General features: G+C 65.8%; 55 protein-coding genes, 1 tRNA gene and 1 pseudogene (1 of these 57 only partly in view). 26 read left to right on the forward strand and 31 right to left on the reverse strand.

Features of this window, described 5'->3' with window-relative positions; genetic code table 11:
* Positions 1-256: 256 nt before the first annotated feature.
* Positions 257-640, reverse strand: a complete 384-nt coding sequence (locus OXC99_04730; GenBank protein MCY4624294.1) for a rhodanese-like domain-containing protein — start codon at positions 638-640, stop codon at positions 257-259.
* Positions 641-1,300: 660 nt separating this feature from the next.
* Between OXC99_04730 and OXC99_04735 the strand changes: the two genes are divergently transcribed.
* Both OXC99_04735 and OXC99_04740 read left to right on the forward strand, forming a co-directional pair.
* A complete protein-coding gene (locus OXC99_04735) occupies positions 1,301-2,596 on the forward strand; it encodes a Rieske 2Fe-2S domain-containing protein (protein ID MCY4624295.1) in 1,296 nt (431 codons plus the stop codon).
* A 289-nt stretch (positions 2,597-2,885) separates the two neighbouring features.
* On the forward strand, positions 2,886-3,329 hold the full coding sequence (locus OXC99_04740) for a hypothetical protein (protein MCY4624296.1): 444 nt from the start codon (positions 2,886-2,888) through the stop codon (positions 3,327-3,329).
* Between the two features lie 94 nt (positions 3,330-3,423).
* On the opposite strand, the gene OXC99_04745 is transcribed toward OXC99_04740, so the two are convergent.
* The gene (locus tag OXC99_04745) at positions 3,424-5,088 is read right to left on the reverse strand and encodes an ABC transporter substrate-binding protein (GenBank protein MCY4624297.1); all 1,665 of its coding nucleotides are present in this window, start codon (positions 5,086-5,088) and stop codon (positions 3,424-3,426) included.
* 226 nt (positions 5,089-5,314) lie between these two features.
* On the opposite strand from OXC99_04745, the gene OXC99_04750 reads away from it, so the two are divergent.
* Positions 5,315-6,061, forward strand: a complete 747-nt coding sequence (locus OXC99_04750; protein MCY4624298.1) for a metal-dependent transcriptional regulator — start codon at positions 5,315-5,317, stop codon at positions 6,059-6,061.
* 350 nt (positions 6,062-6,411) lie between these two features.
* Here OXC99_04750 and OXC99_04755 read toward each other — a convergent pair whose 3' ends face one another.
* Positions 6,412-6,804, reverse strand: coding sequence for a hypothetical protein (locus OXC99_04755; GenBank protein ID MCY4624299.1), 393 nt, complete (start codon positions 6,802-6,804; stop codon positions 6,412-6,414).
* A gap of 165 nt (positions 6,805-6,969) precedes the next feature.
* Here OXC99_04755 and OXC99_04760 point away from each other — a divergent pair, with 165 nt between their 5' ends.
* The 6 genes from OXC99_04760 (at position 6,970) to OXC99_04785 (ending at position 12,327) form a co-directional block, all read left to right on the forward strand.
* A complete protein-coding gene (locus OXC99_04760) occupies positions 6,970-8,493 on the forward strand; it encodes a YifB family Mg chelatase-like AAA ATPase (GenBank protein ID MCY4624300.1) in 1,524 nt (507 codons plus the stop codon).
* A 307-nt stretch (positions 8,494-8,800) separates the two neighbouring features.
* Complete coding sequence (locus OXC99_04765) at positions 8,801-9,169, forward strand: hypothetical protein (GenBank protein MCY4624301.1); 369 nt, start codon at positions 8,801-8,803, stop codon at positions 9,167-9,169.
* A gap of 81 nt (positions 9,170-9,250) precedes the next feature.
* Entirely contained in the window at positions 9,251-9,376 is a 126-nt protein-coding gene (locus tag OXC99_04770) for a hypothetical protein (GenBank protein ID MCY4624302.1), read from the forward strand.
* A 46-nt stretch (positions 9,377-9,422) separates the two neighbouring features.
* Positions 9,423-9,908, forward strand: a complete 486-nt coding sequence (locus OXC99_04775; protein MCY4624303.1) for a peptidylprolyl isomerase — start codon at positions 9,423-9,425, stop codon at positions 9,906-9,908.
* A 407-nt stretch (positions 9,909-10,315) separates the two neighbouring features.
* Positions 10,316-11,152 (forward strand): MBL fold metallo-hydrolase, encoded by an 837-nt coding sequence (locus OXC99_04780; protein ID MCY4624304.1) that lies wholly within the window; start codon positions 10,316-10,318, stop codon positions 11,150-11,152.
* Positions 11,153-11,313: 161 nt separating this feature from the next.
* Complete coding sequence (locus OXC99_04785) at positions 11,314-12,327, forward strand: aldo/keto reductase (protein ID MCY4624305.1); 1,014 nt, start codon at positions 11,314-11,316, stop codon at positions 12,325-12,327.
* A gap of 193 nt (positions 12,328-12,520) precedes the next feature.
* On the opposite strand, the gene OXC99_04790 is transcribed toward OXC99_04785, so the two are convergent.
* The 6 genes and pseudogenes from OXC99_04790 to dcd all read right to left on the reverse strand — a co-directional run bounded on the left by OXC99_04790 (position 12,521) and on the right by dcd (position 17,891).
* Complete coding sequence (locus tag OXC99_04790; protein MCY4624306.1) at positions 12,521-13,102, reverse strand: EVE domain-containing protein; 582 nt, start codon at positions 13,100-13,102, stop codon at positions 12,521-12,523.
* Between the two features lie 218 nt (positions 13,103-13,320).
* Positions 13,321-13,818 carry a 6,7-dimethyl-8-ribityllumazine synthase gene (ribH, locus tag OXC99_04795; GenBank protein MCY4624307.1) on the reverse strand — a complete coding sequence of 166 codons (498 nt, stop codon included), beginning with the start codon at positions 13,816-13,818 and terminating at the stop codon, positions 13,321-13,323.
* Between the two features lie 286 nt (positions 13,819-14,104).
* Positions 14,105-15,313: a bifunctional 3,4-dihydroxy-2-butanone-4-phosphate synthase/GTP cyclohydrolase II gene (locus OXC99_04800; protein MCY4624308.1), complete on the reverse strand. Its 1,209-nt coding sequence runs from the start codon at positions 15,311-15,313 to the stop codon at positions 14,105-14,107.
* Between the two features lie 36 nt (positions 15,314-15,349).
* Complete coding sequence (locus tag OXC99_04805; GenBank protein MCY4624309.1) at positions 15,350-15,964, reverse strand: riboflavin synthase; 615 nt, start codon at positions 15,962-15,964, stop codon at positions 15,350-15,352.
* A gap of 2 nt (positions 15,965-15,966) precedes the next feature.
* Entirely contained in the window at positions 15,967-17,076 is a 1,110-nt protein-coding gene (gene ribD, locus OXC99_04810; protein MCY4624310.1) for a bifunctional diaminohydroxyphosphoribosylaminopyrimidine deaminase/5-amino-6-(5-phosphoribosylamino)uracil reductase RibD, read from the reverse strand.
* Positions 17,077-17,333: 257 nt separating this feature from the next.
* Positions 17,334-17,891, reverse strand: a pseudogene (gene dcd / locus OXC99_04815) (dCTP deaminase).
* Between the two features lie 279 nt (positions 17,892-18,170).
* Between dcd and OXC99_04820 the strand changes: the two are divergent.
* Positions 18,171-18,599, forward strand: a complete 429-nt coding sequence (locus OXC99_04820; GenBank protein ID MCY4624311.1) for a hypothetical protein — start codon at positions 18,171-18,173, stop codon at positions 18,597-18,599.
* 268 nt (positions 18,600-18,867) lie between these two features.
* On the opposite strand, the gene OXC99_04825 is transcribed toward OXC99_04820, so the two are convergent.
* The 5 genes from OXC99_04825 to OXC99_04845 all read right to left on the reverse strand — a co-directional run bounded on the left by OXC99_04825 (position 18,868) and on the right by OXC99_04845 (position 24,792).
* Positions 18,868-19,839: an extradiol ring-cleavage dioxygenase gene (locus OXC99_04825; GenBank protein MCY4624312.1), complete on the reverse strand. Its 972-nt coding sequence runs from the start codon at positions 19,837-19,839 to the stop codon at positions 18,868-18,870.
* A gap of 205 nt (positions 19,840-20,044) precedes the next feature.
* On the reverse strand, positions 20,045-21,292 hold the full coding sequence (locus OXC99_04830; GenBank protein ID MCY4624313.1) for an ABC transporter permease: 1,248 nt from the start codon (positions 21,290-21,292) through the stop codon (positions 20,045-20,047).
* Complete coding sequence (locus OXC99_04835) at positions 21,289-22,008, reverse strand: ABC transporter ATP-binding protein (protein ID MCY4624314.1); 720 nt, start codon at positions 22,006-22,008, stop codon at positions 21,289-21,291. Before OXC99_04835 ends, OXC99_04830 begins: the two co-directional genes overlap by 4 nt.
* Positions 22,009-22,019: 11 nt before the next feature.
* Positions 22,020-24,089 carry an HlyD family efflux transporter periplasmic adaptor subunit gene (locus OXC99_04840; GenBank protein ID MCY4624315.1) on the reverse strand — a complete coding sequence of 690 codons (2,070 nt, stop codon included), beginning with the start codon at positions 24,087-24,089 and terminating at the stop codon, positions 22,020-22,022.
* Between the two features lie 139 nt (positions 24,090-24,228).
* Entirely contained in the window at positions 24,229-24,792 is a 564-nt protein-coding gene (locus tag OXC99_04845) for a DsbA family protein (protein MCY4624316.1), read from the reverse strand.
* Between the two features lie 200 nt (positions 24,793-24,992).
* Here OXC99_04845 and OXC99_04850 point away from each other — a divergent pair, with 200 nt between their 5' ends.
* Genes OXC99_04850 through OXC99_04865 form a run of 4 tightly spaced genes read left to right on the forward strand, consistent with a single transcriptional unit; the run spans position 24,993 to position 26,340 of the window.
* The gene (locus OXC99_04850; protein MCY4624317.1) at positions 24,993-25,349 is read left to right on the forward strand and encodes an FmdB family transcriptional regulator; all 357 of its coding nucleotides are present in this window, start codon (positions 24,993-24,995) and stop codon (positions 25,347-25,349) included.
* A gap of 9 nt (positions 25,350-25,358) precedes the next feature.
* Positions 25,359-25,826: a D-aminoacyl-tRNA deacylase gene (gene dtd / locus OXC99_04855; protein ID MCY4624318.1), complete on the forward strand. Its 468-nt coding sequence runs from the start codon at positions 25,359-25,361 to the stop codon at positions 25,824-25,826.
* A gap of 52 nt (positions 25,827-25,878) precedes the next feature.
* Positions 25,879-26,067 carry a type II toxin-antitoxin system HicA family toxin gene (locus OXC99_04860; protein MCY4624319.1) on the forward strand — a complete coding sequence of 63 codons (189 nt, stop codon included), beginning with the start codon at positions 25,879-25,881 and terminating at the stop codon, positions 26,065-26,067.
* Positions 26,068-26,079: 12 nt separating this feature from the next.
* Positions 26,080-26,340 carry a type II toxin-antitoxin system HicB family antitoxin gene (locus tag OXC99_04865; GenBank protein MCY4624320.1) on the forward strand — a complete coding sequence of 87 codons (261 nt, stop codon included), beginning with the start codon at positions 26,080-26,082 and terminating at the stop codon, positions 26,338-26,340.
* Between the two features lie 15 nt (positions 26,341-26,355).
* On the opposite strand, the gene nadC is transcribed toward OXC99_04865, so the two are convergent.
* The 8 genes from nadC to OXC99_04905 form a co-directional block, all read right to left on the reverse strand.
* Positions 26,356-27,210 (reverse strand): carboxylating nicotinate-nucleotide diphosphorylase, encoded by an 855-nt coding sequence (gene nadC / locus OXC99_04870; GenBank protein ID MCY4624321.1) that lies wholly within the window; start codon positions 27,208-27,210, stop codon positions 26,356-26,358.
* A 6-nt stretch (positions 27,211-27,216) separates the two neighbouring features.
* Positions 27,217-28,068 carry an MBL fold metallo-hydrolase gene (locus OXC99_04875; protein ID MCY4624322.1) on the reverse strand — a complete coding sequence of 284 codons (852 nt, stop codon included), beginning with the start codon at positions 28,066-28,068 and terminating at the stop codon, positions 27,217-27,219.
* A gap of 15 nt (positions 28,069-28,083) precedes the next feature.
* Positions 28,084-29,622: an L-aspartate oxidase gene (gene nadB / locus OXC99_04880; GenBank protein MCY4624323.1), complete on the reverse strand. Its 1,539-nt coding sequence runs from the start codon at positions 29,620-29,622 to the stop codon at positions 28,084-28,086.
* Between the two features lie 368 nt (positions 29,623-29,990).
* Complete coding sequence (locus OXC99_04885; protein MCY4624324.1) at positions 29,991-30,719, reverse strand: phospholipase D-like domain-containing protein; 729 nt, start codon at positions 30,717-30,719, stop codon at positions 29,991-29,993.
* 22 nt (positions 30,720-30,741) lie between these two features.
* A complete protein-coding gene (locus OXC99_04890) occupies positions 30,742-31,206 on the reverse strand; it encodes a VOC family protein (GenBank protein ID MCY4624325.1) in 465 nt (154 codons plus the stop codon).
* A gap of 106 nt (positions 31,207-31,312) precedes the next feature.
* Complete coding sequence (nadA, locus tag OXC99_04895; GenBank protein MCY4624326.1) at positions 31,313-32,536, reverse strand: quinolinate synthase NadA; 1,224 nt, start codon at positions 32,534-32,536, stop codon at positions 31,313-31,315.
* A gap of 14 nt (positions 32,537-32,550) precedes the next feature.
* The gene (gene miaB, locus OXC99_04900) at positions 32,551-33,927 is read right to left on the reverse strand and encodes a tRNA (N6-isopentenyl adenosine(37)-C2)-methylthiotransferase MiaB (protein ID MCY4624327.1); all 1,377 of its coding nucleotides are present in this window, start codon (positions 33,925-33,927) and stop codon (positions 32,551-32,553) included.
* 26 nt (positions 33,928-33,953) lie between these two features.
* A tRNA-Ser gene (locus tag OXC99_04905) sits at positions 33,954-34,045 on the reverse strand.
* A gap of 158 nt (positions 34,046-34,203) precedes the next feature.
* Between OXC99_04905 and OXC99_04910 the strand changes: the two genes are divergently transcribed.
* Entirely contained in the window at positions 34,204-35,523 is a 1,320-nt protein-coding gene (locus OXC99_04910; GenBank protein MCY4624328.1) for an MFS transporter, read from the forward strand.
* A gap of 18 nt (positions 35,524-35,541) precedes the next feature.
* Here OXC99_04910 and OXC99_04915 read toward each other — a convergent pair whose 3' ends face one another.
* Positions 35,542-36,282, reverse strand: a complete 741-nt coding sequence (locus OXC99_04915) for a MoaD family protein (GenBank protein MCY4624329.1) — start codon at positions 36,280-36,282, stop codon at positions 35,542-35,544.
* Positions 36,283-36,435: 153 nt separating this feature from the next.
* Positions 36,436-37,365 carry a carbohydrate kinase family protein gene (locus OXC99_04920; protein MCY4624330.1) on the reverse strand — a complete coding sequence of 310 codons (930 nt, stop codon included), beginning with the start codon at positions 37,363-37,365 and terminating at the stop codon, positions 36,436-36,438.
* Between the two features lie 156 nt (positions 37,366-37,521).
* Here OXC99_04920 and OXC99_04925 point away from each other — a divergent pair, with 156 nt between their 5' ends.
* Both OXC99_04925 and OXC99_04930 read left to right on the forward strand, forming a co-directional pair.
* A complete protein-coding gene (locus tag OXC99_04925) occupies positions 37,522-37,794 on the forward strand; it encodes a type II toxin-antitoxin system VapB family antitoxin (protein MCY4624331.1) in 273 nt (90 codons plus the stop codon).
* On the forward strand, positions 37,791-38,177 hold the full coding sequence (locus OXC99_04930) for a type II toxin-antitoxin system VapC family toxin (protein MCY4624332.1): 387 nt from the start codon (positions 37,791-37,793) through the stop codon (positions 38,175-38,177). Before OXC99_04925 ends, OXC99_04930 begins: the two co-directional genes overlap by 4 nt.
* Before the next feature lie 80 nt (positions 38,178-38,257).
* Here OXC99_04930 and OXC99_04935 read toward each other — a convergent pair whose 3' ends face one another.
* Together OXC99_04935 and OXC99_04940 are read right to left on the reverse strand one after the other, a co-directional pair.
* Positions 38,258-39,211, reverse strand: a complete 954-nt coding sequence (locus OXC99_04935; protein MCY4624333.1) for a fumarylacetoacetate hydrolase family protein — start codon at positions 39,209-39,211, stop codon at positions 38,258-38,260.
* A gap of 84 nt (positions 39,212-39,295) precedes the next feature.
* Positions 39,296-40,267: a fumarylacetoacetate hydrolase family protein gene (locus OXC99_04940; GenBank protein MCY4624334.1), complete on the reverse strand. Its 972-nt coding sequence runs from the start codon at positions 40,265-40,267 to the stop codon at positions 39,296-39,298.
* A gap of 183 nt (positions 40,268-40,450) precedes the next feature.
* On the opposite strand from OXC99_04940, the gene ruvB reads away from it, so the two are divergent.
* The 4 genes from ruvB to OXC99_04960 all read left to right on the forward strand — a co-directional run bounded on the left by ruvB (position 40,451) and on the right by OXC99_04960 (position 43,731).
* The gene (gene ruvB / locus OXC99_04945) at positions 40,451-41,503 is read left to right on the forward strand and encodes a Holliday junction branch migration DNA helicase RuvB (protein ID MCY4624335.1); all 1,053 of its coding nucleotides are present in this window, start codon (positions 40,451-40,453) and stop codon (positions 41,501-41,503) included.
* Entirely contained in the window at positions 41,500-42,009 is a 510-nt protein-coding gene (gene rnhA / locus OXC99_04950; GenBank protein MCY4624336.1) for a ribonuclease HI, read from the forward strand. The genes ruvB and rnhA overlap by 4 nt, the downstream gene beginning before the upstream one ends.
* Positions 42,009-43,166, forward strand: a complete 1,158-nt coding sequence (locus OXC99_04955; GenBank protein ID MCY4624337.1) for a PQQ-dependent sugar dehydrogenase — start codon at positions 42,009-42,011, stop codon at positions 43,164-43,166. The genes rnhA and OXC99_04955 overlap by 1 nt, the downstream gene beginning before the upstream one ends.
* 316 nt (positions 43,167-43,482) lie before the next feature.
* On the forward strand, positions 43,483-43,731 hold the full coding sequence (locus OXC99_04960; GenBank protein MCY4624338.1) for a hypothetical protein: 249 nt from the start codon (positions 43,483-43,485) through the stop codon (positions 43,729-43,731).
* A gap of 578 nt (positions 43,732-44,309) precedes the next feature.
* On the opposite strand, the gene OXC99_04965 is transcribed toward OXC99_04960, so the two are convergent.
* The 3 genes from OXC99_04965 to OXC99_04975 form a co-directional block, all read right to left on the reverse strand.
* The gene (locus OXC99_04965) at positions 44,310-46,115 is read right to left on the reverse strand and encodes an ABC transporter ATP-binding protein (protein ID MCY4624339.1); all 1,806 of its coding nucleotides are present in this window, start codon (positions 46,113-46,115) and stop codon (positions 44,310-44,312) included.
* Entirely contained in the window at positions 46,040-47,935 is a 1,896-nt protein-coding gene (locus OXC99_04970) for an ABC transporter ATP-binding protein (GenBank protein ID MCY4624340.1), read from the reverse strand. The genes OXC99_04965 and OXC99_04970 overlap by 76 nt, the downstream gene beginning before the upstream one ends.
* Positions 47,936-48,029: 94 nt before the next feature.
* The gene (locus tag OXC99_04975) at positions 48,030-48,398 is read right to left on the reverse strand and encodes a PaREP1 family protein (GenBank protein MCY4624341.1); all 369 of its coding nucleotides are present in this window, start codon (positions 48,396-48,398) and stop codon (positions 48,030-48,032) included.
* A gap of 172 nt (positions 48,399-48,570) precedes the next feature.
* Between OXC99_04975 and uvrB the strand changes: the two genes are divergently transcribed.
* The 5 genes from uvrB to OXC99_05000 all read left to right on the forward strand — a co-directional run bounded on the left by uvrB (position 48,571) and on the right by OXC99_05000 (position 54,682).
* A complete protein-coding gene (uvrB, locus tag OXC99_04980; protein ID MCY4624342.1) occupies positions 48,571-50,598 on the forward strand; it encodes an excinuclease ABC subunit UvrB in 2,028 nt (675 codons plus the stop codon).
* A gap of 212 nt (positions 50,599-50,810) precedes the next feature.
* The gene (locus OXC99_04985; protein ID MCY4624343.1) at positions 50,811-51,119 is read left to right on the forward strand and encodes an iron-sulfur cluster assembly protein; all 309 of its coding nucleotides are present in this window, start codon (positions 50,811-50,813) and stop codon (positions 51,117-51,119) included.
* A gap of 82 nt (positions 51,120-51,201) precedes the next feature.
* Entirely contained in the window at positions 51,202-52,020 is an 819-nt protein-coding gene (locus OXC99_04990; GenBank protein ID MCY4624344.1) for an Mrp/NBP35 family ATP-binding protein, read from the forward strand.
* A 221-nt stretch (positions 52,021-52,241) separates the two neighbouring features.
* Positions 52,242-53,531 (forward strand): glycosyltransferase, encoded by a 1,290-nt coding sequence (locus OXC99_04995; GenBank protein MCY4624345.1) that lies wholly within the window; start codon positions 52,242-52,244, stop codon positions 53,529-53,531.
* A gap of 149 nt (positions 53,532-53,680) precedes the next feature.
* Positions 53,681-54,682, forward strand: coding sequence for a hypothetical protein (locus OXC99_05000; protein MCY4624346.1), 1,002 nt, complete (start codon positions 53,681-53,683; stop codon positions 54,680-54,682).
* Between the two features lie 67 nt (positions 54,683-54,749).
* On the opposite strand, the gene OXC99_05005 is transcribed toward OXC99_05000, so the two are convergent.
* Positions 54,750-56,048, reverse strand: a complete 1,299-nt coding sequence (locus OXC99_05005; GenBank protein ID MCY4624347.1) for a cation:proton antiporter — start codon at positions 56,046-56,048, stop codon at positions 54,750-54,752.
* 127 nt (positions 56,049-56,175) lie between these two features.
* A protein-coding gene (locus OXC99_05010; protein ID MCY4624348.1) for an Ldh family oxidoreductase crosses the window boundary here: on the reverse strand, positions 56,176-57,162 show its 3' portion. 99 nt of this gene lie beyond the right edge of the window; the window shows 987 of its 1,086 coding nt (coding positions 100-1,086); its start codon lies beyond the right edge, outside the window; the stop codon is at positions 56,176-56,178.

Genomic DNA, 57,162 nt, shown 5'->3' on the forward strand with positions numbered 1-57,162 from the left:
AGAGGCGCGGCGCACGTGGGGCACCCCCACCACAACAACCTCAGCCCCAACCAACACCCACCGCCTCCATGCCGGCGGATGCCGGGATCCAGGGGCCGGGAGGGGAGCCCTCTCCACCAACGTTCTTCGCCGCATCCGCTCCAGCTCCGCGTCATTCCTGCGCAGGCAGGAATCCAATCCGTTCACCCTGAGGGAAATCGAAGGGCGAACGGGGGCTCTCGAAGGATATGAACGGACACGGGCGGGCAACACCCCCCTAACTGCACCCGCAACCGACTCCGTTCACCGCGACGCCCTCAGACCGGTGCGTCGCGTACCCGTCCCGCTTCCACCAGTCCATCCCGCCGATCATCTCCCGCACCTGAAACCCCAGCGTCAGCAGCTTCAGCGCCGTCTTCGTCGACGCGTTGCACCCGATGCCGTCGCAATAGCAAACGTACACCTTCGACTTGTCCAGCCCCTCGGTCGAGGTGTAGCTGATGTCTCGATGCGGAAGGCTGATCGCCCCGGGAATATGCTCGGCCGCATAAGCGCTAGCCGCCCGACCGTCCACCACCACGATCGGCTCTCCCTTCTCGACAGCCTCATACATGTCCGCCGAGTCCATTTCGTACGCCAGCTTGCTCTGATAAAACGCCATCTGCTCGATGCTCAAGGTGCCCTCCCTGGCAAAGTTGAAACCGCGAACCCTGGTCTATTCCTGCAATAGCAAGACACCCGTCGAAAGGGGGACACCAACACTTTAGCACGCCTCCCACCGAGCCTCCTAACCTGGCCCGCATACCAGAGAAAGCTTGCCCGTTCCCAGATGCGGGGAGGGCCCCACACCCTGACACAACCCCCTCGCGCGAAAGCCACTCCCCCCCCTACCCTCTCCTCATGCAAGCAATGACCACCACCGGCGCCCAGCCCATCAGCGTCGGCGCACGAGTCTCTACGCCGGTGAGCAGCTCGACCCGTGTCACCTCCGAGGTTCGGAGCAATGCTCCAGAGGGACTCCCGAAAAAAATTATTTGCTTTGTAGCTGAAATGCGACAAACTCCCTACAAAACAAAGGCGAAACAACCTCCGACGCAGCTACGGGGAATCCGCGCACCAATCCAAACGAAAGGCGGGCGCTCAAAGCCCAACGTATGATGAACGGTCGGATCAGACCTCTACCCCACCACGCTTGCGGCGGCGCAGCCATGCATTCTCAACCCGAGACGCGTCCCTCGCCGTTGACAACGCCCTCGCGCGGGCATACCGTGCGCGCAATGAGACCGGGCCGGGGGGCGCACGAGTCTACGAGGAGGACGCGATGCTGACGCATGAAGAGAACGAGATGCTCTGCAGGGTAGGCCCCGGCACCCCCATGGGCGAGGTCCTGCGACGCTACTGGCTCCCCGTGCTCACCACCGAGGAGCTCCCTGAACCCGACTGCCCGCCCGTCCGCGCCAAGCTCCTCGGCGAGGAGCTCGTCGCCTTCCGCGACTCCGACGGCAACGTCGGCCTCGTCGACAACTACTGCCCCCACCGCCGGGCATCCCTATTCTTTGGCCGCAATGAGGAGGCCGGCCTCCGCTGCGTCTACCACGGCTGGAAGTTCAACGTGGACGGCGACTGCGTGGACATGCCCTCCGAGCCCGCCGAGTCCAACTTCAAGGACAAGGTCAAGATCAAGTCCTACCCCTGCGTCGACAAGGGCGGCACCATCTGGACCTACATGGGCCCCGCGGACCTGCAGCCCCCATTCCTGAACTTCCCGGCCCTCCAGCTCCCCGACGACCACCTCATCACCAACCGCGTCCTCTCCGACTGCAACTTCATCCAGTCCATGGAGGGCAACCTCGACACCTCCCACATCTCCTACCTCCACCGCAACCTCGCCGACCTGAAGATGGACGACTTCGACGACGGCACAGACGTCCTCGGCTTCCCGTCGCCCCGCATGTCCACCAGGATCCGCGGCTACTCCCGCGATGCCAAGCTCATGGTGCAGCCCACCAGCTACGGCTGGCGCTACGTCGGCCTCCGCGAGACCCCCAACGGCCACCACCACCTGCGCATCACCACCGCCATCTTCCCCGTCTACCAGATGATCGCCCGCCTGCCCGATCAGGGCCCCGGCATCCTGATGATGGTCCCCCGCGACGACGAGACCTGCTGGCGCTGGAGCGTCGGCGCCCGCACGGACCGCCCCTTCACCGACGAGGAGCGAGCCGACCGCGCCGGCCAGTCCGCCAACAAGACCGACATCCACGGCCGTGGCGAGAAGGGCAAGTGGAACGACTACATGATGTCCCGCGATGACCAGAAGAACCTCAGCTTCACCGGCATCAAGGGCATCGGCACCCAGGACCAGGCCGTCACCGAGAGCATGCAGCCCATCAGCGACAAGATGAACGAGCACCTCGGCACCTCTGACCGTGCCATCATCTTCAACCGCCGCATCCTCCTCAACGCCGCCCGCGCCATGATGGAGGGCCAGGAGCCCCTCCGCCACGACCCCGACGTCATGGGCCGCATCAACTCCCACGAGGAGATCATCCCCGCCGGCGACGACTGGCGGAAGTACGGCGCCTTCGCCGGAGAATCAGAAGGCCTCCCCGTCTAGACCCGCCAACCCCCCTCGCAAACGCAGGGGGCGACCACGAGGGTCGCCCCCTGTCGTTCCTGCGGAGGCAGAGCCTGCCCCTGCGAAGGCAGGGGAACCCCGACAAACCGTGCTCCCTCCGCCATCGTAGGGGCGATTCGCGAATCGCCCGTCCGGCAGCAGCCGGAACCATGCTCGCGACCTGCGCCGCCCCTGACACCGCGCGGTTGACGACACACACATCCCCTGCCTACCATTGCCCCGACGACCTACGACTGGCACTCACATTCATTCGCATCGGGAGGACACTGTGACCGACGAACAGAAGGAACCGCAGGGGCCGGTGGGCTTCAACGGACACCGCAACTTCACCATGGACGAGCTCGCCGCCCTGCAGCCGGGCCTCGCCATCTTCATGCCAATGATCGGCGACCGCTGGTGGAACGTGTACTACGCCGCCAGAGAAGCAAACTGGATCATGGCCAAGTTTGAGTTGGGCGAAGCAATTACCCTGATGCAGAAGGGCAACCAGACGCGCCCCCGCTACGCCGACGCCATCAACGCCTTCATCGAGAACAACCTTGGCCCCGTCGAAGCCGCCCTCGGCAACGAGGACTTCGAGTCCTTCGAGGCCGCCTACCACGACGCCACCCGCCGCGCCAACGAGTACCACGACGAGTTCCGCAAGGGCTACCTCGTCTGGAAGCTCCCCGACCACCCCAACCCCCAGCTCGACTTCACCCCGCGGCAGTAGGGGCGATGTGCGAGTCTGAGCACCCTGAGACTCTCGAAGGACCGCCTCCGTTCGTCCTGAGGGAAATCGAAGGACGAACGATCACGTAGGCCCCCTACTCCCCCCGCAGCCAAACATCATCCCACCGAGACTGGTTGTACAGCATGAAGTCCCGAGGCGCCCACCCCTGCACCTCTCTGCGAACGCCATACAGGTACACCGCGTAGTGCCCCACCACGGCCGGCACAACCTCCATGAGCAGCCGCGTCTCCGCCGCGTGCGCCAGCTCCCGCCGCCGAGCCGGGTCCAGCTCGACGCGCTGCGCCGCCAGCAGCCGGTCCGCCTCCGCGTCCGTCGCGTAGGAGAGGTTGTTGGGCCCGTCTGTCGTGAAGTGCGCCCACAGGTAGTGGTCCGGGTCCGTCGTGTTGAACGCGACCCCGCCGATGCGCACGTCGTAGTCGCCCTGCAGCATCCGCCCAATCGACGCCCCGAACTCCGCCTGGTCCACCTGCACGTCGAGCCCCAGCTTCCGCCACTGGTCCTGGAAAAAGAGCGCGCTGTTCACCCACACCGGCACGTCGCTCCGCACCATGATCGCCGTCGAGAACCCTTCCGGGTACCCGGCCTCGGCGAGCAGCAACTTCGCCCGCTCGACGTCCCCCTCCCTGTCCGCGCCGTACCCCGGCAGCCCGAGCAACTGCTCCGTCGAGAGCCCCAGCGGCGTGTCGGGCGGGCTGAACCCCGCCGTCATCCCGATGCCGCCCGCGCCGCCCGTCACCAGCGTCAGGTACGCCTCACGGTCGATGGCCAGCGACAGCGCCTGCCGCACCCGCGCGTCGTCGAAGGGCGCCCGGTTCACGTTGAACGCCGCGCCCATCCAGAACGGCCCCCGCGCCTCCACCACGTCGATGGCCTCCCCATAGTCCTGCCGTGCCTGCCGCGCCTGCGTCGGCGTCAGGCTCGCCGTCCCCGATGGCGTCGTGTGCACCCGCCCCGTCGCCAGCGCCGCAAACCGCGCCGCAGAGTCCTTCATGATGAAGAATTCGATGCCGTCCAAATACGGCTTGCCCTCGTCCCAGTAGTTGGGGGTCTTGTCTACGCGGAAGCTGCTGCCCTGCTTGTACTCCGTGAATGTGAACGGCCCCGTGCCGACAAGCGCCTCCGGGTTGCTCCGAAGCCCCCGCGGGTCCTCGGCCGTCTCCCGCTCCATCACGTGCTTGGACACCACCATGTAGTGCCCCCCTGCGAAGCTCCTCAGCAGCCCCGCGCTCGGGTTCCCCGTCTGGAACACGACAGTCGCCGCGTCCGGCGCCGTGATGTCCACGACGTCCAGGAACGGCGCCCGCTGGCTGGAGAACAGCCCCTTGGGCGGCGAGATCACCCGGTTGAAGTGCGACACCACGTCATCGGCGATGAACGGCATGCCGTCGTGCCACTGGACGCCCTGCCGAAGGTGGAAGGTGATCGACCTCCCGTCCGCGCCGACCTCCCACCGTTCGGCAAGCTCCGGCCGCAGCGCCCCGTCCGGCGCCTCCGGGTCCAGCCGCACCAGCTGCGAGTAGATCGGCGCGATCAGGTCCAGCGCCGCAATCGACGAGTCCTGCACCGGGTCGAAACCCGCCGGGTCCGTCGCATGTGCCCGCACCAGCACCCCGCCGTAGGCGATCTCGTCGCCCGCCGTAGGTTCGATGCTGGCCGCCTGCTCGGCGCCAGCCTCAGGCTCCGCGCTCACAACCGGCTCTGCCGTAGGGCCGGCGTCCTCGCGGCACGCCATTGCCATCGATAGCAAGATCGTGGCCAATGTCAAGACAAGCAAGAGTCGCAAAGATGGTCTTCCGAAGTTAAGCAAGAGGGCTCCTTCAGCATATGAGATGAGTGTGCTCTGGCTATGCCGCAAGAATGGGCTGTATTATATGTCCCATAGTCTGGAAAGTCATGACAGGCCCCGGACCCGCAAACGGCCCGCCGGATCGAGCGATGGTGTCAACGCACAAAGGGGGTAACCAATGACGACCACAACCAGGCGTCGAGCAACCGCGCACGACCGCATCTCCAACATCGCGGAGAACTACCTCCAGTCCCTCTACAAGCTCCGCGAGGAGGGCCTCCGCCCCAGCGCGGGCAACCTCACCGACTTCATCCGCCGCCTGCCGCGAGAGGAGGGCGTCGGCACGTCCCTCCCGTCCATCCTCGGCATGCTCCGGCGGATGGCCAAGGAAGGCCTCGTCACAATCAAGCCCAACAAGGAAGTCGAGCTCACCGAGCGCGGTGAGGCCGCGGCCGAGTCCATCGTCCGCCGCCACCGCCTCGCCGAGCGCCTCGTCGTCGACATTCTCGGCCTCGACGTCGCCCGCGCCCACATCGAGGCGCACCGGCTCGAGCACGCCATCTCCCCGGAGCTCGAAAAGTGCATTCAGGAGCGGCTCGGGCGGCCCGCCACCAACCCCTTTGGCCGCCCCATCCCCGGCAACGCCCCCAAGTCCTTGAAAGGCACGGAAGTCTGCCTCGCCGACGCCGAGGTGGGCCGTGACTACGTCGTTGACCGCGTGCCTGAGGAAGACCCGCAGCTCCTCGCCTACCTCATCGGCTGCGGGGTCATGCCGGGCGCGCAGCTTCGTGTGGCCGAGCAGAGCAAGTACCGCGGCGTCCTCGTGTTCAAGACGGATTCCTGCGAAAGCTCCATGGGCTACGATGCGGCGCGCTTCGTGTGGCTGCGTTCGGCGCCTTCCAACGGGATGGGAGAGGTGCCGTAGGGGCGGCCCTTGTGGTCGCCCCCGCCCCGCCATTTTCGTAGGGGCAACCCTTGTGGTTGCCCTTCCCAGCCCCGCTCCCCCCGTTGCTCCTGCGAAGGCAGAGCCTGCCCCTGCGCACGCAGGGGAACCCCGACAAACGCGCCCCCAACCCCTCATACCGGCGAATGCCGGTATCCAGAAACCCCGCGCCCAACAACCCCCGCACCGCTCGCGCCCCCGCCGTTTCCGTAGGGGCGGTTCGCGAACCGCCCGTCCCGCCTCCAGGCGGGAACCCCGGCAAAGGCAACACCCCTCCCCCCTCAAGGGGGGAATATCCTGCCCCGTACTCGATACGGGGTTGGGATGGGGGGCTACGCGTTGAAGTCCGGCAGGTCATACTCCGGCCCGCGTCGCCCCGCCTGGTGCAGGTAGTCGACGTAGAGCGTGATCGACGACACGTCAGGCGGCTCCGAAAGGTCAATGCCGTGCAGCTCCATGATCTGCCCCCTGAACCACACGTCGAAGGGGTGTGTTGACGAGGCCAGTATCGCGCGGGCCCGCTCCGGGTCCTCGCCCTCCTGCACCACCAGCGCCACCGGCCCCTCCGGCGCGTCCTGCAGCCACACCCGATGGCGCACCAACCCCAGCCTGCGCTGCTGGTCCTCGAAGTCCCACCGGCGTAGCCCGTCAAGCTGGTTGTGGAAATCCTTCCACGCGTCCAGTTTGCCCGGCAGTACCGGTGCGGAGAATGCTAGGCTGGCCACAAATGCCTCCTCGGCTGTGCCCGCCGGCGGCCCGGCGGGCGGCCCTCGTGACTGAAAACTATTCGCGCGCCGCCGGAGTGTCAAGGGTAAACCCCGCCGTTCTTCCCTTGAATGTTGGGTGCATCCCTCCGTATCATGTGTCCATCCCGCTCAACAGGACTCCCAATGCTTGCCAAGGTCTTCACATGCGCTGTGGTCGGACTGGAAGGCCGGATAATAGAAGTAGAGGTGGACATCTCGCCGGGATTGCCCACCGTCACCGTCGTGGGCCTTGGTGACAAGGCCGTGCAGGAATCGCGAGAGCGCGTCCGCGCCGCAGTCCGCAACTGCGGCTGCGATTTCCCCATGCGCCGCGTCACCGTGAACCTCGCTCCTGCTGACCTCAAGAAGGAAGGCCCCGCCTATGACCTCTCCATCGCCGTGGGCGTCCTGCTCAGCACAGGGCAGGTCTCCGGCGACCTCTCCGATACCGTCCTTCTCGGCGAGCTCGCCCTTGACGGCGCCCTCCGCCACACCAACGGCATCCTCCCGATGGTCGACCTCGCGCGCCAGGAAGGCTTCCGCCGCGTCGTCGTCCCGGAGGCCGACGCCCGAGAGGCGGCCCTCGTCGGTGGCATAGAGGTGCTCCCCGCCGCCTCCCTCGCTGAGTTCGTCGCCCACCTCCGGGGTGACGCCCCCATCGCCCCGGCCCGCGTGACCCTCACCGCGGAGATGCTGGCGGAACAGGCCGGCGCCTTTCCCATAGACCTCCGTGACATCAAGGGGCAGGAGCACGCCAAGTTCGCGCTTGAGGTTGCCGCGGCGGGCGGGCACAACGTCCTGATGATGGGCCCGCCGGGCAGCGGCAAGACCCTGCTCGCCCGCAGCCTTCCATCCATCCTCCCCAGCGCCACGCCCCATGAGGCCCTGGAGGTCACCAAGATCTACAGCATCTCCGGCCTGCTGCCTTCAGATGCCCCGCTCATCACCCAGCGGCCGTTCCGCGCGCCCCACTACACCACCTCCCACGCCGGCCTCGTCGGCGGTGGAAACTGGCCCCGCCCCGGAGAGGTCACCCTCGCGCACCGCGGCGTCCTCTTCCTCGACGAGCTGCCCGAGTTCGGGCAGAGCGTGCTGGAGGTGCTGCGCCAGCCCATAGAGGACAAGGCGGTCACCATCAGCCGGGCCCAGAGCCGCGTGACCTTCCCCGCCAACTTCATGCTTGTCGGCGCGATGAACCCCTGCCCCTGCGGCTACCACGGCGATCCCTTTCGCGCCTGCTCCTGCGCCCACAGCGCCGTCGCGCGGTACCGGAACCGCATCTCCGGCCCCCTCCTCGACCGCATCGACATCATCCTCCCCGTCCCCCGCGTCGACTATGAGAAGCTCACGGCGGACACCGCCGTCGAGGGCTCGGCGCAGGTGCGGCAGCGCGTCGAGACCGCCCGCGAGCGCCAGCGCCGCCGCTTCGGCGAGTCCCCAATCCAGTGCAACGCCGATATGGGCCCCTCAGAAGTCTGGGCCCACTGCCGCCTTGACGACCCCACGCAGGCGATGGCCAAGGCCGCGATGGACAACCTCCACCTCTCCGCGCGCGCCTACCACCGCACCCTCAAGCTCGCCCGCACCATCGCCGACCTCTCCGGCTCGGACGACATTGGCAGCGGCCATTTTCTGCAGGCCATGAACTACCGCCAACGCAGTGAGTAGGGCCAACCCTTCTGGTTGCCCGCCCCCACCGTCATACCGGCGCAGGCCGGTATCCAGAGGCGTCGAGTGCGGGGCCGTACGCCCCCCCGGTGGTTGCCCACCCCCTGCCGCCCCCACCGTCATACCGGCGCAGGCCGGTATCCAGAGGCGTCGAGTGCGGGGCTGTACGCTCCCCCGTGGTTGCCCGCCCCCCGCGCACCCCGCTCCCATAGCTGCGCCTTGCCCGTCGCGCGCTGCGCAGCTATACTTTCCCTATCATCGCAACCTGCCCGGTAATCCCACTGCACGCCAAGGAGCCTGACATCCCATGTCCCTGATGTTGGAAGTCGAGGACAACGCCAACTGTGACGGCGTCCCGCAGCTCATCTTCAACACCATGGGGGAACCCCGGCAGGTGACGGAGGTCGTCGCGGGCGATTTCGGGCAGAAGCCATCGCCCCACCGCGTCACCGGCTGGTCCAGCGAGCGCGGTGGGAGCCCTTGCCCCGCCTACGCCGTCCGCATCGAGGAGTCCGGGGCCGGCGAGGCGTTGTTGGTCTACGGCGGTGATTGGGGTCTCCGCTTCATGCCCCTCCCTGTGGACGAGGAATGGAGCCTGGACAGCCCCAACCAGTGGGGAGAGAACTTCCTCTCCTTGGACGATGAATCTCAAGTGAGGTTCCTCGGTCCCGGGTAAACCCAATCTGCACAAGGAGCGGACTGTGACCAGACTGAGCATCATTGTCCTCGCGGTTCTGGCGGCCCTTGTACTGGCGGCGTGCAACGGCGACGACGCCACGTCGTCCGGAAGCACGACGACCACCACGACAACGACTACGACGACTACCACATCGACCTCGGAAATACCCACCGCGACAATTCCAACGTCAACGCCCCAATCTGAAACGACGGGAGATTCAATGAGCATGCAATACGACGGCCCCCCGGCAATGATGATCGACGAGTCCAAGACCTACAAAGCGGTCATCACCACCACCCACGGCACAATCAGCCTTGATCTCTTCGCCTCTGAGGTGCCCAACACCGTCAACAACTTCGTCTTCCTCGCCCGTGAGGGCTTTTATGACAACGTCATCTTCCACCGTGTCATCCCCAACTTCATGATCCAGGGCGGCGACCCCACCGGCACCGGCACCGGCGGCCCCGGCTACCGCTTCGACGACGAGCCCGTAAACCGGCAGTACATCCCCGGCACTCTCGCCATGGCCAACTCCGGCCCCAACACCAACGGCAGCCAGTTCTTCATCATGCACGGCGCCGTAGCCCTGCCACCCAACTACACCATCTTCGGCTTCGCGACTGAGGGCCTCAACACTGTGAACGCCATCGCCACTGTGCCGACGGCTCCCGGCGGCGAGGGTTCCCGGCCCCTTGACCCGCCCCAAATCCTCTCGATCGAGATCATTGAAGAGTAGTCCATCCCACCCCTTGAACTGTTGACGGGCCCGGCGGAATCGACCGCCGGGCCCATTGTCTGGGGCCCTGGGCAAGAGGCTTTTTGGCGGTTGTTACCGCATCAACAATAGACCCCGTTGTCGCTTTTCATTTGCTTGTCTCTTACCATGCCGCGTCCTTTTATGTAAGTTTTCAAAACTGCCCAAGAATCACCTAGGGAGATCGCACGGACGTTCTCTTGACACCCCCTTAACCCCCTTTTAACGTCAAAGCACAGCGACAAAGCAACCCTGACTTGCGCCCGTCTGAGGGGGTGTGGCGCCCCAAGCGATCGGGCCCGGGGAATCCTGCCGAGGGCTGCTGTTACACGTACTCAATCGGCATTCGTCCTATAGCTGTTTGCCATTGAGATTGATGGAGGCTGGCGATGCGCATGAAGGACCTCGAGATCTATCTCCTCAACGACGGCGCCGTCAAAGTTGACGGCGGTTCCACGTTCGGCAACGTCCCCCGGGAAGCATGGGAGACGATGGTGAAGCCGGACAGGCGGCATCGCGTCCGCTGGGGCATCAACGCGCTGCTCATCAAGACCCGCGACCTGAACATCCTGGTCGATGACGGCGCAGGCGCCAAGCTTGACGAAGAGGAGAGGGAGAACAAGGGCCTGAATTGCAACCGTCTCAAGAAAGAGCTTCGTGAGCTCGACCTGTCGCCGCGCGACATCAACTACGTCGTCCTCACCCACCTGCACTTCCTCCACGCCGGCGGCTCCACGCGCCGCACCCGCAACGGCGACGTCGTCGCCGCGTTCCCGCAGGCGCGCTACCTCGTGCAGCGCACGGCATGGGAGGACGCCCTCGCCCCCAACGAGCTCGGCAAGCGCTCCTTCAACTCAGAGGATTTCCTGCCGCTGGAGAAGTCCGGCCACCTGGAGCTCATCGACGGCGACTATGAGATCCAGCCCGGCGTCAACATCAAGGTCACCGACGGCCACTGCCGAGGCCACCAGGTCGTCGTCGCCGAGCAGCTTGGCAACCGCTTCATCTACCTCGGCGACCTCGTGCCCACCGCCTACCACCTCGGCCTGCCCACCATCTCCTCGCAGGACCAGTTCCCGGAGGACACGCTGGAGCAGAAGCGCAAGTTCCTGAACAATGCGGAGCGCGACGGTTCGCTCCTCCTCTTCTCCCACGGCACGGACACCCGCGGCGGCTACTTGGAGCGTCGCAGCGGCAAGCTCGCCCTCACGCCCGTGGCCGTCTAGCCCGGCCCACGCAGAACATTGCGGGAGTGGCGTCCCGGTTCGGGGGCGCCGCTCCTCTCTTGTGCCGTGAAGTCAACTCGCCGTTAGCGGCTGCCGCTTCCCCGTCGTATACTAGACCCGCGCCCCTGACCACACGCGCAATCCGTTGACGAGGATCCGCTATGCAGTACAGGCAGCTTGGGGTGACCGACTTGACCGTGTCCGAGGTTGGCTTCGGCGTGTGGACCGTCGCCACCAACTGGTGGGGCAAGATAGACCCGGAAGAACGCGTCAAGCTCCTGCAGCAGGCAGTCACCCTCGGCGTCAACATGTTCGACACGGCGGATACCTACAGCGAGGGCTTCGGTGAGGAGATACTCGCCAAGGCAATCGGCGAGAACCGCCATAACGTCGTCTACGCCACCAAGTTCGGCTACGACATCTACAACGCCGTCCCCCGAGAGGGCCATCGTGAGCGCCCCCAGGACTTCTCCCCCGGCTTCATCCGCTTCGCCTGCGAGCAGAGCCTCCGCCGCCTCAACACCGACTACTTCGACCTCTACCAGCTCCACAACCCCCGCGTCACCGCCATAGAGCGCGACGAGGTCTTCAACACGCTGGAGGACCTGGTGCGAGAAGGTAAGGTGCGCTACTACGGCGCCGCCCTCGGCCCGGACATCGGCTGGTTTGAGGAAGGCGACGCCATGATGCGGGAACGCGACGGCGTCTCGCTGCAGATCATCTACAGCATCATCGAGCAGCAGCCCGCCCGAAGCTTCTTCCCCATCGCTGAGGAAACCGGGACCGGCCTGCTCTCCCGCGTCCCTCACGCCTCCGAGATCCTCACTGAAAAATTCCGCAATACCCCGCCCGTCTTCGAGGCCGGCGACCACCGTGCCCACCGCAATCAGGCATGGCTCGAGGAGGCCGTCCGCAAGCTGGATGAGCTGCAATTCCTGAAGGAGCACCACCCCATCGAAATGGACCAGCTCGCCATCACCTTCGCGCTGGCCGAGCCCGGAATCTGCACAGTCCTCCCCAACATCACCAGCCGCGAGACCCTGAAGACGTACACCGATGCGTCGGAGGCGGAACGCCCGTGCGAGGACTGTCTGGTGCAACTGCGTGAGGTCTTCGACGAGGTCTTCACCAAAGAGCTGGAGCCCCTTGACCGGGCGGGAAAGAGCCGCCCCTAGGGCATCGAGCGAAGCGCATCCCGTTCACCCGCAGCCCGTCAAAGGCCCGCCCTAACCCCCAAACCCCCATACCGGCGAATGCCGGTATCCAGAAACCTCACCCCCAACGGACACACTGCGCATCCCGTTCACCCGCAGCCCGTCAAAGGCCCGCCCGCGCCCCCGGCGTACGGGCGGTTCGCGCAGCCGAAAGCTACGCCCCCTCGGGCGCCGGCGCGACGGGCGCCTCTTGGCCCTGGCCGTCGCGCCCGCCCCGCTGGCCGCGGTTGTTCCCCCGGCGGTTGAAGCCCCCCCGCTGCGGCCGGTCGTCTGGAGACGCGGGCCTCGGAGACGGACGCCCAAGGAGCTTGCGCATCTCCTCCTCGATGAACTCGAAGTCTTTCCGCGGAAGCAGGTGCAGCTCGTCCATCAGCGCAAACGGCCACATCTCCGGCGGCCACCGGCGCACGTACTCCAACCTCGGCCCAATCTGGATCACGCGAAGGTGCTTGTCCTCAGGCAGCACAAAGTCCGCATTGATGCGTACACGGTACTTGAAGCGCTCGTTGCCCTGCTCCGACGTCCACAGCGGCTCCTCGTCCTCGAACACCGTGGATGCGATGGTCGCCGTCAGGGGGAAGACCCGCAGCCCCCGGACGTAGAAGAGGAGCCGGTCGCCCTTGACCATCCGGTCCGTCTTGCGTCGCTGGCGGGCCCCGAAACCCTGTACGGTTAACCCCTGCGCCCGCGTTACTGCAAAGTTCTCTTCTGAGATGCTGAGCATCCAATAGTTCAATCTGCCCTCCAGGCCGCCGCGGCCCCGCGCCCCCGGCGCGGACAAGTGCTTCCCTGCACGACCCCGCGCCTCCGCGCGGGCATCCGCCCCGGCGCGCCGTCATTGTCGCCCGGTTCGAGGTCGACTCTCGCGAGCCTCTCCACTCGCGACGCCGCCCCAACCGTCATTCCGGCGAAAGCCGGAATCCAGCGTGACCCTCTCAACACGCGGGCCCGCCTCTAGCCCATCTCCGGCAACTCGCTCTGCCCGGCCCGCACCTTCCGCATCACGTTCGCCATTTCGATCCCCGCAACCGTAACGTCGTAGCCCCGGTTGCCCAGCAGCCCGCCGCTCCGGTCGACTGCCTGCTGCTCCGTGTACGCCGTCAGCACTCCGAACATCACCGGCACACCGCTCTCCCGCGACACCGCCGCGATGCCCGCCGCCGCCTGCTCCGAGACGTGCTCGAAGTGCGCCGTCTCCCCCTTGATCACAACGCCCAGGCACACGATGACGTCGTGGCGTCCCGTCTTGGCCAGCTCGGCCGCAATGGTCGGCAACTCGAAGGAGCCCGGCGCCCACGCGATGGTAAGGTCATCGTTCTGCACGTCGCCCTGCTGGCACGCCATGAGCGCGCCCTCCAGCAGGCGCAGCGTCAGGTTCTCGTTGAAGCGCGAGACGGCGATGGCGACCCTAACGCCCCTGCCGGTCTTCTCGCCCTCAAGCTCAGTCGCCAATATCCACGTCCTTGGCCGAAAGTGGCCGTCGCGTTACCCAAGCGGGTCGTCATCCTTGCCGTCATTCCGGCGAAAGCCGGAATCCAGGGCATCGTGCCCACCGGCCTCATCCACCCTTACCCAAGCGGGTCGTCAGCCTTCCCGTCATTCCGGCGAAGGCCGGAATCCAGGGCGTCATGCCCACCGGCCTCATCCGTCGCGTTACCCAAGCGGGTCGTCATCCTTGCCGTCATTCCGGCGAAAGCCGGAATCCAGGGCATCGTGCCCACCGGCCTCATCCGTCGCGCTACCCAAGCGGGTCGTCGATCAGGTGCCCCAGCTTGACCCGCTTGGTCGCCAGGTAGTCGCGGTTCTGCGGCGTCGGTGGCGCGGCGATCGGCACCCGGTCCACCAGGTCCAGCCCGTACGCGTCCAGCCCGACAACCTTCTTGGGGTTGTTCGTGAGCAGCCGCAGCCGGCGCACGCCCAGGTCCGCCAGGATCTGCGCCCCGATGCCGTACCAGCGGAGGTCCGGCGCAAACCCGAGCTCCACGTTCGCCTCCACCGTGTCCATGCCGTTGTCCTGCAGCGCGTACGCGCGGATCTTGTTGTGCAGCCCGATGCCGCGACCCTCCTGCCGCATGTACAGGAACACGCCGCGGCCCTCGTTCGCGATGGCCTCAAGCGCGATGTGCATCTGCTCGCCGCAGTCGCACCGCAGGCTGCCGAAGATGTCGCCCGTCGTGCACTGGCTGTGTACCCGCACCAGGACCTCGTCCTCCGGTGAAATATCCCCCATCACCAGCGCCAGGTGCTCGTCCGGGTCCACCATGCTCCGGTACGCCACCACGGTGAAGTCCCCGAACCGCGTCGGCATCTTGGCGTCCGCGACGCGCTCCACCAGCCGCTCGTTCTGTCGCCGGTACGCGATGAGGTCCTGGATGGTCACAATGCGCAGGTCGTGCTCCTCAGCGAACTCCTCTAGGTACGGCATCCGCGCCATCGAGCCGTCCGGTGCCATGATTTCGCACAGCACCCCGGCCGGGTAGAACCCCGCCAGCCGCGCCAGGTCGACGATCGCCTCAGTGTGGCCGGCCCGCACCAGCACCCCGCCGTTCGTGTACCGCAGCGGGAACAGGTGCCCCGGCCGCGCCAGGTCCTCCGCCTTCGTCCGCGGGTCGAGGATCGCCTTCACCGTCGCCGCCCGGTCGAACGCCGAGATCCCCGTCGTCGCGCCCTCCTTGACGTCGACGGGGACGGTGAACGGCGTGCCGTGCCGCGCCGTGTTCTCCGACACCATCTGCGGCAGATGCAAGTCGTCGAGCCGTTCGCCCGGAACGGGCATGCACACCAGCCCCCCGCCGTACTTCGCCATGAAGTTGATGTGCTCCGGCGTCACCGCCTCGGCCGCGACCATCAGGTCGCCCTCGTTCTCCCGGTCGGCGTCGTCCACCACGATGAGCGCCTTGCCCATCCTGATTTCGGCGATGCCCTCTTCTATCGAGCTGATTGGCATGGGACTCTCCCCCACTCTAACCCTTGGGTTGGACCGCTACCCGCTGGGCGCCCTTGGCGACCCCGCCTGAGACGCCCCCTCGGACAGCAATCGCTCCGTGTACTTGGCCAGAATGTCCGCCTCAAGATTGACGCGGTCGCCTGGCCCGCGCTCCCCCAGCGTCGTGTGCTGGTCTGTATATGGTATCACCGCGACGGTAAACCGCGCGTCCGTGAGCTCCGCCACCGTCAGGCTGATGCCGTCCACGGCTACAAATCCCTTCTCCACAACGTAGCGCATGATCTCCCGCGGCGCAGCAAATGTTATCAGCCGGCTGTTTCCCTCCGGCGTCACCTCGGCGACGACCCCCACAGCGTCCACGTGCCCCTGCACCAGGTGCCCGCCCACCTTGCCGCCGTACGCCAGCGACGGCTCAAGGTTCACCGGCGCCCCCACCCGCAGGTCGCCGAGGTTCGTCCGACGCAGCGTCTCCGGCGTCACGTCGACAGCGAAGCGGCCCTCGCTCATCGTCGTGATCGTCAGGCACGCCCCGTTCACCGCGATGCTGTCGCCGGTCTGCGCGCCCTCCAGCGCCAGCCATCCCTCGATGGTCAGCGATTCCTCGCTCGCCTCCAGCACCTTCCCCTTCTCGACGACGATGCCCGTGAACACGGCTACTCCACCCCCCCGCGGCTCGTGGGCGTGTATCCCACCACGTGCACGTCCTCGCCGAGCCGGCCAACGCTGATGCGGCCCAGCCGCAGCGCCTCGCCGATGTGCGCGAACCCCTCGCCCTCCACCGGCGTCCGGGCGTTCTCGCCTCCAATGATCATCGGCGCCACAATCGCCTCCACCTTGCTCACCAGCCCGTCCCGGAACATCGACGCCAGCAGCACGCCGCCGCCCTCCACCAGCACGGAGTTCACGCCCCGCTCGACGAGGCAGCACATGAGCCCGTGCAGGTCCACGCGCCTGTCGGCCCCCGGCAGGTGCGCCACGTCGGCGCCCACCGCGCGGTACGCCGCCTCCGTCTCCGCATCGACGCCCGCCGTCGCGACGAGCACGCTCCCTAGCCCGTGGAAGACCTGCGACGTGGCCGGCGACCGCCCCGTGCTGTCGACCACCACGCGCAGCGGCTGACGCTCCAGCGCCGCGCCGTCGGCGTCGCGAGCCGTCAGTTGTGGGTTGTCGATGACCACCGTGCCCGCTCCGGCCATGATGGCGTCGCACGTCTGCCGAAGCTCGTGCGCCCGCCGTCGCCCCGCCTCGCCCGACACCCACCGCGACTCCCCCGTCGCCGTCGCAATCTTCCCGTCCAGGCTCATCGCAAACTTCGCCACCGCGAAGGGCAATCCCGTCCGCGCCCGGTGCAGGTACCCCTCGAGCGCATCGGCGGCCTCCTCGGCGCATTCGCCCACCGCGACCGCCACGCCCGCCGCGCGAAGCTCCTCGACACCCTTGCCGTTCCCCCGCCCGTCCGGGTCCAGCATCGCCGAGTGCGCCTCCGCGATGCCCGCCTCCAGCAGCGCCGTCGTGCACGGCGGCGTCCTCCCGAAGTGGCAGCACGGCTCCAGCGTCGTGTAGATGGTCGCCCCTCGCGCCGCGTCGCCCGCCTGCCGCAGCGCGATGACCTCCGCGTGCGGCCCGCCCACCGGCTGCGTCCACCCCTCGCCCACAACGCGCCCGTCCTTCACAATGACCGCGCCAACCGAAGGGTTAGGGCTCGCCGTCCCCAGCGTGCTTCTCGCGAGCTCGATGGCTCGCCGCATGTATTCGGTGCTCATGCTTCGTCCGGCAGCAGCGTCCGGGAAGCGTACTCCGCCAGTCCCGTGACGCGGTGCAGTGAGGTCCACTGCCGCATAGATGGCCTCGCGCGGCCGTAGACCCACTCCTCCACCGTCCGATGGTTGACCCCCAGCGCCTCCGCAAACCCTGAGACGTTGCCCGCGTACTCGCTGGCGTGGAACCACGCCCGCAGCTCGGGGTTGGCGTCGTGACCTCGCTGACGCGGCCCATGACTCGAAGCCCCCTGCTGCGCCGAGTAATTCTGGTAAAAGCGGCTCGGCACCGGCCCCATCTGACCCTGGTACTTGCTGTTCAGCCCCGCCGAGCCATACGGACGCTCCGCCGGGCTGCTCAGCCACACAAAGGAAAGCTGTGAGCTCTTCATGCCCAGGTAGAGGTTGATGGGGATGCTGGAGAGGTTGCTCAGTTCCAGTGTGAGCCGCCCCTTCCAGCCGGGGTCGACAAACCCCGCCGTCGAGTGCACCACAAGCCCCAGCCGTCCCAGCGAGCTCTTGCCGTCCAGCCGGCCCACGATGTCGTCCGGGATTTCGATGTTCTCCGCCGTGATGCCCAGCGCGAATTCGCCCGGCTGCAGCGGGTACGGCACACTCTCGTCCAGCTCGACGGTCCGCCACTGCATGTCCGATTGCTGTCGCGGGTCGATGAGCGCGAGCTTGGCGGTCTCCTCCACCAGCAGCGGCGAACCGAGGCGCAGATCGACGCTCGCAGGCTGCACCGCGTCGTCATCGTACGGGTCGACGACGATGCGCCCCTGCGCTATCTGGCGTCGGATGTCTCTGTCGCTCAGGACCATTGCACCAAAGCCTAGCCGTAGTAGCGGCGGTGATTCCCCATCATACCACGCGCGCCCACACCCCATGCGTAGGGGCGGCCCTTGTGACCGCCCCCGCCGAACGCACCGCGCCCCAACCCCGTCATACCGGCGAATGCCGGTATCCAGAGGCGTGGCGTAAGGTCATGGCTCTCGAAGGGCCGCCACTTCGCCCCATGCGTAGGGGTGGCCCGGTGTTTCCGCATAGACTATGACACAGGCTTGTTGCCTCTAAGCGCCCCCCATCGCTAACCTCGCAGCATGAATGACGAACTAAGCGCACTCGACCAACTGCATTTCAAGAACGTTGCCTACGATCTCCTGAAGGGTTGGGGCTTCTCGGTCGACGATATGGGGGATGTGGCCGTGCCCGGTCCCGAAGAGCCTGCTCGGAAGGGGAAGAAGCGCGGCGCGCCCCGGGGCAATCAGAACGCCCGCAAGAACGGCCTCTACTCGAGGCTTGCCCCCGCCCCTCGCCCCGGCGATGTGAACAAAGCCCTCGCCATGCCAGACCTCACTGACGACATCGCCGTCGTGCGGCTGATGCTGGCCCATCTGATGCAGGATTCTGAAAAGAACATGAAGTACATCATCCAGCTCTACAGGGTCCTTACCCTCCTGTATAGGGCGAACGCCGCGAGAGCTGCCGGGGAAGCGGAGGCGCAGGCCATCCTGGAGAGGTGGCGATGAAGGGGGTTCAATTCAATCCCTATCTGGACCACCCACGGGCAGCTACGAATTGTTTCGGAAACAATGGGTCGCCGGCTACGGATTGTTTCGCAAACAATCCCTGTCTGTCAGCTTGGGAATTGATTGCAAACAATGTCCGCCGGGCAGCTTCGGAGCGGGAATTGATTCCCCCGGCCCTCCGCCCGGCGTCGTCTCGGAACGCACCACGCCCCCGGCGAACGCCTCAGGGCGAACGTCGGGGGCGCGAGGTTTCTCGTGTCTCGTCGCGCTACGACCAGTACCCGAAGGCCATCGCGCAGCCCGTGCCCGCCGGCGACCGGTAGCACGGCGCGTAGTCGATCAGGGTGAAGTCCATGTGCTCCGTCGCCCCGGACGTCGTGATCCAGTTCCGGATCTCCGACGACCCCGAGTTCAGGTGCTCACGGGGCAGCCCGAACAGCCCCTCCGTGTCCCGGTCCTGCAGCCCCTTGATGACGCTGTGGTCCAGCTCCTCGTTGATCACGAAGTGGCTCAGCCCGCCCGACGCAATGACCGCCACCCGCGCGTCGGAGTCCCATTCCTCGACGGCGTTTCGGATCGCCTGCCCCAGGTTGTACGAGCGCTTCGGCGTCGGCTGGTTCGGCGGGAAGTACGTGTTCAGCATGACCGGCACCATGGGGATCAGCTTGTCCTGCATGATCCGCGTGTAGATGAAGCTGAACGCGTGCCCCATGCCCTGGCCCTTGCGGAAGTACCGCGACCGCGCCACGTCGAACTCCTGCTCGCTCAGCGAACTCAGCATGTGGCTCGCCAGGTCCTTCGCGATGGGGTACTCCTTCTCCTCCAGCCCGTACGACCACGCAGCCCGCCGAAGGGGCGCCTGCAAGCTGTCCGGGATGTTCCACATCGTGTCGCCCCAGTAGACGGCCATCGCCGGGAAGTTGTCCTCCTGGAAGACCTCCTCCTGGTCGTCGCCGATGACGATAACCGCGTCGACGTTCGCCTCAGCCAGCTTCTGGCTCACCGTCGCGATCCCGTTCTGGCAGATGTCGTACCGCTTCTGCCACAGCTCCGGGTCCAGCTGCTTCTCGATCGACGCGTCCGCCATGTCGAGCACTTCCTCGTACGTGTGGTGGATGCCGTCGAGCCCGTACAGGTGCGGGTTCCGCTTGTCGTTCTCCGCGTGGAGCGGCCACGTCTCCGGCGTCAGGCTAAGCTGTGGGCTGTGGGAAGTCCCAAGCCCAATCACGATCTCTGCCATGCTGCGTCTCCTTGTGTGTTCTATGCGGCCATGACGGCACCGGGCCCGCTATGCTCTCCGTGCCCCGATTATACACGAATGGGCTCGCGAGCGGCCCGCCCCCACCGTCGTTCCTGCGAAGGCAGAGCCTGCCCCTGCGTCGGCAGGGGAACCCCGACGTACCCAGCCCCCCTCAGCCCGCGGGCAACCCGCGCCCACAACATCCCTACTCGTGCCGCAGCGCCTCGATGGGGTGCAGCCGCGCCGCCTGCATCGCCGGGTAGATGCCGAAGAACAGCCCGATGGCCCCCGACACCGCAGTCGCAATAATCGCAATGTCGCCGCTGAAAACCATGTTCAGCGCCTGCCCGCCAAGCTCCACGTCGTCGAAGAAGTACGTGAACCCATACCCCAGCGCCACGCCGATGATGCCGCCCGTCAGGCTCAGCAGCACCGCCTCCACCAGGAACTGCGAGAGGATGTCGCGCCGCTTCGCCCCCATCGCCTTCCGAATGCCGATCTCCCGCGTTCGCTCCGTCACTGACACCAGCATGATGTTCATGATGCCGATGCCGCCCACCAGCAGCGCAATGCTCGCAATCGCGCCTAGGAAGATGACGAAGGTCTGCGTGGTCTCCTCCAGCGTCTCGATGGTCTCCACCTGGCTGGTGACCGTGAAATCGTCCTCGTCCGTGATGCGGTGGCGCAGGCGCAGGATGTTGCTGATCTGCTCCGTCGCCGCGTCGCTCACGTCCTCGCTCGCAATCTGGACGTTGATGTTCTGCACGGTGATCTCGCCGCCTGCCGTGCGCTGCGCCCCCAGCCGGTAGTACGCCGTCGACACCGGCACAAGAATGCGGTCGTCCTGGTTGCCGAAACCCGTCCCGCCCTTGGGCTCTAGCAGGCCGATGACCTCGAACGGCCGCCCTCCGATCTTGATCGTGTGACCCACCGGGTGCCGCAGTCCGAACAGCTCCTCCGCCGTCTCCGACGCCAGCACCGCCACCTGCGACCGCCGCGCGACGTCTGCGTCCGAGATCGACCGGCCGTCCGCCAGTTCGTACGCCCGCACAGGCAGGTACGAGGGCGTGACGCCGACCACCGTCGTGTTGGTGTTCTCCCGCTCGAAGACCACCTGCGACCGCGTGCTCGTCTCCGGCGCCACGTCCACCACGTAAGACGCCAACGCCGGGTCCATCAGCGCCTCAGAGTCCTCCAGCGTCAGCGTCGCCGCACTGCCCGCCGCCCCCGCAAAGCCGAATGCGCTCGTGCTCGCCCCCGGCCGCACAAACAGCAGGTTCGTCCCCAGCGACTGGATGCGCGCCGTAATCGTCTCCTGCGCCCCGTTGCCGATGGCCGTCAGCGCGATCACCGCCGTCACGCCGATGATGATGCCCAGCAGCGTCAGCCCCGACCTCAGCTTGTTCGAGTTCAGCGCGTCCAGCGCCGTCAGGAGCGTCGTAAGCGGCGTCATGCGTGTTGCCCCGCGAGAAGTGGCTGCGCCACCGGCGCGTCGTCCACCACCAGCCCGTCGCGGAAGGAGACGATGCGGTTGGTGTGCTGCGCGATGTCCGTCTCATGCGTCACCAGCACGATGGTGAGGCCGTCGTTGCGGTTCAGCCCCTGGATGACAGTCATGATCTCGTCGCTCGACCGCGTGTCCAGGTTTCCCGTCGGCTCGTCCGCCAGCAGGATCGACGGCTCCTTCACCAGCGCCCGCGCGATGCCCACGCGCTGCTGCTCGCCGCCGGACAGCTCCGTCGGCATGTGCTTCGCCCGGTGCGCCAGCCCCACCCGGTCGAGCGCCTCCAGCGCCCGGGCGCGCCGGTTTCGTCCGTTCCCGTACATCAGCGGCATCTCCACGTTGGCCAACGCCGTGGCCCGCTGCAGCAGGTTGTACGTCTGGAACACAAACCCGATCTTGCCCTGGCGTATGGACGCAAGTTGGTTGTCGTTCATCTCCCGGACGTCCTCACCCTCCAGCAGATACCGCCCGCCCGTGGGCACGTCCAGGCAGCCGATGATGTTCATCATGGTCGACTTCCCGGACCCCGACGGCCCCATCACCGCAAGCATCTCCCCACGCTCCACGGTCAGGTTGACGCCCTGCAGGGCCTTCACCAGAACGTGGCCCATCTGGTACGTCTTGGTGACGTTGTGGATGGAGATGACCGGCATTGCCTGCTGCATGTCAGCCTCCCCTACTGCCCCGCGCCCTGGCCGCGCTGACCGCCTGCCCCTGCGCCGGCTCCGCCCTGCGCCCGTATCTGGTCCCGGATCGCTCGCCGCTGTTCCGGTGTGAGGTTCCCGGCTCCTCCCTGCCCCAATCCCGCGCCGCCCAGGCCGCCGAGCCCGCCAAGCTGCGGCGTCCGGATGGTTGCGAAGTTCGGCGCGTCGGCCCCGCCGCCCGTCGAGACGATGCTCTCGCCCTCGTTAATCCCGTCGGTCACGACGACCCAGAAGCCGTCCGATGTTCCTAGCGTCACGGCTCGCTCTGCCACCTCGCCGCCGACGTCCACAAGCACCGTCGGCTGCGCTATCGTGCCCGCGATCGACGATGCGGGAATGAGCAGCACGTCAAGCTCCTGCTGCAGTACGATGGTCGCCGTCGCGCTGAGGCCCTCGCGCAGTTGGAGCAGCGGAGGCGTCCGCATGGTTATCTGGATGGGATACGTCACAACGCCCTGTTGGTTCTCGCCCGTGGTGGAAATCTCCCGCACCACGCCGGGTAGCCCCGCGCCCGGCAGTCCGTCCAGCTCCACGATAACCTCCGCGCCCACCTGCACGTTCAGCACGTCGATCTCGTCCAGCCGCGCGTCCACCTCCGCCACCGACGTGTCCACAATCTCCAGCACCGCGCTGCCGAAGTTGTTCGCGTTGACCGTGTTCCCCGCCTCTGCGAACACCGCGCTCACCTCGCCCGCAAACGGCGCCGTAATGACGACCTCGTCGAGCCGCGCCAACGCCGCGATTAACGTTGCCTCGTTCGCCTCGATTTGCGCCTCCCGCAGCGCGACCGTGGTTTCGTCCGCCGTCTCGTGCAGTTCCTCCAGCTTGGCGTTGGCGTCGTCCAGCCGCGCCTTCGCCACCGCAACGTCATGGACCTTCACCTGCACCTCAAGGTCGTCGGACGTCACGTAGACCTCCTCCAGCGCCTCCTCCGCCTTCTTGAGGGCATCCTCCTCCCGCTCGATGGCATCCTCAGCATTGGACGCCGCTGTCTCCGCGTTGCTCTCCGCCGTCTCCAGGGTCGATTGTGCCTTGTCCACAGGGTCCCACGCCCTTTCCATCTCCTGGAGCACACAGACGTCCCGCGGGGCTGTGTTGATGTTCTCGCAGTTGCCGTAGACCGCGCCCGGATACAGCGCAATCCACCGGTAGACCGTGAACTCGTCCCACGGCGTCTCCGGGTCGTCCAGCTCCGACAGCGGCCCCGGCGCCAGCGGCAGCACCGACGTCACGGCGTCCTCCAACTGGTCGTCCGAGAAGAAGGTGACAAGGTCAATGTCGTAGGAAGCGAAGAACTCCTCGGGAGTGAGCAGGTACTCACCCGCCGTCAGCGTCTGCCCCAGGAAATTCGTGACAGCTCCCTGGTACCCCTCCTTGGCCGTGTCGAGGGACTCGACCGCCGCCTGCACCCTGTCCGCGTGGTCGTCGATGACGTCTTGCAGGTTGTCCTGCGCCTCGGCCAGCGATTCCTCGGCGGAGGTGACATCGGCCAGCGCGTCATCAATCTCTTCCTGCGTAACGGGGTCCTCTACCTCCACCAGCGCCTCTTCCGCGTTCTGCACCGCCAGCTCCGCCTTGGCGATGGCCGCTTCCGCCTCGACAATGTCCAGCTCCGAGGGCGGCTCGCTCAGCTCCTCCAGCGTATCCTTGGACCTCTGCAGGTCGAACTCCGCCTGCGCGACGTCCCGCTGCAGGTTCGTCACCGTCGCGTCGTCATAGCGCGCCAGTTCCTGCCCTAAGGCAACGTTGTCGCCCTCCGCAACCAGGATCTCGCCAATCGTGCCCGTCGTCCCGAAGGTAAGCTCCTGTCGGTTGGGGAAGACCACGCTCCCGCTGCTCGTGATCTGGTTGACCAGATCTCCACGGCGCACCTGTACAAGTTGCTGGCCCTCCTCCAAAGCAGCTTCCGCCCCTGCTTCCTCATCCCCCCTGCTCTGGATGAAGACAACGGCGGCAATGCCGAGAATGACTGCCACCACCAGCCAAATTGCCACCACCTGGCCGGTGCTCATGCGGTTCAGACGGGAGACCAGTCCCAACATTCTCTTCCTCCGGTGACTTCATCCAGCGAGACGCACGTCTATTGCGCAAAACTGTAATTGAAAACGCGGGGCAAACAGAAAGGTTAGCGCACCGTTTGTACGCCGGGAGGGGTTCAGGGTAAAGCAGTGGATTCCCGGCCTAGCCGGCGCCCACGCCCTCCTGCAGCACCCGGTCCATCACCTGCTTGAAGAAGTCGTACGGGTGTGCGCCGGTGAAGAGGTAACGGCCGATGGTAAAGGCCGGGATGCCGTTGATGCCGTAGCTGATCGCCTGTTGGTAGCTCTCCTGCACGGCCTCGGCGTACGTGCGCTTCTGCAGTGCCTCCTCCAGCCCACGCGGGTCCAGCCCGACCTCCTCCGCGACAGCCGTAAGCACCTCGGTCTTCTCGATGTCCTCGCCGCGCTCCCACAGCGCGCGGAAGCACGCGTGGTGGAAGGGCATCTCCAACCCCATCGCCTTGGCATACTCCGTCGCCTCCAGCGCGGGCACCGTGTACGGCGTGTGCGGGCTGCGCCGCATGATGAAGCCGGCCTCTTGGGCGTAGGTGCGAAGGGGCTCGTTCAGATCGCCGCCCGGTTGCTCGCCCGGCCGAGGCTGCCGCTCCCTGCCGCCCGGCGGGATGTCCGGCCGAAGGAAGAACGCGCGCGTCTCTATCTCGACGGGATACTCATCCTGGAGCTTGGTCAGCCTGTCCAGGCCGATGTAGCACCACGGTCAGATGTAGTCCGTCCAGACCGTAACCGGAATCGTCTGCGCTTCGGTGGACATGGCAGCCCCCCTTAACTTTCGCGCAAGTATATCACGCGCTCGCACGCGTACAACCGCGTTTCTTGACACGTTCTCTACTCACTTGATAGGCTTTGCAGAGACGAACGTTTGGCGTTTACTAGTTGAGGTTTGCTGTGCCCCTTTACGACTACTTGTGCCGAAGCTGCAATCATAAGTTTGAGCTCAGGCAGGGATTCGACGCTGACACAATGACGGACTGCCCTCAGTGCGGGCAGTTGGCAGACCGTCAGATCAGCTTGGTGCCCGTCATCTTCAAGGGTAGCGGCTGGTACGTGAACGACTACGGCAAGAAGAAGAGCACCCTCGGCAACGGCGACGCGCCGTCCTCTGACGACGGCCCTTCCACCAGCGATGGCGACGGCCACGGCCACTCCCACGACCACGGCCATTCCCACAGCCACGGCGGGCACTCCCACGATCACGGCGCCCCTGCAGCCGCCTCGTCCGAGTCTTCCGGCTCGGACGGCTAACCCTCCCCCATGCGGGCCCTGCTCCAGCGGGTGTCCTCAGCCTCCCTCACCGTCGACGGCCAGTTCACGGGCAGCATTGGCGTTGGCTTCGTCGTGCTCCTCGGCATCACCGAAGGCGACACCCTCGACGACGCCCGCTACCTCGTCGAGAAGACCGTCAACATGCGCGTCTTCCCCGACGACGAGGGCCGCTTCAACCGCTCCCTCGCGGACGTCGGCGGCAGCCTCATGGTGGTAAGCCAGTTCACCCTCTACGCCGACACCCGCAAGGGCCGCCGCCCCAGCTTCATCCGCGCCGCCCACCCCGACGTCGCGGAACCCCTCTACCAGCAGTCCGTCGCCCTCTTCCGGGAAGCATGCCCGGAGGTAGTCTCAGGCGTCTTCGGCGGCTACATGCAAGTGGAAATCCACAACGACGGCCCAGTCACCATCATGCTCGACAGCGCTGACCTCCACGTGCCCCGGCGGGGCGCCTGAACATCCCAGCCAATAGCCTGGCTACCCTGTGTATGCTATAGTTCCCATCAGGATGCCGAAAGTCAGAGACGCCATACGGCGTGTACGCGATGACGGCTGGATACACGATAGGACTAACGGCAGCCATCGTATTTACGTCCATCCGGAAAAGCCTAGCATCGTTGTCATTGCAGGTCACCCCGGCGAGGAGATGCAAATGTCTATGTGGCAGCAGATAATGAAGCAGGCTGGACTGCGGTAAGGGGTGAAGACCATGGGCTACGCAGTGTTGATCAGCAAGGGACCCACGAGCTACAGCGCTTGGACGCCGGACCTGCAAGGGTGCTTCGCCGTGGCTAAGACACGGGAAGAGGTCTATAAGCTCATCTGCGAGGGAATTGAGATCTACATTGACGAGCTGCAGAAGCGGGGAGATCCCGTACCTGAGCCGGAATCCTACGAACTAGTGATGTCCGTCCCCAGCGCGTCGCTGCCCAAGCGCGGCAAGCGCCTCGCGGCGGCGTCCACTTCCTGAGTCGTCTGCCACCCCCTACCCCAGGTAGCTGACATCCATGCTGATGTCCAGCGCCGGCGCCGAGTGCGTCAGCGCCCCGACCGAGATCAGGTCCACGCCGCTCTCCGCCGCCGCTCGCACCGTGTCGAGGTTGATCCCGCCCGAGGCCTCCAGCAGCGCCCGCCCGCGGTTCAGCTCGACGGCCTGCCCCATCAGCTCCGCAGGCATGTTGTCCAGCAGCAGCAGCTGCGCCCCTGCGTCGAGCGCCTCCTCGGCCTCCTCCAGCGTCGTGACCTCAACCTCGACCTTGATCGTGTGCGAGGCCCGCGCGTGCGCCATCCGCACCATGTCGCCCAGCGAGACACCCTGCAGCTTCAGCGCCGCGATGTGGTTGTCCTTGATGAGCACCCCATCGCCGAGGTTCTGCCGGTGGTTGTGCCCGCCGCCGCACCGCACTGCGTACTTCTCCAGCGACCGCAGCCCCGGTATCGTCTTGCGCGTGTCGATGAGCGAGGCGCCGGTGCCCTTGACCGCCTCCACGTAGGTCGCCGTCAGCGTCGCGACGCCGCTCAGGTGCTGCATGAAGTTGATCGCCGTCCGCTCCGCCATGAGCAAGCTCGCCGCCGATCCCCCGGCCCGCAGCGCGACGCTCCCCCGCTCCATGGCGTCGCCGTCCCGCAACACCGGCTCCACCTGCAGCGACGGGTCGACGCGGCGGAACACCGCCGCCGCGACCTCCACGCCGCACAGCACGCCCGGCTGCTTGGCAAACAACGTCGCCGAGGCCTGCAGCTCCGGCGGCACCAGCGCCGCCGTCGTAGCGTCGCCGATGCCCAGGTCCTCTTGCAGGGCCCTGTCGATCAGGTCGTGGATCTCCGGCGTCAGCAGCATGGCGCGCTACACCGTGAACTTCATCAGGTCTTCGCCGAACGTGAACGGGTTGCCGTAGTTCGCGCAGATGACCTCGCGCGACCACGCCTCGTCGACGTCCCCCATGTGCGTCGCGACCAGGTGCGGCACGCCCGACTTCTCCGCCACCTCCGCCAGCCCATGCGGGCACGTGTGCGAGTTCGCAATCCGTCGCGCGAACTCCGTCAGCGACTCCCGGTCCACCTCGTGGTAGTCACGGCCGTCCGGCGCCGGCCCGCCCCGGTGCGGCTGCGTCTGCATCAGCTCGTGCACCAGCATGTTCGCTGTCGCCGATGCCTCGATGATGGCGTCGCTCACCGCCGTGTCGCCAGAGATGACCAGCTTGCTCCGGTCCTCCTCGAACGCGAACCCCAGCGCCGGCTTCACGTACCCGTGCTCCACCTCGAGCGCCGTCGCGCGCCACCCGTCCCCCTCGAAGGTGTCCCCGTGGTCAACCTCAATGACTTGCACGTTCATGACGTCCGCCCCCACCCGGTCGTGCAGCCGCCGGATGCGGATGTCCTCCTCGAATGCGTGGATCAGCCTGTCGACAAAGTCCTTCGTCCGCGCCGGCCCAATGATCATGTAGGGCTTCTTCCTGTACCGGATCCAGCCCGTAATCAGCACGTGCATCAGGTCGACCGTGTGGTCCGAGTGCATGTGGGTCAGAAAGATGTAGTCCAGGTCCGTCATGTCCTGCCCAATCTGCACCATCCGCCGCACGCACCCGTTGCCCGTGTCCACCAGCACGGTATTGCCGCCGATGCGAAGGTGGTTCGCGGGTCCCCAGCGGTTGGGGTCGGGCATCGGCGTGCCCGTGCCAAGCAGGGTTAGTTCCATCGAACGCCTCCTGAGTTAGTCGGCCTGCTTCATGAACACCGTGTGGCGCAGCCACGCCTCCGATGTCTCCGGGAAGTCCGTCCGAAAATGCGCGCCGCGGCTCTCCTGCCGCACCAGCGCCGATTCTGCCATCAGTCTACCCAGCGTCACCATGTTGGCAAGCTCCCGGTCGCCCCGGTCGCCGCCCTCCGGCGCCGACGTCTCCCACGCCGAGAACACCCCCGCGGCCTCCTCCAACCCCTCGCGCGAGCGGATGATGCCGACGTTGCTCCAGTTGAGCGCCTGCAGCCCCTCGATCGACGGCGTGCCCGCGGCGTCCGAGGGCTCGGCCTCCAGCGCGTAGACCCCCTCCGGCCGGGGCCCCGACCACCCGCCCTCCAGCGAGCGCCGTACAACCCGCTGCCCAAACACCACCGTCTCCAACAGCGAGTTGCTCGCAAGCCGGTTCGCCCCGTGCAGCCCCGTGCACGCGACCTCGCCGCACGCGTACAGCCCCGGCAGCGTCGTCTCCCCGTCCGTGTTCGTCAGCACGCCGCCCATCATGTAGTGCGCCGCCGGCGACACCGGTATCGGGTCGCGAGTGATGTCGAGCCCGTGCGTCAGGCACGTCTTGTAGATGCTTGGGAACCGCGCGGCCACCATCTCCGATGACAGGTGCGTCGCGTCCAGCGCCACGTGCCCCGCGCCCGTGCGCCGCATCTCCGCCAGCAGCGACCGCGACACCACGTCCCGCGGCGCCAGGTCCCCCTGCGAGTGATAGCCCGTCATGAACGCCTCGCCGCCAGCGTTCCGCAGCACAGCTCCCTCGCCGCGCATGGCTTCCGTGATGAGGAACGGCGGCGCGCCCGGCAGCCGCAGCGCCGTCGGGTGGAACTGGTAGAACTCCATGTCCATGACCGCCGCGCCCGCCTGGTACGCCAGCGCGACCCCGTCACCCGTCGTGACCTCGGGGTTGGTGGTGTAGCGGTAGAGCCGCCCCGCGCCGCCCGTCGCCAGTATCGTGTGCGCCGCCAGGTACTCGACCTCGTCGCCCTCGCCGTTCACGAGCCCCGCGACGCCGACGACCCGCCCGTCCTCGACCAGCAGCCGCGACGTCGTCGTGTACTCCTGCACGTGAATCCGCGAGTGGTGCGCCAGCGACGACAGCGTCAGCTCGATCCGAGCCCCCGTCGCGTCGCCCCCCGCGTGCAGCACCCGGGGCATCCGGTGCGCCGCCTCGCGACCCAGCGCCACCTCCCCGTCCGCCGTGTCGAAGATGACCCCAAGCCGCACCAGCTCCGAGATCGCCTGCGGCCCCTGCTCTGCCAGAATGCGAGCCGCCTCCTCGTTGCACAACCCAGCCCCCGCCGCCAGCGTGTCCGCGAAGTGGTAGTTGGGCGAGTCCTCCGGCCCCACAGCCGCCGCAATCCCACCCTGCGCATACTGCGTGTTGCAGTCAGCGATGCCGCCCTTCGTAAGAATCAGCACGCTCCCAAACTCCACAGCCAGCAGCGCCGAGTACAACCCAGCAATCCCGCTCCCAATCACAATGTAGTCATATCGCTGCGTGCTCATGTCTTCCCAGGTCCTCTACACCAGCTCACTGTTCGCCTAGAGCCCGCCGAAGCCTGTTCCGATGTTCTCGAAGGGGGCACCCCGCACAACCCCACCGTCATACCGGCGAATGCCGGTATCCAGACCCTCCGCCCCCAACACCCTCCGCCGACAGCCGTTCGTGCTGAGGGAAATCGAAGCATGAACGGGGGCGCGACAGTGCCCACCCGCCTGACCACAAAGCCTTCCGCGCGCCCCATAGGGGCGACCCTTGTGGCCGCCCGATCCCCCGCCAACACCGCCGAGTACAACCCGGCAATCCCGCTGCCAACGACGATGTAGTCATACTGTTGTGTAGTCATGGCGAACGCTCTTTGTCCGTGCAAATGCTAGGCGCTATGGTGGGCATAGCAAGAATCACACAAGGGCTTGGCCTTTGTGGTCTTGGCAGACGCGCCACACTTGTGACAGTAGTTCCCACTAAAGCGCCTTTGCCACAGGGCGGCGTGCTCCGCACAAAGCGCGAACCTTCGGTTAAAGACAATGTCCTCGTGACAGGAAATACAAAAGCCTTCCCGCACGGCCCCGCCCTGTCCATACGTCCAGCTACGCAACCCTGTGAATACCCTACCGAGAAAGGACGCGGCCTGTGCGGCTACCGGTTTGGACGCACGCTGCGGCCTCCTGGCCTCCTCGATTAGTCCTTGAACGTAGTTCCGTACCTGCAACTTGCTGGTGCTGTCGCCAAGAATGCAGGCCACTTCGCGGCCCTTGTCCATGGAAGACCGAATTAAGTTCATTGAAGTCAGAAGTACAGTTGAGTCGTTGTAGTAGATCTTTGCATGAAGACGGTTCAGTTCCCAAACCTTGATGTTGTTGTTCCGGAGCACACTTAGGCTGGCCTTGAAGTTGGGTTTTCGCCTCTGCTTACGGACAACAAATGTCACTTCGACGTTTCTCTGTCGAGCCCTTTGGATGGCAGTTTCGGCACGGGTACTCAGGTCAAGGTAAGGTGTGACGACAACCACTTCGCTACGAGCGTTCTCGAAGACATCAAGAATTGCTTCCGTCACATCTCCGTCAGTAAAGATTTGCATTTCCTGTTCCTCTTCCGCCACCACAACCTCCACTTACCCCCGTCTAGTCCAGCTCCACCACAAACGGCACCCGACCCCGAAGCTGCGGCTTCCCGTCCGGCCACTCTTCCTTCGGCAGCTCGTACACCACCTCGATTTCGTTCCCGTCCGGGTCGAGGAAGTAGATGCCGAAGCCCAGCCCGTGCTCGCCGTACCCCACGATCGGCACCTCGAGCTCCCGCAGCCGCCGGTGAAACCCCCGAAGGTCCTCCAGCGTCTCCACCTGCCACGCCATGTGGTACATCCCGACGCGGTTCGGCTGCGGCCCCGGCGCGTCCATCCCGATCTCCTGCGTCGCGAGGTCGTGCGTCGACACCTCGTCGTCCGTCGCGTAGAACACCATCCCCGGATACTTCGCCGTCACGTGGAACCCCATGACCTCCGTGTAGAACCGCTCTGAACGCTCCACGTCCCGCACCCGGATCACTAGGTGCGTCAGCCGCTTGATCTTCGCCTTGGTTGTCGTCACTGGCACCCTCCTCAGCCCTTAGTCGACAGATCGCTCTAATGACGAGGGGCGGTAGTCCCGCCCCTTCGAATCTTGTCCCTGACCGCGTGTCGAATGACCCGCGCACCTACACCAGCGTCAGCATCCGCTCCAGCGCCAGCTTCGAGTAGTGCGCCGTCTCCTCGTCGACGGTCACCCGGTTCGGCACCCGGCCAGCCAGCAGTTCGTCCGTCACCCACAGCAGGTACGCCGGGTGGATGCGGTACATCGTCGAGCACGGGCACACCACCGGGTCCAGGCAGAACACCGTCTTGTCCGGGTTCTCGTGCGCCAGCCGGCTCACGAGGTTGATCTCCGTCCCGACGCCCCACACGCTCCCCGGCGCCGCCTCGCCGATCGTCTTCACGATCAGCTCCGTCGACCCAACGTAGTCCGCCAGCTCGACGGTCTCCATCGGGCACTCCGGGTGCACCAGGATGTTGACGTCCGGGTACGCCGCCTTCGCCTTCGCCACCTGCAATGGCGTGAACCGAGTGTGTACCGAGCAGTGTCCCTTCCACAGGATCATCTTGCTCGCTTCCAGCGCCTCCGCTGTGTGTCCGCCCAGCGGCCGGAAGGGGTTCCAGACGAGCATGTCGTCCACCGGTATGCCCATCTTCAGCCCCGTGTTGCGCCCCAGGTGCTGGTCCGGCAGGAACAGCACCCGCTTCCCTTGCTGGAACGCCCACGCGACAACCTTGCCGGCGTTCGAGGACGTGCACACAGCCCCGTTGTTCCGCCCAACGAGCGCCTTGATCTCCGCCGTCGAGTTCATGTACGTCACCGGGATGACCGAGCCCTCGCCCAGCGTCTCCATCAGGTCGTCCCAGCAGTCCTCCACGTCGCCCGTCGGCGCCATGTCCGCCATCGAGCACCCCGCGTTGATGTTCGGCAGCACCACTCGCTGGTGCGCCCCGCCGAGCACCGCTGCCGTCTCCGCCATGAAGTGCACGCCGCAGAAGATGATGAAGTTCGACTCCTGCCGCTCGGCCGCAAACTGCGAGAGCTTCAGTGAGTCCCCCCGGAAGTCCGCGAACTGGATGATGTCCTCGCGCTGGTAGTGGTGCCCGAGGATCACCGTGCTGCTCCCCAGCGCCGCGCGGTTCGCGTCGATGCGCTCAGTCAGTTGCGCGGGCGTGAGGTTGACGTACTCGTCCGGCAGTCGCTGCCAGCGGACGCCCGCGTTCAGCTCCTCCGCCAGCGGCTTCGTCTCCAGCGGCTCGACCTGACAGAAGGCCGACTGCTCCAGCTCCGTCAGGGGCACACGAGGATTTCGCAGCTTACTGTCGGCAACCGGTAGTTCCAGGGCCATGTGCTTCCTCCCGCCTACACCGCTTCCGGCTCGCCCTGCAGCGACCACGGCGATGTCTTCGTAATGCGAACGCGGGCCAGCTTCCCGTGGAAGTCCCCCGCGTCCTCAAAGAACACCAGCTTGTCCGTGCGCGTTCGTCCGCGCCACTTGCCCTTGTCCCGGCCCTCCACGAGCACCTCGAGCGTCTCGCCCAGCAGCCGCTCGTTGATCTCTGTCGCCACCCGCTCCTGCAGCGCGTCGACAGCCTTGAGCCGACGGCGCTTCACCTCCTGCGGCACGTCGTCCGTCAGCGTGCGGTGCGCGATGGTCCCCTCCCGCGTCGAGTACTGCGCGACGTGCACCTTGTCGAAGCGCACCTGCTCCAGCAGCCGGTAGCTCGCCTCGAAGGCCTCCTCCGTCTCGCCGCAGAACCCGACGATGAGGTCCGTACTCAACGCCACGCCCGGCACCGTCGACCGGATGCGCTCGATCGTCGACAGGTACTCGTCCGCCGAGTACGTCCGCCGCATCGACGACAGCACCTCGTCGTCCCCCGCCTGCATGGGCAGGTTGATGTGCTCGCACACCTTGGGCAACCCTGCGACCGCCCGGATGATGCGGTCGCTCATGTACATCGGGTGCGACGTCAGGAAGCGGATGCGCTCCAGCCCGCACACGTCGTTCAGCGCGTACAGCAGGTCCGCCAGGTCGTCGTCGCCCGGCAGGTCGTGCCCGTACGCGTCCACCGTCTGCCCCAGCAGCGTGACCTCGCGGACGCCCCGCGCCGACAGCAGCTCCGCCTCGCGGACGACGTCCGGCAGCGTGCGGCTCACCTGCCGGCCGCGCCGGTACGGGATGATGCAGAAGCTGCAGAAGAGGTCGCAGCCCTGGATAATCGGGATATAGCTCGTCACGTCGGCGTGCGCGTCCGTCAGCGGCCCGATGCACCCCTCGTAGTCGACGCCCAGCCGCTCGCCCACCAGCTCCAGCAGCGGCGCGTACTGCTGCGGCTGCATGAACACGTCGACGTGCCCGAAGCGCGCTTCCAGCGAGTCCTTCTTCGGCCCGACCATGCACCCCATCAACGCCACGATGCGCTCCGGGTTTCGCCGCTTCAGAGACTTCGCCATGCCGAGCGCGCCCACCACCTTGTCCTCCGCGCTCTGCCGCACCACGCACGAGTTGAAGACGACGACGTCAGCGTTCTGCGCCGTGGGGGCGGGCCGAAGGCCAAGCTGCTCCAGCGCGCTCGCGAGCCGGTCGGAGTCGGCCTTGTTCATCTGGCAACCGATGGTCCAGATGTGATAGCTCGTGGGCGTCCCGTCTCCCGCGCCCGGCATCGGAGGCGCCACCGCCGCCGTTTCCGGCTGCTGGATACGGGTAGCCGTCCACTGTGCTTCTTGAATTGCCATCACGCTGCCTGAAGGAGAATCGTGGGTGGCGGAGGGACAGGGATTCGAACCCTGGAGGGGCGGTTAGGCCCCCAAGCGCTTAGCAGGCGCCCGCACTAGACCACTATGCGATCCCTCCACGTATTTAAAACCGTATATCTATCGTATCAACGGCCCCTCATACCTACAATACGGATTTCGCCGCCAATTTCGTATCTGCACTTGTGAAGGATTGCACAAACACCAGTTGTGCGGCGCCCCTGTGGTACACTTCCTGCATCCTGATTGGAGCGCCGCGTGGCTGACACCGTAGACGCCCCTTCCCGCCATCCCCGCATTTTCCACGGCTGGTATATCGTGGGGATCGCGGTCACGTCGTCCATGCTGCTCTCCGGTTTCCAGACCTACGCGTTCGGCTTCTTCTTCAAGCCCATGAGCGAGGAGCTTGAGATCGGCCGCGGCGCGACCTCCGCCGTCCTCCTCATCCGCGCCGTCATCATGGGCGCCCTCGCCCTCCCCATCGGCATGGCCGTCGATCGCTACGGCCCGAAGGCCCTCATGGCCCTCGGCATCATCATCGCCGGCATGTCGACCATCGGCATGGCGTGGGTCGGCAGCCTCCTCAGCTTCTACCTCGTCTTCGGCGTCCTCCGCTCCCTCGCCCTCGCCCTCGCCGGCGGCGAAGTCACCAGCACCGTCGTCGCCAAGTGGTTCGTCCGCCACCGAGCCCTCGCGCTCGCCATCACGAGCACCGGCATCCCCCTCGGCGGCATACTCATGGCCCCGCTTGCCGCCCTCCTCATCTCCCAGTTCGACTGGCGCAGCGCCTTCGTCATTTTCGGCGTCATCACCATCGTCGTGCTCCTTGTGCCGTCGTGGCTCGTGATGCGCCGAATGCCCGAGGACATCGGCCTGCGCCCCGACGGCGAGCTCCCACGGCCCCCGCCACCCGAGTCGGACGCCGCAGCTCAGCCCGCGGCAACGCCCAGGGCGAACCCCGTTGAGCGCGATTGGACCATGGCCGAGGCCGTCCGCACGCCCTCGCTCTGGCTGATAACCCTCAGCCTCAACCTCACCATCTTCATGACCACCAGCATCACCCTGCACCAGGTCCCCTACCTGACCGACAAGGGCTTTTCGGCGGGCCTTGCCGCCGCCGCCATCATCCTGCTGACAACCGTGGCGTTGCTGGTGAAATTCTTCTGGGGGTGGATGGCCGCGCGAATACCCATCCGCTACTGCATTGCTATGAGCCAGACCCTCGACGTCGCCGCGCTGATACTGCTGCTGACCGTGTCGACAACGTGGAGCGTGATCGCCTACGCCTTCGTCTTCGGCCTTGGCCGCAGCGAGGGCCTCTTCGGCTCCCACGCCTACGCGGTCTACTTTGGCCGCCGCTTCCTCGGCAGCACCAGGGGCATCGTCGCGCCGATACGCATCGCCGCCAGCGGGGGAGGCCCCCTCATCACCGGCATCTTCTTCGACGTCACCGGCGACTACAACACGATCATTCCCATCTTCATCGGGGTAACGGTGTTGGCAGTCGGCTGCTCGCTCCTCGCCAAGCCGCCCAAACTGTCGGCGGCAAAAGCGGCAGCCGAGGCCGGTGAGAGGTAATTCGACCCGAGGCCCGAGCTAGCTAGTAGTCGCTTCCGAGCCGGTCCAGTCAGCGGGCGGCGCTGCGGAACCAAGAGCAACCCACACGGAGCCGTCCTCGAAGTGTTCCTTCTTCCAGATGGGCACGATCTCCTTGAGCCGGTCCACCATGTACATCGTCGCCGCGAAGGCCTCCTCCCGGTGTGCCGCGCCAACTGCCACCACCAGGCTCGCCTCGCCCAGCTCCAGCCGCCCGATGCGGTGCGCCAGCGCCACGTCTGTGATGCCCCAGCGCTCCTCCACCTCGTCGAAGATCTGCTGCAGCGTCTTGTATGCCATCTCCGGGTACGCCTCGTAGTCCAGCCGCACCACGCTGCGCCCGCCCGTCTCGTCCCGCGTCACGCCCTGGAACGTGACGACGCCCCCGTTCGCCGTGTTCATCACCATCGCCGTGACCCTCTCGGCGTCCAGCGGCTCGTCCGTGATGAGGATGCGAGGGTTCGGGCTGGGGTAGTCGAGCCCGCCTGACACCGGCGGAATGAGCGCCACCTCGTCCCCGGCCCGCAGCGGCTCCGAGCGCTCCACGTAAGACTGGTTCACGGCAACCATCGTCGTCGCCAGCAGCGGGACGGTGACCGGATGCGACTCCGCGAGGCAATTCAGCGCGTCCTCGACCGTCGCCCCCGCAGGCAGCGTGACCTCGATGCAGTCACTCCCCACCCGCTCGCGGTACACCGCGAACAGCCGGAGCGTAACCGTCACACCATTGGTGGTCGCCATAGCCCGATTATACGCGCGAGGGCCGGAGTTACGTAACTCCGGCCCCTCGTATCCATTCGCCCTGATCCTGTCCTGAGGCTCTCGAAGCGCCTGTCGAAGGGGACTCCGTCCCTCGCCCGTTCACCCTGAGGGAAATCGAAGGGCGAACGCCCCCTACCCCGCCTTCACCCCAGCCAGCCGCTCATTGAACTCGTCCATCGTAAACCGGTACTCCTGCGTGCCCTGCACCTCGACGGCGAACGACGCGCACACACTGCCCATCAGCGCCGCCTCCGCCAGCGTCTTGCCCTCCACCATGCCCTTGACCAGCCCGCCGCGGTACGCGTCCCCCGCTCCCGTAGGGTCGAGCGCCTGCCGCGGCGTCACGACGGGAATCGGCGTGACCTCGCCGCCAACCCGCAGCTCGGACCCATGCTCGCCCTTGGTGACGATGACCGCCTTGGCCAGCCCCGCCAGAGCACTCTCGTCGAGGCCCGTCATGTTGGCGATCAGCCCAATCTCGTAATCGTTCGCGATGAGCACCGTCGCCCCGTCGATGCACTCCCGGAGCCCGTCGGCCGTCCACGCGGGCAGGGATTGGCCCGGGTCGAAGACATAGGGCACCCCGTTCTCTTTGTAGTACTGCGAGAAGTTGGCCATGTCCTCCAGGTTGCCGGGAGAGACCACGCCCAACGCGTTTGACATGTCGTAGAAGTCGAAGGAAAAGTCTGCGGAGTGGAGCATGGCGCCCATATGGAAGCCCGTGATCTGGTTGTCGCCTTGGTCCGTCATGATATAGGCGCTCGCCGTCCGCTCCGGGTCGATCACCCGGACTCCGCTCACCCCCACGCCGTTCTCCTCCATCCAGTCCAGGTAGACGCGGCAGTCCCGCCCCAGCGTCGCCAGCGTCAGCGGCTGCTCGCCCAGCAACACCAGACAGTACGAGATGTTTCCCGCGCACCCGCCCGGACGCTCGACCATGCTGTCCACGTTGAAGCTCACGTTGATGTTGTGGATCCGGTCCGGCAGGATATGGTCCGAGAACCGGCCGGGAAAGTTCATGATCCGGTCATAGGCTAGGGAACCAGACACAAAGATAGTCATGTGTGCTCCTGCACGTAGAATGGGGCTTCAAGGTATCCCGCTCGCAGTGAGGTGTCAACGACACGTTGGGGCTACAGAAGCGTATCCAACTTGCAAATACACCTGCACGAGCATATGGTAGAAGCAGCAGCAATTTTTCTACCCTGGGGGAGAATGATGGGCCTGAACATCAAGAACGAGGAGACCTGCCGCCTCGCCGGCGAGTTGGCCCGTCTCACCGGCGAGACCATGACCGCCGCCATCACCGTCGCCCTCCGTGAGCGCTTGGATCGGGTGGGGCGCCAACCGGCAAAAGGCGATTCTGAAGCTCGCTATCGTCGAATTATGGAAATTAGTCGCGAGTCCGCTGAGTTCTTTCACAACACCACTGGACCCGGTTCGACGGACATCGGCGACTGGCTCTACGATGAGAACGGGTTGCCAAAGTGATCGTTGACTCATCAGTCGTAGTAGCCATTCTATTGGGAGAGAATGAAGCCGATGGATTTGGGCGAAAGATCGCGAATGCTGCCGGTTGCAGTATTTCGGTGGTCAATTACGTTGAAGCTTCAATGGTTATGGAAGGGCGTGGTGGGAACGCAGGAGGGTACAGGCTAGACAATTTGCTACGAGAGATGCGCATTGAACTCGCCCCCGTCACGCTCGAGCAGGCCGAGTTGGCCCGCGACGCTTGGCGGCGGTTTGGCAGGGGCAACCACCCCGCCGCCCTGAATCTCGGCGACTGTTTCTCCTACGCACTCGCGAAAGACACCGGCGAGCCCCTGCTGTTCAAGGGCAACGACTTCACGCTTACGGACATCCCCGCCGCCTGACACGTGAGGAAACTTGGCGAGCCAAACTAGAGGGGGCGCTCCCATGGGAGCGCCCCCTTGGTCTTCCTTCGAAACAGCCCCTAACCGCCGCGCGGCTGGAACGGCCACGTCCCGTTGTTCGGCTGGCTCTTCAGCGCCTCGCGACGCTCCGCCATCTCGTGCGGCAGCCGCACCACGTGCGGGTCCCACGAGCGCTTGTACTCGTCCGACACACGCTGTCCCTGACGCCCAAGCTTCTCGATCTCGATCTCCGCGTAGTCCCCGTCCTGCAGCGGCCCGAGCCCGCTGTGGTTCGTCCCCGCGAGGATCACGTCCCCCGGCTTCAGCGACATCACGTGCGACAGCGCCGCGATCACGTACTTGATGCTGTGCTCCATGTCGCTCGTGTTGTAGTTCTGCCGCAGCTCTTCGTTGACCCAGTACTGGACCTGCAGGTTGTTCGGGTCCTCGATTTCGTCCGCGGTGGTGATGGCCGGCCCGATGGGCAGGAACGTGTCGAAGCTCTTGCCGTAGTCGCCCGGCAGCTGCGACTCCCCCTCCGCCGGCGCCCGCGCCGAGACGTCGACAGCCGTCATGTACCCGAAGACGTAGTCCAGCGCCTCGTCCTCCGAGACGTTGTGCGCCGTCTTGCCGATGACCACCGCCAGCTCCGCCTCGTGGTTGAAGATCACCGGGTTGTACGCCGGCAGTTCGACGGTGTCGCCGGGGCCGATGACCGCGTCCGGCGACTTGAAGAACGTCTTCAGCGGCCGCGGTGGGTCAATGGTCACGCCCTCCTTGTAGTTGGCGTTGCCCGCCAGCACCTTCCCCGGTCGTGGCACCGGCGCTCGCAGCCACGCCTTCTCCATCGGAATCGACTCGCCCTGCGCCAGCAGCTCTAGCGCCGGCCGCAGTTCGTCGAAGTTCGTGATGATGCGCTCCATGTAGCGCTGCGGTGACGATATCGACAGGTGCCCCACAGCCTCCGTGATGTCCACGACGCCGTCTTCCTTGACGATGCAGGGCTGGAAGTCGTTGTAGAACCCGATCTTCATGGCCTCTCTCCTCTTGCTGAATTGCCTGGCTTATCGTGCCCGCGCAGGCGCGGGCACAACGCTTGTCGTCCTCTGGTCGGTGACCTACGGGTTGTACGGCGCTTGGAACGGCCACGAGCCTGTGTTGGCCTGTCCCTTCTGCGCCTCGCGGTTTGCCGCGTTCAGCGCCGGGTCCCGCAGCGCGTCCGGGTCCCACGTCCGCTTCATCGAGTCCACGATGTTGTGGCCCTGCCGTCCGAGTCCCTCGATCTCGACCTCGCCGAAGTCGCCGTCCTGCAGCGGGCCCAGGTTCCCGTGGTTCGTCCCGCCCATGATCAGGTCGCCCGGCTTCAGCGTCATGACGTGCGACAGCGTCGCGATCATGTTGGCGATCCCCGCCTCCATGTCGCTGGTGTTGTAGTCCTGCCGCAGCTTGCCGTTGACGAAGTACTTGATCTGCAGATTGTTCGGGTCCGCCACCTCGTCCGCGGTGGTGATGGCCGGGCCCATGGGCAGGAACGTGTCGAAGCTCTTGTCGTAGTGCGACGGCGGTGTGCCGGGCACTTCCGCCTCGTCCGCCTCCGGCGCGCGCGCCGAAACGTCGACAGTCGTCGTGTACCCGAAGACGTAGTTCAACGCGTCATCCGGCGACACCCGCTTGGCCTCCCTGCCGATGACCACCCCCAGCTCCGCCTCGTGGTTGAAGATGACCGGCCGGAACGTCGGCAACACCACCGTGTCGCCGTTCCCGATGACCGCGTCGGGCGACTTGAAGAAGGTGCGCAGCGGCTTGGGCGGGTCGACGTCGACACCCTCCTTGAAGTTCCCCTCGCCGCAGAGGACCTTGCCCGGTCGCGGCAGCGGCGGGCGCAGCCGCACCTGCCCGAGCGGCGTCACCGCGCCCGAAGCTGCCGCCTGTTCCAGCGCAGGCCGAAGGCTGTCGAAGTCGCCGATGATCCGCTCCATGTACAGTTGTGGGTCACCCTCGTCGAGGTGTCCCACCTGTGCGGAGATGTCCACGACACCGTCGTCCTTGAGGATGCACGGCTTGAAGTCGTCGTAGAAACCAATCTTCATGGCTTCCCTTCCTTTCCGCCCGCCGGGCACAGGCGTACCGCTACGCTCGTGCGCCGTTTGGGCGGTGATAGGATATAGGGCAAGATTGCGCGGCTGTCAAGCATTGCGGGCATTTGGCGCGCACGTACCTTCCGTGACGCCTCCCTGCTAGAATGACTGCAACAGTCAGGCGCACAGGAGCCTATGGAAGAGCGGTTGGTTTCCAGCGCGGAGCAGATAGAGGACACGGGGCTGGACCGCACCCTGCGGCCCCGGCGCCTCGCGGACTACGTCGGTCAGGGCCGCGTCAAGGAGAACCTCACCATCGGCATCACCGCTGCCCGCCAGCGCGGCGAGGCCCTTGAACACGTCCTCCTCTACGGCCCGCCCGGCCTCGGCAAGACCACCCTCGCCCACATCATCGGCCATGAGATGGACGTCAACGTCCGCATCACCTCCGGCCCCGCCATCGAGCGCCCCGGCGACCTCGCCGCCGTCCTCACCGGCCTCCAGCCCAACGACATCCTCTTCATCGACGAGGTCCACCGCCTCAGCCGCGTCGTCGAGGAGGTCCTCTACCCCGCGATGGAAGAGTTCGCCATCGACATCGTCATCGGCAAGGGCCCCGGCGCACGCAGCCTCCGCCTCAACCTCAAGCCCTTCACCCTCATCGGCGCGACCACCCGGTACGCGATGGTCAGCGCCCCCCTGCGTGACCGTTTCGGCCTCGTCCACCGCCTCGAGTTCTACGAGACCGCAGACCTCCAGCAGATCATCTCCCGCTCCGCAAGCATCCTGCAGGTGGAAGCCGGCGACGACGGCCTCGCCGAGATCGCCCGCCGTTCCCGTGGCACCCCCCGCGTCGCCAACCGCCTCCTCCGCCGCGTTCGCGACTACGCCCAGGTCGCCGCCAACGGCGCCATCACCAAGGACGTCGCCCTCGATTGCCTCTCGCGCCTGGAGGTCGACAGCCTCGGCCTCGACATGGTCGACCACCAGGTCCTCCGCTCCATCGTCGAAAAATTCGGCGGCGGCCCCGTCGGCCTCGAGACCATCTCCGCCTCCATCAGCGAGGACGCCGACACCGTCATGGACGTCTACGAACCGTTCCTCCTCCAGCTCGGCTTCCTCGAGCGCACGCCCCGTGGCCGCGTCGCCACCCGCCTCGCCTACGAGCACCTCGGCCTCGAGTACACCCCCGGCAAGACGCCGCCCCCGTCGCCCCAACTCACCATGGACGGGATGGAAGCCCAGTGAACGACCTCCCGCGCGTCACCATCCACACCGACGGCTCCGCCATCGGCAACCCCGGCCCCGGCGGCTACGGTGTCGTTATGTCCTCAGGCGGCCACCGCAAGGAGCTCTCCGGCGGCTACCGCCGGACCACAAACAACCGAATGGAGATCCTCGCCTGCATCGTGGCGCTGGAAGCCCTCAAGCAACCCTGCCGCGTCACCCTTCACAGCGACTCCCGCTACGTGGTCGACGCCATGGCGAAAGGCTGGGCGCGCAAGTGGCAGGCCAACGGCTGGATGCGCAACAAGACCGAGCGAGCCCTCAACCCGGACCTCTGGGAGCGTCTCCTCGCCCTCGCCGCCGCGCACGACGTCGATTTCCGCTGGGTGCGCGGCCACGCGGGCGTCGTCGAGAACGAGCGCGCCGACCGCCTCGCCGTCGCCGCCGCCCAGAGCTCAAACCTGCCCCCGGACGAACCCTATGAGACGGCTGCCAGCCGAGCGCCGGGCGTGAGGGCAAGCCGCTGATGCCCAATTTGCACTTCATTCGCGGGCCACGGGCAGCTGTTTCCTTTACCGTCCTGCTCACTATTGCCGTGCTCGTCGCCGCCTGCGGCGACGAGGGCACCGCCACCGAAGGCTCCACCGTCCCCTCCAGCGGCTACGCCGTCGAGACCGTAGTGCAGGGCCTGCGTGTCCCCTGGGACATCGCCTTCGCCCCCGACGGTCGCATGTTCGTCACAGAGCGCCCCGGCCGCATCCGCGTCGTGCAGGACGGCGCCCTCGCCGAGGATCCCTTCGCCGAGCTCGACGTCTGGGCGCAGAGCGAGGCCGGTCTCATGGGCATCGCCCTGCACCCCGACTTCGCAGACAACGGCCACCTCTACGTCTGCTACACCTACATCGACGACCAGCGCGGCCCCACCAACCGCATCGCCCGGCTCACCGACGCCAACGGCGCGGGCACGGACCACACTGTCGTCTTCGACGGCATCCCCGGCGCCCGCAATCACAACGGCTGCCGCATCCGCTTCGGCCCCGACGCCAAGCTCTACGTCACCATGGGCGACGCCCAGAGCGCAGACACCGCGCAGGACCCCGCGTCGCCGTCCGGCAAGGTTCTCCGCCTCAACGCCGACGGCTCCATCCCCGACGACAACCCCATCGCCGGCAACCCGCTCTTCACCCTCGGCCATCGCAACCCGCAGGGCATCGACTGGCACCCGGACACCGCCGAGCCCTTCATCACGGAGCACGGCGCCTCGGACAATGACGAGATCAACCTGCTCGTGGCCGGCGCAAACTACGGCTGGCCGGAGGTGCGCGGCGAGTCCGACAACACGGCCTTTGAGGAGCCTCTGACCACCTACACGCCCACCGTGGCCCTCGCGGGCGCGGCGTTCTACACCGGCGGGCCGCTGCCGCTCCACTGGACCAACAGCTTCTTCTTCACCACCCTGAAGGAGCAGCACATCCGCCGCCTCACCTTCGCCGAGAGCCTCGATGGCAGGTGGGCAGTCGTCGGCGACGAGAAGCTGCTTGAGGACGAGTTCGGCCGCCTCCGAGCCATCGCGCAAGGCCCCGACGGCTACCTCTACTTCACTACCAGCAACCGCGACGGCCGCGGCAGCCCCGCCCGCTTCGATGACAAAGTCCTCCGCATCGTCCCTGCAAGAGAGGACTGAAGCCTCCCCAAGCCAGCAAAAAGCAACGATTGCCATCTAGAAATCCGAACTCAAGAATAGGGGATTCCCATGCTCTGTGCCTCAATTGGCGTGGACCCTTAGGTCAACCCAAACCAGTCGCTCCCTAGGTGCAAAAGGTCGGCACGCAGGGTTGCTGGCAAACAGAACTACAGCCCAAATACCCCAGAAGGGACAGATTGACATAGACACGGGGGTTGTGCAATGTTGAAGTTACTTGTAAAGTCCCGGAACGTATTGTCTCATTTGGTAGGGTGGGAATTGGCGTTCCCATCCTGGCTACACATGGAGGATGGCCATGGCAACGGCACTAAAGAAAGAGCTAGAATTCTACCTTGCCCACCAATCAGAAATGGTTCAGAAGTACAATGGCAGGGTCATTGTAATTAAGGACTGTGCGGTTCTTGGTGAATACGACAGCTACCTGACCGCCGACTTAGAAACGCAGAAGTATCACCAAGAAGGCACCTACTTGCTGCAAAGAGTGAGTGAAGGCGAAAAGGACTACACCACTGTCCTACACACCCCAGGAGTGGTGCGCGTATAGCTAGTCCAAGACCTCCGTTCAGTTTTGTCACCGTCAATAACGGTCTAGTAGACCGCTTGACCAATGAATGCTTTGTATCGAAGGCTTGGGACGCAAGTGCTGCGGGAACCCAGCCTGAGACATTCCCCTTTCGCGCATTGTGGGACACAGGCGCTACCCGAAGTATGATCTCACAAAAGGTAGTTGATGCCTGCGGGCTACAGCAAAAGGGGACCGGTACTATTGTCCAAGTCATTGGCGAGGCTGAGGACGTTCCACGATACCTCATTTCTCTCTACTTGCCCAACAAGGTGGTAGTACCTGAGCTCCTAGTGTCTCTCGGTAAATTCAGAGACTTCGATGTGCTTGTTGGAATGGACATAATCGGACGTGGCGATTTCGCTGTCACCAACTCTGAAGGGCAGACCAAGTTCACATTTCGCATACCTTCTCAAGGAGGCATCGACTTCGTGGCTGAGTCAAGAAAAGCCAATATACCAAGCTTGCGTTCAAGCCCCTCACAACAGACCCGCGAACGAAACCGACGCAAGCGCAAAAAGTAATAGGCCCGGATACGGCAACCTGCCGCCCAACTTTCCCTACCCAGCCTCCTGCGCGCCAACGCCCGCCGCGAAGTACGCGTTGTACAGGTTCGCGTACGCCCCGCCCGCCGACATCAGCGAGTCGTGCGTCCCCTGCTCCAGCACCTGCCCATGCCCGAGCACCACGATGCGGTCCGCGTTGCGGATCGTGCTCAGCCGGTGCGCGATGACGAAGGACGTGCGGTCCTTGAACACCTCCGTCAGCGCCTGCTGTATCAGGCTCTCGCTGTAGCTGTCGATGTTCGCCGTCGCCTCGTCCAGCACCAGGATCCGCGGGTCCGCCAGCAGCGCCCGCGCGAAGCTGATGAGTTGCCGCTGCCCTACGCTCAAACTCTGCCCTCGCTCCGACACCGGCGTGTCGTACCCTTCCGGCAGCTTCATGATGAACTCGTGCGCCCCGACAGCCCGCGCCGCCTCTTCCACCGTCTCCAGCGGCGCCTCCGCGTGGTTGTAGGCGATGTTGTCGCGGATGCTGCCGGAGAAGAGGAACGGCTCCTGCAGCACCATCGCCGTCTGCCGCGCCAGCGAGTCCTGCGTCACGTCGCGCAGGTCGTACCCGTCGATCGTGATCCGCCCGTCAGAGACGTCGTAGAAGCGGTTGAGCAGCGCCGCCAGCGTCGTCTTTCCCGCGCCCGTCTCGCCCACCAGCGCCACCGTCTCGCCCGCCTTGATGTCCAAGCTCACGCCCCGCACCACCTCGACGTCCGGCACGTAGTGGAACCGCACGTCGTCCAGCGAAACGTCGCCCCGCACCGGCGGCAGATCGACGGCGTCCGGCTTGTCCTCCACCTCCACCGGCGTGTCCAGCAGCGCGAAGATGCGCACACCGGAGGTCATCGCCCGCTGGAACTGCGTGTACTGCATCGTCAGGTTCCGAATGGGGTCGAAGAACCGCTGCACGTACAGCGCGAAGGCCACGATGACGCTGACCTCCATCGTCCCGTTGATCGCCATGCTCCCGCCGAACACCACCACCAGCCCGATGGCCACCGCCGTCAGGATCTCCACCGTCGGCATCAGCGCCGCCGAGAGCCTGCTCGCGTGGAGGTTCGCGTCCAGGTGGCCGTTGTTCACCTGGTCGAACCGGCGCATGTTGGTCTCTTCCCGGTTCAACGCCTGCACCACGCGCACGCCGGAAATGTTCTCCTGCAAATTCGCGTTCACGATGGCGATCGCCTGCCGCACCCGCATGAACGTCCCCCACGCGATCCGCTGCCACGCCACCATGATGCCGATGAGCACCGGCACCACCGTCAGCGTGATGAGCGCAAGCTGCACGTCCAGCAGGAACATCGCAAGGATGATGCCGAACAGGCTCAGCATGTCCGCCAGGCTGCTGATGACCAGGTTCAGGAACTCCTGGAGCTGGTTCACGTCGTTCTGCCCGCGTGACATGATGCGCCCCACCTCGTTCTTGTCGTAGAACGAGGTCGACAGCCGCTGCAGGTGCGCGAAGATGCGCGATCGCAGCGTGTACAGCACGCCCTGGCTCACGCGCGCCAGCGTCGTCTGGTACATGTAGTTCGCCACGAACCGCACGCAGATGTTGGCGACGAAGAGCCCCATGACCGCCGCCAGCGCGCCCACGTCGCCCCGGCTCGGCGCGTCCACCAGCTCGTCGATGCTCAACTTGATGATCCACGGCTGCACCACGATGGTCGCCGTGGTGACCAGCATCGTCAGCAGGCTCAGGATGGCCAGCCCCTTGTGCGGCATGATGTAGGTGATCAGCCGAGAGACCACGCGGTGGTTATAGAACGCCCCCAGCTCGCTTTCGTCGTCCAGCGCGCCCTCGCGCCCCATGCCGCGCCAGCCGCCGCCCCCGCCGAACCCGTGGCCGTGCCAGCCCATCGTGGCCGCACGCCCTTCCCGCTCTCGGCGGCGAGCTGGTCGATGGTCGGCTCCGCCGGCAGCAGCTGCAGCTCATACAGCTTGCGGTACAGCCCGTCCCGAGCCACGAGTTCGTCGTGCCGCCCCTGCTCCGCGATGCGGCCCTCGTCCAGCACGATGATGGCGTCGGCGCTCCGGACGGTGCTCAGCCGGTGCGCGATGACGAACGTCGTCCGGCCTCGCATCACCTCCGTCAACGCCGTGCGCAGCAGGTGCTCTGTGCTCGCGTCCACGCTGGACGTCGAGTCGTCGAGCACCAGCACCGGCGGGGCCAGCAGCACCGTCCGCGCGATGGCCAGCCGCTGTCGTTGTCCGCCGCTCAACGTGATGCCCCGCTCGCCGATCCACGTCTCGTACCCCTCCGGCTGCGAGACGATGAAGTCGTGCAGTTGCGCGATCTTCGCCGCCCGCTCGACCTCCTCGCGCGTCGTGCCGGGACGCCCGTACGCGATGTTGTCCGCCATGGTCGCCGAGAACAGGAACACGTCCTGCATCGCGATGCCGATGTTGCGCCGCAGCGACTCCAGCGTGAAGTCGCGCGTATCCATCCCGTCGATGGTGATGCGCCCGTCGGACACGTCGTAGAAGCGCGGCAGCAGGTGCACGACCGTCGTCTTCCCGCTCCCCGGCATGCCCAGCAGCGCCACCACCTGCCCCGGCTCGGCCTCCAGCGAGACGTGGTCGAGCACCGGCTCCTTGGCGTATGCAAAGGACACGTCCTCAAACCGCACGTGCCCGCGCACCCGCTCCACCGGCGCCGCGCCCTCTTTGTCCGCCACTGGCGAGGGCGAGTCCAGCACCTCGAAGATGCGCTGCCCGGCGGACACGGCCCGTGAGAAGTTGTTGAGGATCATGCCGGACATGCGCACGGGCCCTTGGATGAGGCCCAGGTAGAAGATGAACTGCGTCAGCTCGCCCGGCGTCAGCCTCCCGTTCACGATCTCCATGCCGCCGAACCATAGGATGGCCGCAGTCGCTGCCCCAAACATGATCTGGATAAACGACGAGTTGAATACCTGCTTCCGGTTGGCATTCAGGTGGGACTCGGCAAGGTCCGTGATGACCACGTCGAACTTCTGCTTCTCGTGCTCCTGCGCCCCGAACGCCCGCACGACTCGCGCCCCGGCCAGATTCTCCTGCATCACCGTCGTCATCTTGCCCGTGACCCGCAGGATGTACGTCCACACCTGCCGCAGCGAGAGGCTCACCGCCGCCGACCGGTACGCCACAATGGGCACGAACAGCAGCCCCACAAGCGCCAGCCGCCAGTTCAGGAAGAAGAGCAGTCCCGCCGCGCCGAACACCAGGATGAAGATGTTGAGCGCCCGCAGCAGCCCGCCCTGCACGAAGTTGCGTATCGCCTCCACGTCCGCCGTCGCCCGCGACATCTGGTCGCCCGTCTGCTGCCCGTCGTGGTAGCTGAAGCTCAGCCGCTGCAGCTTGTTGAAGATCGAGTTCCGCAGGTCATACGCGACAAGCTGCCCGGTCCACTCGGAGAGGTACGTCTGCCCGTACGCGAAGACGCCGCGCCCCGCGCTGACCAGGAGGATGAGCAGCGCAAGCTGCACCACCTCGGAGAAGTTGCCCCCGCGCAGCACCTCGTCGACGGTGTCGCCCAGAAGCCGGGGCACGACAAGCGCAAACCCGCTGCTGGCGATGAGCGCCGCGTAGGCCGAAGTCATGTGCCGCGGTCGCCGCCACGCCAGCCCCAGAATGCGCAGCATTATCCTCATGCACCGCATTCTACGCCCGCGCGAGGAGGGATGCCAGCGTTATGTAGCCAAATATAGCCGAGAGTATGGCCGGAATGTCGGGAACCCGGGGCCGTTACTTGTCTGAAAGCAGGCCTTCCACCTTCTCCACAAACCGGACCACGCCTGTGATGTTCTCCCGTACGGCTGTCGCGCTCATGAACTCCTCATAGAAGTTGGCATGCAACTCGCTCGCAGTGTTGAACAGGAAGCGCAATTCCAGATCATTGGTCTCACCTACTGCTAGGTCTATGGCCTTGTACAGGTCGTTGTGGTTCCGGTGCCGCCACCCTCGCTCCTCCGCCACGGCCTTGAGTATTTGGCTCGCCGCCGCCCACCCCTTTTCCGATGCTTGCAACAAGTCACCCCGCTCCAGTTCTTCCTCGGACTGGGCAAGGTAGCGGCGGCTCCGCTTGATGTATGCGTTGTTTCCCGTCGTAGTCATGTTTACCGCCAGTCGGACTTGCCGGTGAATACGTGCGCAATTGACTCGCTGAATCACGGTCTAGTTTACCGGATTGAGCGGAAGATTCGCCACCAATGGAACGTCTGTTTCCGCCCTTGGGCGCAAGCCTCCCTTCCTGTAGAATGGTGGCACCACAAGGAAGAGGCGAGCAGTGCCGGACTTCAAGGTTGTTTCCGACTTCGTGCCCACCGGCGATCAGCCGCAGGCCATCGACGCCCTCGCCGAGGGCATCCAGCGCGGCGATCGCCACCAGACCCTCATGGGCGTCACCGGCAGCGGCAAGACCTTCACCATGGCCAAGGTCGCAGAGCAGGTGCAGCGCCCCACCCTCGTCATCGCCCACAACAAGACCCTCGCCGCCCAGCTAGCTACCGAGTTCCGCGAGTTCCTCCCCGACAACGCCGTCGAGTATTTCGTCTCCTACTACGACTACTACCAGCCCGAGGCCTACATCCCCCGCACGGACACCTACATCGAGAAGGACGCCTCCGTCAACGATGAGATTGACCGCCTCCGTCACGCCGCCACCCGCGCCCTCCTCACCCGCCGCGACGTGCTCATCGTCGCCTCCGTCTCCTGCATCTACGGCCTCGGCGACCCCGAGGAGTACTACAGCTTCGTCGCCACCGTGCAGCGCGGCGAGCGCCGCAGCCTCCGCCTCCTCGTGCAGGGCCTCATCTCCATGCAGTACGACCGCAACGACATGGACCTCGCCCGTGGCCGCTTCCGCGTCCGCGGCGACACCCTCGACATCTTCCCCGCCTACGAGGAGCTCGCCCTCCGCATCTCCTTCTTCGGCGACGAGGTCGAGCGCATCCTCGAGGTTGACCCCCTCACCGGCGAGGTCCTCGCCGAGCGTGACGTCGTCGAGATCTACCCCGCCAAGCACTTCGTCACCAGCGAGGAGAAGCTGGAAGCCGCCATCCGCAGCATCAACGAGGAATTGGGCGAGCACCTCCAATGGCTCCGGCGGCAGGAGCGCGTCTTGGAGGCCGCGCGGCTGGAGCAGCGCACCCGCTATGACATGGAGATGCTCCAGCAGGTCGGCTACTGCTCCGGCATCGAGAACTACGCCCGTCACCTCAGCGGCCGCGAGATCGGCAGCACCCCCTGGACCCTCCTCGATTACTTCCCGGAGGACTACCTCCTCTTCATCGACGAGTCACACATGAGCGTCCCCCAGGTCCGCGGCATGTACCACGGCGACATCGCCCGCAAGAAGACCCTCGTCGAGTACGGCTTCCGCCTGCCCTCCGCCCTCGATAATCGTCCGCTGGACTTCTCGGAGTTCACCGAGCGCACCAACCAGGTCGTCTTCGTCTCCGCGACGCCCGGCCCCTACGAGCGAGGTCTCGTTCCCCGCGCCGTCGAGCAAGTCATCCGGCCCACCGGCCTCCTTGACCCCACCATCGAGGTCAAGCCCACCAACGGCCAGGTCGACGACCTCCTTGAACAGGTGCGTAAACGCGTCGAGATGGGTCACCGCTGCCTCGTGACCACCCTCACCAAGCGCATGGCCGAGGAGCTCGCCGACTACCTCCTTGAGATGGGCGTCCGCGTCCACTACCTCCACTCGGACATCGAGACGCTGGAGCGCAGCGAGATCCTCCGCGACCTCCGCCTCGGCGTCTACGACGTCGTCGTAGGCATCAACCTCCTCCGCGAGGGCCTCGACCTCCCGGAAGTCAGCCTCGTCGCCATCCTCGACGCCGACAAGGAGGGCTACTTGCGGTCGAGCTCCTCCCTCATCCAGACCATCGGCCGCGCTGCCCGCCACGAGGACGGCCACGTCATCATGTACGCCGACAGAGTCACCGACTCCATGCGCTTCGCCATCGACGAGACCTACCGCCGCCGGGGCCTGCAGGAAGCGCACAACACGGAGCACGGCATCATCCCCACGGGAATCAAGAAGGAAGTCCGCGACATCACGGAGCGCGTGAAGCAGATCGCTGACAGCCGGGCCGAGTACACCCCCGGCAGCCGCACCGCCCCCGCGGCGGGACAGGACCTCTCCCGCGACGAAATCGCCCGTCTCGTCCGCGAGTACGAGCGCCAGATGAAGGAAGCCTCCAAGCGCCTGGAGTTCGAGAAAGCCGCCATGCTCCGCGACCAGGTCATAGACCTCCGCCGCATCATGGCCCTCCAGGAAGACCCGCTCCTGCCCTTGGGCAGATAACCTCCTCCGCCTTCACCTCGTCATACCGGCGCATGCCGGTATCCAGAAATCCTGCCGCCAACGGCATCCCCTATTCCCCGGCCCCTGCCACTGTTCCCCCGTTCCCCTGCCCCCACCGCCGCAAACCCTAACTTGACCAACCCCATCATCAATTGACACGGCCAACCGCCGTTACCTAGAATGACTGTGACTGCAGAGAATGGAGTGAAGCAATGCGAAGCGCAACACAGCAGATGGTCATTGAGGCCCTCCGTGAGGTCTACGACCCGGAGATCCCCGTCAACGTCTACGACCTTGGCCTCATCTACGGCATAGAGATAGACCCGGAGAACAACGTCGGCGTCACCATGACGCTCACCGCCCCCGGCTGCTCCATGGGCCCCGCCATCGCCCAGAACGCCGAGTGGCGCATCGCCGAGATCGACGGCGTCGGCGAGGTCTCGGTCGAGATGGTCTTCGACCCCCCGTGGTCGCCGGAACTCATCACCGAGGAAGGCAAGAAGCTGCTCGGCATCGACTAGCCCGGAGCGGCCCCCCGTTCGTCCTGAGGCAAATCGAAGGGCGGGCCGCTTCTAGGTTCGCAACCGGCAAGCCAGGAGACGCATGGCAACCAGAGAACCTACGCCCCAGGAGAAGGCGCGCCTTGACGCCATCCGCGCGCAGTGGCAGCAGCGCCGCAAGATCAACGACCGTTTCGGCAAGATTGCCCACAAGATCGCCGTCTACAGCGGCAAAGGAGGCGTCGGCAAGACCACCGTCTCCGTCAACATCGCCGCAACCCTCGCCGCCCAGGGCGAGCGCGTCGGCATCCTCGACGCCGACATAGACTGCCCCAACATCGTCAACGCCATGAAGGTGCAGTCCCAGCCCGACTACAGGAACGGCGAGTTCACCCCCGCCACCCAGTGGGGCGTCAAGGTCCTCTCCATGGGCTTCTTCCAGGAGAACCAGGAGGAGGCCATCATCTTCCGCGGCCCCATGATCCACAACACCCTCACCCAGTTCATGGAAAACACGGACTGGGGTGAGATGGACTACCTGATCGTAGACATGCCGCCGGGCACCTCGGACGCCGCCCTCACCATCATGCAGACCCTCCCCCTGGACGGCTTCGTCGTCGTGACCGGCCCCCAGGAGCTCGCCGCCCTGGACGCCAAGCGCTCCATCAACATGGTGCGCAAGCTCAACATGGCGGTTCTCGGCGTCGTCGAGAACTTCTCCGGCGAGATCTTCGGCTCCGGCGCCGGCCAGTCCCTCGCCGACGACATCGGCGCCCCCTTCCTCGGCAACGTCGAGCTCCGCGCCGACTACCGCGACACCTCCCGCCCAAGCGTGCTCATAAGCCCCGCCGTCAAGGACGAGTACGAGGGCGTTGTCGGACGACTTAAGGAGTCCCTGGCCAACCTGGAACCTGCTTCCTGAGGAACGCTTGCTGCCACTACAACAGATCGGCACAAGCCAATTGAAGGCGCAGAGAGGCGCCCACTAGATGCGTTGCTTCCACAACACCCTCCAACTGCATATCCCCCGCCCCTCGTTCCCGGCGTCGCTCCCCGGTTCTCCGTGCCCCTTTGTGCAGCCCATGGTCTACGGGACACCATTTGAAATTGCTCGGACGTAGCCGAGCCGAAAGGCAGTCGATAGTGCACAACGTAGAAGAGACCGGCGCCCACTCGCTGCTCCACTATGCGGAGCTCCTCGACCACACCCTGATCGAGGAGTTGGAATGGTTGGCGCGACAGCTCAAGGGCGCGAACATTGCCCATGTAAACGCCACGGCCAACGGCGGCGGCGTCGCCGAGATCCTGCACTCCATGCTGCCCCTCTATCACGGCCTCGGCATCGACGCCTCATGGCTCGTCCTTCGCGGCGATGACTCTTTCTTCAGTGTCACCAAGCAGATGCACAACTGCCTGCAGGGCGGCGCATGCGGATTGACCGGCGCCGATTGGGACATGCACGCCGCATGGAACAAGTACAACGCGGAGTTCCTGACCTCCACCTATGACGCCATCATCGTCCACGACCCGCAGCCGGCCGCCCTCCGCGAGTTCGCCCCCAAGGCGGCCGAAAAGTGGGTGTGGCGCAGCCACATCGACACGTCGGCTCCCGACCCGAACTCGTGGGCCCGTCTCAGCGGCCTCGTGCACAACTTCGACGCCGCGGTGTTCAGCCTGCCCGAGTTCGCCGGTCCCGGCCTCAACGGCCTCTTCATCGACGTCATGCCCCCGGCCATCGACCCGTTCGTCCCCAAGAACGCCCCGATGACCGAATCCGAGGCGCTGTCGATCGTGGCCCGCTACGGCATTGACCCCCAGCGGCCCTTCATCACGCAGGTCTCCCGGTTCGACCCGTGGAAGGACCCCCTCGGCGTCATCGAGTGCTTCAGGCGCCTCAAGCCGGACAACCCGGACCTGCAGTTGGCCATGCTCGGCAACTTCGCTGACGACGACCCGGAGGGCCGCGTGATGTACGACAAGGTTGTCGTGGCCGCGCAGGGCACGCCGGACGTCCACATCATCCTCGGCCTGACCGACCTGGTTGGACCCTTCCAGCAAATGAGCACCGTGGTGCTGCAGAAGTCGCTGAAGGAAGGGTTCGGCCTCACGGCAACCGAGGCGCTGTGGAAGGGCACGCCGGTCATCGCGGGCAACGTCGGCGGCCTCCGCCTCCAGGTGTCCGACGGCGTCGGCGGGTACTTGGTGGACAGCATAGAGGAATGTGCGGAGCGAGTGGACTTTCTGATAAATCACAATGCGGAACGTGAAGCTCTCGGCGCCGCCGGCAAGGAGCACGTCCGCACGCACTTCCTCCTCCCCCGCCTGCTCCGCGACGAGATGCGTTTGCTGCATCAGCTCCTGAACAGCAACGGCCATTCCGCCCGGCAGTGGAGTCCGGACCAGGTCAGCAACACAAGAGAACTAGCTGGATAGCCAGTAGCGGCGCGAGGTTTGCTGCAGGGCAACTGGGGCTTCTCGCAACCCGCGCGCCGCCTTTGTCGTCTCCCTTGCGTCGTGGTACATCCTTATACGCCCCATCATTGGGAGCCATAACGATATAATTCGCGTGAGGTGAGCCCCGAATGGAATTGGATCTGAACCTGCCCGGCGCGATCGCCCTGTTCCTGGGCGCGTCCGCCGTCGTCGTATTCTCCGCCATCGCCCTCGCCCGCGCCGGCGACGTCATCGCCGAGCGCACGGGGCTGGGACACCTCTGGGTCGGCTCCCTCCTCATCGCCGGCGCCACGTCGCTGCCTGAGCTCGTCACCAACGTCACCGCCGTCCGTATCGACAACCCGGGCCTCGCCGCCGGCAACATCCTCGGCGCCAACATGCTCAACGTCAGCAACCTCGCCATCATCGCCGCCGTCTTCGGCGGCCGCGAGATCTATCGCCGACTCTCCAAGGGCCAGGAGTACCTCGCCATAGAGGCCTTCATCCTGACAGCCCTCGCCGCCACCTACGTCCTGATCGGCTCCGACTCCAACTGGTTTGGCGTCACACCAGCCGCCATCTCCATCATCGTCATCTACCTCGCCGGCTCCCGCGTCCTCTACGTCGCCAGCAAGAGCGGCGCCGCCGCCGAGGTGCAGGGGGACGCCCCCGACAAGTCGCTGCGCTGGGGCTGGAGCGTCTTCCTCATCAGCGCCGCCTTCGTCGCCGTCTCCGCATGGGCCCTCGCCTTCAGCGCCGACGCCATCGCCGACGAAACCGGCATCTCCGCCAGCTTCATCGGTGTCCTCGCGGTTGCCATCGTCACCACGCTCCCGGAGCTCACCGTCGGCATCACGTCCATCCGCATCGGCGCGCCGGAGATGGCGATCGCCGGCCTCTACGGCAGCAACGCCTTCAACATCGCCATCCTGGCCGTCGCCGACCTCGCCTACGTCGAGGGCTCACTCTTCGGGTCGCTCGAAGAAAGCCATGTCATAGCGGGCGGCTTCGCGGTGTTGCTCATGGGGATCGGACTCTTGCAAATGCGGATGCGCCGGACCCTCAAGTACTTCTCCCTGACGGAGCCCAGCACGATACTCATTGTCGCCATCTACCTGGTGGGGCTTTCCCTCGTCTTCCGCGCGGGTTAGGCGGCTGCGCCTGGAGCCGCGAATGAAACGTCGTTCGCCGAGGCGAGGCTCGCCAACAAGTTGCACCCTACCCAGCCTCCGCCTCCTCCTCGTCTTCTACCGGGTTCTTGCGCCCCGATCGCCCGCTCCGGAACGCCGGCACCAGCAGGATCGGTGCAATGAGCGTCGTCACGACGGTCATCAGGATGGCGACGCCGAAGAGCTCGATGTCGATGACACTGCGGGAGAGGCCAATCCCCGCGATGATCAGCGCCACCTCGCCGCGCGGCAGCATGCCGAGGCCCACGCGCCATGCGCCGCGGCGGTTGAAGCCCACCGTCAGCGCGGGCCCGCCGGCCCCGAAGACCTTGCTCACGATGGCAAGCGCCGTGAGGACAAGGCCGAAGCCGAGCACGCCGCCGATCGCCGACAGGTCCACAAGCATGCCCATGACCACAAAGAAGATGGGCACCAGGAAGTGGTAGACGCCCATCATGCCGTGTTCGATCCTCTGAGCCAGCGGCGTGTGCGCCAACCCGAGGCCCACGGAGTACGCACCGATGATCATCGCGAGCCCAAAGGACTCCGCCAGCCCCGCGCCAAGCAGCGCGATGCCCAGGGCCAGCGCCAACGGCGCGCCCGTATCCCGAAACCATCCCACCGCCTTCGAGATCCACCCGGCAAGCAGGATCATCACGCCCGTCAGCACGATCCAGAAGCCCACCGCCTTGGCCGCGATCAGCCCGAGTTCGCCGGCCTCCACCGCGCCCGTCTCCGACATCGCCACTACGACAGCCAGCACAAGAATGCCGAGCACGTCGTCCACCACCGCCGCCGCGATGATGGTCACACCTTCCGGCGACCCCATCCGCCCAAGGTCCCGCAGCACGCGCGCCGTAATGCCGACGGACGTGGCCGTCATGATCGCGCCCATGAACAGCGCCTTCGGGTCCAGGAAGTCGTCCGCGTAGCCGAAGTACACCGTTGCCCCCGCGCCCAACGCGAACGGCACGACTACCCCGCCGATGGCCACCGCGCTTGCCGGACCGGCGTATCTCAGGAATTGTTTCAGGTTCGTCTCCAGCCCCACCGCAAAGAGCAACACCACGGAGGCGACCTGCGCAACAGTCCAGACCTCTGTTGAAATGTTGTGTGAGTGTTGGCTGATGGGGTGGATTGCGGGGCCAAACAGCGGCTCTAACCCAAAGAGGCCGATGCCCCCGAGCGCAAAGGGGCCGATGATGATGCCCGCTGAGAGTTCACCAAGGACCGGGGGAATGCGGAGGTATCGTTCAGAAATCTCGCCCGCTATTTTCGCAGCCGCCAATATGACGGCCAACTGCAGGACTACGCGGGTGATTATATGTACGAGCTCTTCACCTTCCATGTGACGCGCTCGGCATAGGCGTTCCAGTCCTCATCGCTCTGAATTGGGTTCAGACAGATGCCGGATGGCAATACAGCCGCATTATAGCACCATCAACTATTGCCTCTCGACCGGCGCCTGCCCGCCCCTAGAAGCCGCACGGCACGTCGAGCTCCGCGCAGGTGGTGCGGAACCATTCCACAACCTCCTTGTGCAGTGGGATGCCCCGCGTCGTCCGCTCCTCCGTGTTCTCCGCCTCGATCTGCCCCGGCGCCAGCACCCGGTCGTGCCCCGGCGCCGGCTTCGTCGACTTGAGCGTCCGTAGGAAGTCGTCCATCGTCTGCTTGAACTCCCCCACGTCGCTGAACGCGTCGATGTCGTACGCCGCGACGTAGTGCGCAAAGCCCCCCGGCGCCGCGCGCGTGTTCCGCGCCGCGAACCCGAAGCCGCCCATCACCGTGCTCAGGATCTCGACCACGCACGCCAGCCCGTACCCCTTGTGCGACCCCAGCTCCCGCAGCGAGCCTGCCGGCAGCGAGAGGAAATCGTCCGGCACCGGGCCCGGCTCCATGATGGGCGTACCCTCCATGTCCGCGACCATCCCGCCCGGCAGGATCGCCCCCAGCCGTTTCGCAATGCGGAACTTGTTGACGGCAACCACGCTCGTCGCGATGTCCAGCACGAAGGGCGGCTCGTCCAACGCAGGCACCGCCACCGCGATGGGGTTCGTCCCCAGCCGCGGCTCCGCGCCAAACGTCGGCAGCACCTGCGGCGGCGCCGCCGACATGCACACCCCCACCATGTCGTGCGGCAGCGCCATCATCGCGTGGTACGCCGCCATGCCCACGTGCCCGCACCGCCCCATCGTCACGACGCCCATGCCCGTGTTCCGCGCCTTTTCGATTGCTATCTCCATCGCCTTGGGCGCAATGATGATGCCAAGCCCCTCGTCGGCGTCGATGTTGGCCGTCGACGGCCGGTCGCGCACCACGCGCCACTCCGGCTCCGGCTTGATCCGCCCCGTCTGGTAGCCGGTGATGTAGTTGCGCAGCATGTTCGACACACCGTGGCTGTCCACACCCCGGACGTCCGCGAGCACCAGCACATCCGCCGCGAGCGCAGCGTCATCCGACGG

The organism is Chloroflexota bacterium (genome assembly GCA_026713825.1).
Taxonomy (GTDB): domain Bacteria; phylum Chloroflexota; class Dehalococcoidia; order Lucifugimonadales; family UBA1127; genus UBA1127.

Coding starts and splice junctions, on each gene's coding strand:
- OXC99_04730 (MCY4624294.1), bottom strand. CDS start 640: ATGGCGTTTTATCAGAGCAAGCTGGCGTACGAAATGGACTCGGCGGAC.
- OXC99_04735 (MCY4624295.1), top strand. CDS start 1,301: ATGCTGACGCATGAAGAGAACGAGATGCTCTGCAGGGTAGGCCCCGGC.
- OXC99_04745 (MCY4624297.1), bottom strand. CDS start 5,088: ATGGCAATGGCGTGCCGCGAGGACGCCGGCCCTACGGCAGAGCCGGTT.
- OXC99_04750 (MCY4624298.1), top strand. CDS start 5,315: ATGACGACCACAACCAGGCGTCGAGCAACCGCGCACGACCGCATCTCC.
- OXC99_04760 (MCY4624300.1), top strand. CDS start 6,970: ATGCTTGCCAAGGTCTTCACATGCGCTGTGGTCGGACTGGAAGGCCGG.
- OXC99_04765 (MCY4624301.1), top strand. CDS start 8,801: ATGTCCCTGATGTTGGAAGTCGAGGACAACGCCAACTGTGACGGCGTC.
- OXC99_04775 (MCY4624303.1), top strand. CDS start 9,423: ATGATGATCGACGAGTCCAAGACCTACAAAGCGGTCATCACCACCACC.
- OXC99_04780 (MCY4624304.1), top strand. CDS start 10,316: ATGCGCATGAAGGACCTCGAGATCTATCTCCTCAACGACGGCGCCGTC.
- OXC99_04785 (MCY4624305.1), top strand. CDS start 11,314: ATGCAGTACAGGCAGCTTGGGGTGACCGACTTGACCGTGTCCGAGGTT.
- OXC99_04800 (MCY4624308.1), bottom strand. CDS start 15,313: ATGCCAATCAGCTCGATAGAAGAGGGCATCGCCGAAATCAGGATGGGC.
- ribD (MCY4624310.1), bottom strand. CDS start 17,076: ATGAGCACCGAATACATGCGGCGAGCCATCGAGCTCGCGAGAAGCACG.
- OXC99_04820 (MCY4624311.1), top strand. CDS start 18,171: ATGAATGACGAACTAAGCGCACTCGACCAACTGCATTTCAAGAACGTT.
- OXC99_04825 (MCY4624312.1), bottom strand. CDS start 19,839: ATGGCAGAGATCGTGATTGGGCTTGGGACTTCCCACAGCCCACAGCTT.
- OXC99_04830 (MCY4624313.1), bottom strand. CDS start 21,292: ATGACGCCGCTTACGACGCTCCTGACGGCGCTGGACGCGCTGAACTCG.
- OXC99_04835 (MCY4624314.1), bottom strand. CDS start 22,008: ATGCAGCAGGCAATGCCGGTCATCTCCATCCACAACGTCACCAAGACG.
- OXC99_04840 (MCY4624315.1), bottom strand. CDS start 24,089: ATGTTGGGACTGGTCTCCCGTCTGAACCGCATGAGCACCGGCCAGGTG.
- dtd (MCY4624318.1), top strand. CDS start 25,359: ATGCGGGCCCTGCTCCAGCGGGTGTCCTCAGCCTCCCTCACCGTCGAC.
- OXC99_04860 (MCY4624319.1), top strand. CDS start 25,879: ATGCCGAAAGTCAGAGACGCCATACGGCGTGTACGCGATGACGGCTGG.
- OXC99_04865 (MCY4624320.1), top strand. CDS start 26,080: ATGGGCTACGCAGTGTTGATCAGCAAGGGACCCACGAGCTACAGCGCT.
- nadC (MCY4624321.1), bottom strand. CDS start 27,210: ATGCTGCTGACGCCGGAGATCCACGACCTGATCGACAGGGCCCTGCAA.
- OXC99_04875 (MCY4624322.1), bottom strand. CDS start 28,068: ATGGAACTAACCCTGCTTGGCACGGGCACGCCGATGCCCGACCCCAAC.
- nadB (MCY4624323.1), bottom strand. CDS start 29,622: ATGAGCACGCAGCGATATGACTACATTGTGATTGGGAGCGGGATTGCT.
- nadA (MCY4624326.1), bottom strand. CDS start 32,536: ATGGCCCTGGAACTACCGGTTGCCGACAGTAAGCTGCGAAATCCTCGT.
- miaB (MCY4624327.1), bottom strand. CDS start 33,927: ATGGCAATTCAAGAAGCACAGTGGACGGCTACCCGTATCCAGCAGCCG.
- OXC99_04915 (MCY4624329.1), bottom strand. CDS start 36,282: ATGGCGACCACCAATGGTGTGACGGTTACGCTCCGGCTGTTCGCGGTG.
- OXC99_04920 (MCY4624330.1), bottom strand. CDS start 37,365: ATGACTATCTTTGTGTCTGGTTCCCTAGCCTATGACCGGATCATGAAC.
- OXC99_04925 (MCY4624331.1), top strand. CDS start 37,522: ATGGGCCTGAACATCAAGAACGAGGAGACCTGCCGCCTCGCCGGCGAG.
- OXC99_04935 (MCY4624333.1), bottom strand. CDS start 39,211: ATGAAGATCGGGTTCTACAACGACTTCCAGCCCTGCATCGTCAAGGAA.
- OXC99_04940 (MCY4624334.1), bottom strand. CDS start 40,267: ATGAAGATTGGTTTCTACGACGACTTCAAGCCGTGCATCCTCAAGGAC.
- ruvB (MCY4624335.1), top strand. CDS start 40,451: ATGGAAGAGCGGTTGGTTTCCAGCGCGGAGCAGATAGAGGACACGGGG.
- OXC99_04955 (MCY4624337.1), top strand. CDS start 42,009: ATGCCCAATTTGCACTTCATTCGCGGGCCACGGGCAGCTGTTTCCTTT.
- OXC99_04960 (MCY4624338.1), top strand. CDS start 43,483: ATGGCAACGGCACTAAAGAAAGAGCTAGAATTCTACCTTGCCCACCAA.
- OXC99_04965 (MCY4624339.1), bottom strand. CDS start 46,115: ATGGGGCGCGAGGGCGCGCTGGACGACGAAAGCGAGCTGGGGGCGTTC.
- OXC99_04970 (MCY4624340.1), bottom strand. CDS start 47,935: ATGAGGATAATGCTGCGCATTCTGGGGCTGGCGTGGCGGCGACCGCGG.
- OXC99_04975 (MCY4624341.1), bottom strand. CDS start 48,398: ATGACTACGACGGGAAACAACGCATACATCAAGCGGAGCCGCCGCTAC.
- OXC99_04985 (MCY4624343.1), top strand. CDS start 50,811: ATGCGAAGCGCAACACAGCAGATGGTCATTGAGGCCCTCCGTGAGGTC.
- OXC99_04990 (MCY4624344.1), top strand. CDS start 51,202: ATGGCAACCAGAGAACCTACGCCCCAGGAGAAGGCGCGCCTTGACGCC.
- OXC99_05000 (MCY4624346.1), top strand. CDS start 53,681: ATGGAATTGGATCTGAACCTGCCCGGCGCGATCGCCCTGTTCCTGGGC.
- OXC99_05005 (MCY4624347.1), bottom strand. CDS start 56,048: ATGGAAGGTGAAGAGCTCGTACATATAATCACCCGCGTAGTCCTGCAG.